Raw genomic sequence first — 57,671 nt, 5'->3', positions numbered from 1 at the left:
CGTGGAATCCGGCCCGGCGCTGCAGATCCTCAAGAACCCGCAGCACCCCTACTCGAAGCGGCTCATCTCGTCCGCGCCGTCATTGGCGTCGCAGCGGCTGACCTCGCAGTTGCGGGCGGAGGTGCGCGAAAGCTCGGTCAAGACCGCCGGCGAGATCGCGGCGGAGGTCGTCGCGGAGGACGAGTTGCTCGGCGGCGAGGTCACGACTGCCGTGGTCGAGGCCAAGAACCTCACCAAGGTGTTCAAGCTCCCCGGTGGTGCACCGGGCCGCTCGATCGACTTCACCGCCGTCGACGACGTGTCGTTCCGCCTGCGGCGCGGAACGACGACGGCGATCGTGGGGGAGTCCGGGTCGGGCAAGTCCACGGTGGCCCGCATGGTCCTGGACCTGCTGGAGCCGACCAGCGGCTCGGTGGAGTTCGACGGCATCGACATCACCTCGCTGCGCGACAAGAAGCAGCAGCTGGCGTTCCGGCGCCGGGTGCAGCCGGTGTTCCAGAACCCCTACGCCTCGCTGGACCCGATGTACTCGATCTACCGCTCGATCGAGGAGCCGCTGCGCACCCACAAGATCGGTAGCGACAAGGAGCGCGAGGCCAAGATCCGCGACCTGCTCGACAAGGTCTCGCTCCCGTCGGCGGTGATGCGCCGGTTCCCCAGCGAGCTGTCCGGTGGCCAGCGGCAGCGCGTGGCGATCGCCCGTGCGCTGGCGCTCGATCCCGAGGTGGTCATCCTCGACGAGGCGGTCTCCGCGCTCGACGTGCTCGTGCAGGCGCAGATCCTCACGTTGCTCAACGACCTGCAGGCCGAGTTGGGCCTGAGCTACCTGTTCATCACCCACGATCTCGCGGTGGTCCGTCAGATCGCCGACGACGTCCTGGTGATGCAGAACGGCAAGGTCGTGGAGCAGGCGACGGTGACCGAGGTCTTCGACCGCCCGCGCGAGGAGTACACCCGCAAACTCCTCGACGCCATCCCCGGCGGCTCGATCGAACTCGCAAGCTGACGGTTTACCAGGAGACGTAGGACGTCTGACACCAGTGGGGAGTTTCGCTGTCGCGAGGTGACAGCGGAGCTCCCCACTGGCATGGCGAGGGTTCCTCCGGATTGACCTGTTCGAACAGGTGTTCGATACTGGGAGGGTGTCCCGTGCTGCTCTGATCGATGATCTGCGCGCCAAGGTGCGCCAGCTCGAGGGGCGCCCGCAGGTCGCGTCCCTGACCGTTCACCCGGCCTTGTCCGGCATGCTCGACCTGCAAGTCGGCCACGCCTACACCGTCGACTCGGCCACGCTCGCGATGCTCGTCATGGCCGGCCCGTCCTCCCACGATGGAGCCTGGTGCGCGGTAGTCGGGGCCGACGACTTCGGCATGGAGGCCGCGCAGTCCTTCGGCGTCGACCTCGAGCGCACCGTGCTCGTCCCCGATCCGGGCGAGGACTGGCTCGCCGTCGTCGCGGCCCTCGTCGACGTGGTCTCCGTCGTGGTCGTGGCCGGGCGCGACATCTCCGCGCGCGACGCGCAGCGCATGGCCGCTCGGCTCTACGAACGACAGAGCATCATCATCGCGTGGGACGGTGCCTGGCCCCGGGCGCGCGCCCACGTGCGGCTCACCGACGTCGTCTGGCACGGGGTCGAGCGCGGGAGCGGGCATCTGCAGTCGCGGCAGGCGACGATCGAGGTGCAGCAGGTCGGCCGGCCGGCGGCGCGGCGGCGCTTCTGGCTGCCCGACGGCGATCAGCAGGTCCGGGCGGTCGAGTCGCTCGCGCCCCGCCTGCGGAGCGTGGGCTGACATGGCGCGCATCCTGGTGCTCTGGTGCCCCGACTGGCCGGTCGTGGCGCAGCTGTCCGACCTGCCGCCCGATACCCCGACGGCCGTGCTGGAGCGGGGCGGCACCGTCCTGGCCTGCTCGCCCCGGGCGCGGGAGGAGGGGGTGCGTCGCGGCATGCGACGTCGCGACGCCCAAGCGCGCTGCCCCGAACTCGTGCTCCGCGACCACGACGCCGATGCCGACGCCCGCGCCTTCGAGCCCATCCTCGCCCTCATCGAGTCGTTGAGCCCCGGCGTGGCCCCGTTGCGTCCGGGTCTGTGTGCGCTGGGCGTCCCCGCGCGCTACTACGGCGGTGAGATCGAGGCGGCAGCGGTCATCACCGAGCAGCTCGTCGAGCACGGGCTGTGGGACGTGCGGTGCGGCATCGCCGACGATCTCTTCACCGCTGAGCAGGCCGCTCGTCGCGCACCGGTGCAGGAGGCGCTCGTCGTCCCGGCCGGTGGCTCGCCCGACTTCGTCCGCGAACTGCCGCTCGACGTGCTCGACGACGCCGAGATGGTCGATCTGCTGCGGCGGCTCGGCCTGCGCACCCTGGGCGACTTCGCGCGGTTGCCGTCCCGTGACGTCCACACCCGCTTCGGTCCGCTCGGTGCGATGGCCCACCGGCTCGCCCGGGGCGAGGATCACCGTCTCGTCGCCCGTCGCGAGGTGCCGCCCGACCTCATCGGACGCGCCGTGTTCGAGCCGCCGCTCACCAGCAGCGAGGCGATCGCGTTCAGCCTGCGCACCGCGGCCGAGTCCTTCGTGGCCGCGTTGGCCGGGCGCGGTGAGGTGGCCACGGCCGTGCGGATCGAGATCGATGCCGACGGCGCTCTCGCCCACGAGCGTGCCTGGAGGCATCCGCGATGGTTCTCCTCGGCTGATCTGATCGACCGGGTGCGCTGGCAGCTGCAGGTGCCGGGGGTGATCGCGCACCCCGTCGACGAAGTCCGCATCGTCCCCGAAGCCCTCGCCACCCTCGGCGAGCACGCTGAGAGCCTGTTCGGGGGCGGCGTCGACGAGCAGGTGGAGCGGGGGGTGGCCCGGGTCCAGAGCCTCGTCGGGCCCGAGGCGGTGCGTTCGGCGGGCGTGCAGGGTGGGCGGGATCCGCGCGAGCGCCAGCTGACCGCGCCGTGGGGCGATCGACCGGTCGGCGTCCGGGCCACGGACGCGCCATGGCCCGGAGCGATCCCGTCGGCTCCTGCCCCGGCCCGTGTCCTGCCCGAGCCGGTGCCGGCGCAGGTCGTGGGCGCCGAGGGGCAGAGCGTCGTGGTCACCGGACGCGGCGGTCTGACCGGAGAACCCGCCCGGTTCCGCCCTCGTCCGGACGAGGCCTGGCAGCCCGTCGCGGCCTGGGCCGGCCCTTGGCCGATCGACGACCTCTGGTGGGACGAGCACGCCGCGCGCCGGGTCGCCCGCTTCCAGGTCGTCGGCGTCGACGGCAGCGCCTGGCTCATGTGCGTCGAGAACGGCCACTGGTGGACCGAGGCCCGTTACGACTGACCGGGTCCCGTAGCGAGGGAGGAGGAGAGCGATGGGATGGCACAACCCGGATATCTCGTGGCGCGAGCTCGAGGCGCGGCTGTCCGGCCGGGTCCCGCACCGGCACGAACCGGACGGCGGTGACGGCCCCGCCTGGTCGCGCAAGCGCGACGCCTATGACGCGCCGGAGGGCCTCGCACGCCCTTCCGGGGACGTCGTGCCGTACGCCGAGCTGCACTGTCACAGCGACTTCAGTTTCCTCGACGGGGCCAGTGGACCCGAGGAGATCGTGGAGGAGGCGGTGCGTCTCGGGCTGTCCGCGGTGGCGCTCACCGACCATGACGGCTTCTACGGGGCTGCCCGGTTCTCCGAGGCGGCGACGCTGCACGGGATGTCGACGGTCTACGGAGCCGAGCTCTCCCTCGGCCTCACCTCGCCGCAGAACGGCCGTCCGGATCCCGAAGGCACGCATCTGCTGCTCCTCGCCCGCGGCGTCGAGGGTTACCACGCGCTGTCCGGGGCGATCACCGACGCGCAACTCGCCGGGGACGAGAAGGGCCGGCCGCTGTACGACCTCGACGCCCTCGCCGGCCACCTGCGCGACCGCGTCGTGGTGCTGACGGGATGCCGGAAGGGGGCGGTCCGTCAGGCGCTCGCGGACCACGGGGCCCCGGCGGCCGGTCGTGAGCTCGTCGCCCTGGTCGAACGATTCGGCGCCGACAACGTCGTCGTCGAACTCACCGACCACGGCTATCCGCAGGACAGCGCCGTCAACGACACGCTCGCTGCGCTGGCTCGCGAGCACGGGCTGCCTGTCGTGGCCACCGGCAACGTCCACGCGGCGCGGCCCCGCGACGTCCGCCTCGCCCAGGCCTTCGCCGCAGTGCGGGCACGACGCAGCCTGGCCGAGATGCACGGCTGGCTCGGGTCGGTGGGGTACCTGCGGTCCGGTGCCGAGATGCGCCAGCGCTTCGACCGGTATCCCGGGGCGGTGGAACGCTCGGTGCTGATCGCCGAGGAGATCGGTTTCGATCTGCGGCGAGCCTCGCCGGACCTGCCGCGGTTCCCCGTCCCGGAGGGGCATACTCCGATGACCTGGCTGCGCGAGCTGGTTCGTCAGGGCGCTGACCGGCTCTACGCCCACCATCGCGAGGAGGCCGAGGAACGGCTGCAGCGCGAGCTCGCCGTCATCGAGGCCAAGGACTTCCCCGGCTATTTCCTCATCGTCCACGACATCGTCCAGTACGCGAAGAGCCGCGGCATCCTGTGCCAGGGGCGAGGGTCGGCGGCCAACTCCGCGGTCTGCTACGCCCTGGGGATCACGGCGGTCGACTCGATCAAGTTCGGTCTGCCGTTCGAGCGCTTCCTGTCCGCGACTCGAGACGAGGAGCCCGACATCGATGTCGATTTCGATTCCGATCGTCGTGAGGAGGTCATCCAGTGGGTCTATGAACGCTACGGGCGCCGCAACGCCGCGCAGGTCGCCAACGTCATCAGCTACCGGCCCAAGTCGGCGGTGCGCGACATGGCCAAGGCGCTCGGGTACTCGCCGGGCCAGCAGGATGCCTGGAGCAAACGGATCGACTCGTGGTCCGAGGTGACGGTGGAGGATCCGCAGGACGCCGGCGCGCCGCCCCAGCCGGTCATCGAGCTGGCCGGGCAAGCGCTCGGAGCCCCGCGGCATCTGGGCATCCACTCCGGGGGCATGGTGCTGACGGCGCGGCCGGTGGGGGAGGTCGTCCCGATCGAGCGGGCGCGCATGGAGGGCCGCACGGTCCTGCAGTGGGACAAGGACGATTGCGCCTGGATGGGCCTGGTCAAGTTCGACCTGCTCGGTCTGGGCATGCTCGGTGCGATGCAGCACACCTTCGATCTGATCGCGGCGCACACGGGGGAGCGGTGGGAGCTCGCGACGCTGCCGAAGGAGGAGGCCGCGGTCTACGACATGCTGTGCCGCGCCGACTCCATCGGCGTCTTCCAGGTGGAGAGCCGCGCCCAGATCGGCACGTTGCCGCGGTTGCGTCCCCGCTGCTTCTATGACCTCGTCATCGAGATCGCGCTCATCCGGCCCGGTCCGATCCAGGGCGGAGCGGTCCACCCCTACATCCGCCGGCGGCTGGGCACCGAGAAGGTCGACTATCTGCATCCGGCCCTGAAGCCGGTCCTGGAGCGCACGATGGGGGTGCCGCTGTTCCAGGAGCAGCTCATGCAGATCGCCATGGCGGTCGGCGGGTGCACCGGCGATGACGCGGATCTGCTGCGAAGGGCCATGGGCTCCAAGCGCGGCGTCGAGAAGATCGAGCGGCTCGAAGCCAAGCTGTACGCGGGCATGGCCGAGCACGGGATCACCGGACAGCTGGCCGACGACATCTACGCGCGCATCCAGGCGTTCGCCAACTTCGGTTTCGCCGAGAGTCATGCGATCAGCTTCGCGCTGCTGGTCTACGCCAGTTCCTGGCTCAAACTGCACTATCCGGCGGCGTTCCTCGCCGGACTGCTGCGCGCCCAGCCCATGGGGTTCTACTCCCCGCAGTCCCTGGTCGCCGACGCGCGCCGTCACGGTGTCGAGGTACGACGGCCGGACATCCAGCTGTCGCAGGCCCAGGCCGGTCTCGAAGCTGTCGCGGCCGGCAGGACGGGCCCGACCGGACTCGACAGCTGCCGCGAGCATGACCAGCCCGAGGTGCCGCCGTTCGATCCGGCTGCGGACCATCGGCTGGGCGAGCATCGGCGCGACGGCCATCATGCGGTCCGTCTCGGTCTGGCGAGCGTGCAGCAGATCGGCGAGGCCGACGCGGAACGCATCGTCGCGGCGCGTCGTGAACGGCCGTTCCGGAACATGGCGGATGTGGCGCGCCGGGCGGAGTTGTCGGTGGCGCAGATGGAGTCGCTCGCGACGGCGGGGGCGTTCGACGGCTTCGGTCTCAGCCGTCGCCAGGCGTTGTGGAACGCCGGGTACGTCGATCGGCTGGACCACCTCGAAGGCTCCGGTGTCGATGCTCCGCCGCCGGACATGCTGCCGGGCATGAGCGCGGTCGAGGTCACCACGGCGGACCTGTGGGCTACGGGCATCTCACCGGGCGAGCACCCGCTGCAGCACCTGCGGCCGTTGCTGCGCGAGCACGGCGTCCTCGCGGTGAGCGAGCTCGCCACCCATGAGCCGCAGCGACGCGTCCGGGTGGCGGGGCTCATCACGCATCGGCAACGCCCGTACACGGCCGGCGGGGTCACCTTCCTCAATCTGGAGGACGAGACCGGCATGCTCAACGTCGTGGTGTTCGAGTCGGTCTGGCAGCGGCACCGGCGGGTGGCGCGAGGCGCGGCGGGGGTGGTGATCCGGGGCGTCCTCGAGCACAGCGACGGTGCGGTCAACCTCAAAGCTGAGACCCTCGAACGCATCGAGAGTCTCTATCCGCAGGCCGCTGCGGCGCTTCCCGCCAAGCACCGAGCGCGCGACTTCCGCTGATGCCGGCGGTGAGCTGTCCCGCACTTTCGGCGCGAGGTGTGTGATCACTCACCGCTCGCGCACGCGGTGCGTGACAGCTCACCGACCTGGCCTCAGAACGAGTCGCGGATGGCGAGCTGGCGACCGCTCGTGAAGACGAGATCCCACAGGTCGTCGTCGCGGTCGTCGCCGGACAGCAGGCCGACGGCCCGCTGGCCGCGGCTGGGGAGGGCGCCGGCGAAGGTCACGGCGAGCCCGCCGAGGGCGAACTGTCGGCCCCGAGCGGCCGCGTCCTGCTCGACGTCGGTCCGTCCGTCCGCCACGTGCGCCACCCAACCTTGCCCGTCCGCCGTGAACGGGAGCGTCGCGGTCACGCCCGCAGGTGCCGGCAAGACGGCGAGGGCCGACGGGTCCACCACACGCAGCATGTACGGCTCGGCATCGGTGAGCGGCGACCACGCGTTCTGCGGCAGCAGCCAACGGATCGGGTCCACGTCGCCCGGAGTGTAGAGCCGCACCTGGGAGGCGACAGAGTCGAAACTGGCGATGGCCGACAGCGCGGTGCGGGCGGCGTCGTCGTCGAGCGCGATGAGCTCCGGCACCTCGATGACCGAATCGGCCCAGTCTCCGGACTGGCCGCGTTTCCAGGCGACATAACCTCGAGGGCCGTCATCACTCTCGACGATGGTGATACCGCTCAGGTCCTTGAGGTGCGGGGCCGGCCGGGCGAAGGCCTCGCCGTGTCGCGTCAGCGGGCCGTCGTGTCGTCGCGCCCACTGCGTGTAGAGATCGTCCAGCAGCGGCTCGTCCGCGTCGGTGGCTCGCCGCATCGACAAGCTCCCCCGGACGCGGGCGAGTGAGGCGAGCGGCAGCTGGACGTTGGCGATCTGCAGAATGCGGGCAAAGCCGCGAGCGCGGTAGATGCCGCTGGCGGTGGCAAAGAGCGTCGCCACATGATCGCCGCGGCCGCGCGCGTGTCGCAGCAACTCGTCCATGAGCGGAGCGAGGAGCTGCTGGCCCCGGAACTCGGTGGCGACCGCGACGCCGGTCACGCCGGCCGTCTGGACCTCCACGCCCCGGAACCACGAGGCGAACGCGCGATGGTTGATGCTGGCCACCAACCGGCCGTCGACGAACGCGCCCCAGCGTTCCTGTCCTGCTCGAGTCAGTCCCTCCCACGTCGTGCCGTCGGACGAGCCGAACGCCTCGGTCAGCAGCGCCTTGATCTGGTCGTGATCGTCCTCGGTCGTCGGGCGAATGTCCACCGTCATGTGCTCAGTCTGTCGTGACACCACCAGGTGGCGCGCGGTGGGCGACGGGTCTCGTCACCCACCGCGCGCCGACACTGGCTACGACGCCGCTGACCTCGGGCGGGCCGTGCCGCTCACCCGGCTCGCGACCAGGGCGAGGACGATGGCGGTGACGATGCCGATCAGCGGTGGGATGCCCACGCCGCAGTGATCGGAGAGCCAGGCCAGCAGGCTGGCCACGGCGTACACGGCGAGATTGACGCCGTTCACCATCGGCAAGGAAGCGCCTTCGGGCATCCCGGCCCGCCACCGTGCGATCCAGTCGCCGATGATGACGCCGCCAAGCGGCGGGATGAAGATGCCCAGCATGACGAGGTAGCCCTCGAGGTGATGGTGCATACCGACGAGCGCCAGCACAGTGCCGATGACCGATCCGCCGATGACGAACGGCGTCTTGCTCGGCTTCTCGAACAGCTCCGCTCCCGCGACGCCGAACGCGTAGGCGGTGTCGGCGTTGCTCTTCCAGAGGTTGCCGAACAACAGCAGCAGGCCCCAGCCCACGAGTCCGAGCTGGTAGAGCACGAGCACGAAGTCGCCCTCGCCGAAGGTGATCGCGCCGATGGCGCCGAACAGGATCATCAGGGCGTTGCCGATGAGGAAGCCCACGATGCACGCGAGGATCGCGTGTCGGCCGGTCCGGGCGAAGCGGGTCCAGTTCGGCGCTTGCGTGCCCGCCGACACGAAGGTGCCCACCACCGTCGTGATCGCGATCGCCGACGTCATCGATGCCGCCGGTTCTGCGCTCGCGAGCCCGGACCATCCGCCCACTTCCTCGAGCGATCGCGCGACCACCCAGAAGGCGAGGATGAGGATGAGGGGCGTGGAGATGAGCGAGACCCAGTACATGCCGCGGTAGCCGTAGCACGCGGTCAGGCACATGAGGACGCTTGCGGCGATCATCACCGCGGCTTCAGCCGCGTACGAGTCCCAGGAGAACGCCTGCGCCGTCAAGGTGCCGATCGTGCCGATGATGACGCCGTACCACCCGATCTGGGTCCCGCCGAGCAGGATCGACGCGAGCTTCGATCCCCGTGTGCCGAGCGTGTACCGCGCCATGACGACGGTGGTCAGCCCGGTGCGCGCGCCGATGTAGCCGAGTGCGCAGACGTACCCGGCGAGGATCAACGATCCCACGAGGACGACGAGCAGGAGATCGCCGAAGCTGAAGGCGGTGCCGAGGGCCGCGCCGGCGAGCATCGTCGGTGTGAAGACCGTGAACCCCAGCAGGACGACCGCGAGCGAGAAGAAGGTCTTCCGGGCGTGGGCGGGAACCGGCGTGACCGGGTAGTCGGGGTCGATGGCCTCGGCCTCGACGCCGGTATCGACCCCGGTGGCGGGGGAGTCGTCGCGTCTCACCATGCTCAGGCCTCCTCGCCGATGTCCTCGGCCCACAGCTGCGGGCGCTCGGCGATCATGCGGTCCATGAGGGCGCGGCATGCCGGGTCGTCCACGACCTCGACCTCGACGCCGTTGGAGCGCAGCCAGGCCTCCGAGGCCTCGAAGTTGCGGTTCTCGCCGATGACGATGCGGGGAATGCCGTAGAGCACCGCGGTCCCTGCGCACATCGTGCAGGGCGACAACGTCGTGTAGAGAACGCACTCGCGATAGACGCTGGCGGGGAGCCGGCCCGCGTTCTCGATGCAGTCGGTCTCGCCGTGACGGATCGCGCTGTCCATCTGCACCCGGCGGTTGCGTCCGACGGCGAGGACCTCGTCGCCACGCACGAGCGCTGCCCCGATCGGGATGCCGCCCTCGTCCCAGCCGATCTGGGCCTGCTCGATGGCCAGGTCGAGGAACGTGCGGTGTGACTGCTGGATGGTCATGGAGTGCTCCTGAACAGAAAGGATGTGATGTACGCCACTGCACCATGTCCAGCCGCGACGGTAAAGGGACATACTGTCCCCATCCACGGCCGATCTGCCTGACATCGCGTTCGGCCTGCGGTCGTACCAGGAGGTCTCGATGCTGATCCCGCTCGCCGAAGTGCTCCAGATGCCGGCGTTCCGCGCTGCCGATCCGGTCGTGCACACCGGGGACCCGGAAAGGGCCATGGTGCGGTGGGTGCACTCGTCCGAGGTCTTCGAGATGGGCTCGTTGCTGGCCGGGGGCGAGGTGCTGCTCACCAGCGGCCTCGGCCTGCACGGACGGACGTCGGAACAACTGGCGTCGTACGTGCGAGAGGTCGCCGAGGCGGGGTGCGTCGCCGTGGTGATGGAAATGGGCCGTTCGTTCTTCTCCGTCCCCGACTCGATGCTCGACGAGGCGCGACGACAGGGCCTCGTGTTCGTGACGCTGCACTCCGTCGTGCCGTTCGAGCGGATGGTGGAGGACTTTCACGATCTGGTCCTGCAACGCAAACTCGGGGCTTACCGTTACGGGGAGCACTCGTGGGACGACCTGCTGGCCGTCGTGCTCGCGGGGGAGGGCCTGCGATCGCTCCTGGACGCCGTCTCCCGCTCCGCCGGTTGCGAGGTCGAGTTCCTCGGCCTCGAAGGCCAACTCGTCGAACGTAGCCGGATCTCGTCCACCGTCTCTGCGACGCAGCACGTCGCCGCGCAGGTCCGTGGCGCCACCGGGCCGCTGGGAACGCTCATCCTGCGCGGGCAGCAGACGCGGCACCGTCAAGCGGTCGCCGAACGGGGCGCCGTCGCGGTGGCGTTGGAGTTGTCGCGCTACACGGGCGCCGTCGCGCGTCCTTCGCTGGCGCAGTCGCTCGTCGCGGACCTGGCCGCCGGGACCTTGCTCTCGTCCGGCGACGTTCTCCGTCGCCTGACGGAGGCCGGCTGGGCCGCCGGGGAACGGTGGCAGGGCGCGACGGTCGCCGTCGTCGACGCCGATCCGCGCCGGCCGATCGTCGACGAGGTGGCCGCCGCCGAGGAGGCGTTCGCACCGACCTGGGGCAGGGTGCTGGTGGGGTCGATCAGCACGCATGTCGTCGTGCTCGGCCGGGGCGCTCCGGCACCGCACCGGCTACGGGAGCATGCGGCAGAGGTGGCGTCCCGGCTGGCGACGCTCCGCGCGAGTGCGCCACTGCTCGGTTTCGGGCGGCCGGTCACCGAGCCTGGCGACCTGTCCGACGCGATTCGCAGCGCCCGTGAGGTCGTCCGTTTCGCCCGCACGATCGGTCAGCAGACGGGCACCCTCCTGCAACGCGATGTGGGGCTTCAGCGGCTCCTGGCCCGCGTCGACTCGGCTGCCGTGAGCGATTTCGTGACGGAGCAGATGGGTGAACTGATCGACCATGACCGCGCGCACGCGTCGCAGCTCGTCAGGACGTTGGACGCGTTCGTGGCATGCCGCGGCTCGAAGCGCGAGGCCGCCGACCTGCTGGGCATCCGCCGCCAATCGCTGTACGCCCGGCTCGCGCGCATCGAACGGCTCCTCGGCGTGGACCTGAACCGCAGCGACCACGTCGCGGCGCTGTCGCTCGCTCTGGTGGCGTGGCGTATGCGCACGGGCCTGGACCCGCAATCAGGCTTCGGAGCGACTCCTGAAACGCCGGAGTCGATCACGCTCCGGACTTAGGGTTGACGTGACAAAAAGCCCGGGTGCATAGTGTCGGAAGCACCTTAAGGAAGTGGCTCATGTCCGACACCACCCAGCAGCGGCTCTCGTTGGCCGTCTCGACCGTGGTGTTCGCCCTGCGTCCCCACCTCCGAACGGGACGGCCGACGGTGTGGCTCCCGCTCGTCCGTCGCATCCGCGAGCCCTACGAGGGCCTGTGGGCTCTGCCCGGCGGCCCGCTGGAGGACGACCAGGACCTCGCCGCCTCCGCGCGCGCGACCTTGGCGCGGACCACCGGTCTCGCCCCTCGCTACCTCGAGCAGCTCTACGCCTTCGGTGACGTGGACAGGTCCCCAGGCGATCGCGTCGTCTCGATCGTGTACTGGACTCTCGTACGTCCGGACGAGGACGCACAGGCCATCGACGGGGAGAACGTCGAGTGGTTCCCGGCGGACGAGGTGCGCGGGTTGGCCTTCGACCACGACGTGATCGTGCGGTACGCGCTCGACCGGCTGCGCGCCAAGATCACCTACTCGCCGATCGCCCACGCCTTTCTCACCGACGAGTTCACGCTCGCCCAGCTGCGCGAGGTCTACGAGGCGGTGCTCGGACGACGGCTCGACCCGGCCAATTTCCGTCGCCAGATCCTCGCCCAAGGCACTGTCGAGCCGACCGGTCGCCACCTCACCGGCACCAGTCACCGACCCCCTGCGCTCTACCGATCCAACCTGGCGCGCCCGCGCGCCACCCTCACCATCGAGGAGACAGCATGACTCTGTCCGTCACCGACCGGATCGAAGGCAGCCCGTCGCAGAGCTGCGACGTCGAGCTGGCCAAGGGACCGTGGGAGTTCGACGCGATGCCCGGCTACGGTCCGGGCGCGTCCAGCTCGGACGCGAACCCGCTGCCGGTGGTGCGCCCCGGCCAGCTTCCTGCGGCCTACCAGCGGATGAGCGACGAGGAGCTGCACGCGCGCATCCGGTCCGCCAAGGCGACGCTGGGCGACAAGCTCGTGATCCTGGGGCACTTCTACCAGCGCGACGAGGTCGTGCAGTACGCCGACTTCGTGGGCGACTCGTTCCAGTTGGCCAACGCTGCGCTGACGCGTCCGGAGGCCGAGTCGATCGTGTTCTGCGGCGTGCACTTCATGGCTGAGACGGCGGACATCCTCGCCGGAACCGAGCAGCGCGTCATCCTGCCGAACCTCGCGGCCGGCTGCTCGATGGCCGATATGGCCGACGAGGACGCGGTCGAGACGGCGTGGGAGGAGCTCGTCGAGCTGTACGGCACCGAGCCGGACGCCGAGGGGCGGATGCCGTTGATGCCGGTCACCTACATGAACTCGTCGGCGGCGCTGAAGGCCTTCTGCGGGCGGCACGGTGGCATCGTGTGCACGTCCTCGAACGCCGCGACGGTCCTCGAGTGGGCGTTCGAACGGGCTCAGCGCGTGTTGTTCTTCCCCGACCAGCACCTGGGACGCAACACGGCGTCGGCGATGGGCATCCCGCTCGAGCAGATCCCCATGATCAATGTCCACAAGCCCGGGCTGGGGCAGACCGAGGAGACGCTGCGCGATGCGAAGGTGCTGCTCTGGCACGGCTTCTGCTCCGTGCACAAGCGCTTCACCGTGGAGCAGATCGAGCAGGCGCGCGCACAGTACGAGGGCTGCAAGGTGATCGTGCACCCGGAGTGCCCCAAGCCCGTCGTCGATGCGGCCGACGCCGCCGGTTCCACGGACGCGATCCGGACCTTCGTCGAGGCCAGCGAGCCCGGCGACGTCATCGCCATCGGCACCGAGATCAACCTCGTGAACCGGCTCGCGGCGCAGTACCCCGATCGGACGATCTTCTGCCTCGACCCGGTGGTGTGCCCGTGCTCGACGATGTACCGGATTCACCCCGGGTATCTCGCGTGGGTGCTCGACGGCCTCGTGGACGGTGAGGTCCGCAACCAGATCAGCGTGGACGAGGACGTCGCGCGCGACGCCAAAGTCGCTCTGGAACGCATGCTGGCGGCCAAGCCGCGCTGAGCGGAGGATGACATGACCGAGCGTCTCATCGTGGTGGGGAGCGGGGTGGCGGGACTCACCGCGGCCCTCGCGGCCCACGCGCGTGGCCTCGACGTCACGGTGATCACCAAGTCGCTGCTCACCGAGAGCAACACGCGCTATGCGCAAGGCGGGATCGCGGCCGTGACCGCTGACGACGACTCGGTCAGCAGCCACGTCGCCGACACCCTGCGCGCGGGTGCGGGTCTGAGCGAACCGACGTCCGCCGAAGCAGTCTGCGCCGCGGGGACGGAGACCGTCGCCGAGCTCATCGCGGCGGGCGTGCGTTTCGACGTCAGCGACGGCCGGCTCGCCCGCGGTCTGGAAGCCGCGCACTCGCGTGCCCGCATCCTGCATGCGGACGGCGACGCCACGGGCGCGGCCATCGTCGGCGCGCTCGTCGCCCGCGCGCTCGAGGCAGGAATCGACGTCCGCGAGCACACGATGGTCGCCGACCTGCTCGTGCGGGACGGCCGGGTGCACGGTGTGCACCTCCTCGACGGCGAGCAACTCGACACCGACGCCGTCGTCCTCGCCACCGGGGGCGCCGGACATCTGTACCCGTACACGACCAACCCCGCGGTGGCGACCGGCGACGGTCTCGCCCTCGCACTTCGCGCGGGCGCGGTCCTCGCCGACGTCGAATTCGTGCAATTCCACCCCACCTCGCTCGCCGTCGGCGGCAACGTCCTCGTCTCGGAGGCGGTGCGAGGGGAGGGCGCCGTCCTGCGGGACGTGCACGGTCACCGCTTCATGCTCGACGTCCACCCCGACGCCGAGCTGGCTCCCCGTGACGTCGTCGCCCGGGCCATCGCCCGCCAGATGGCGGTGCAGAACGGAGCGCCCGTCCATCTGGATGCGACGGCTCTCGGCGCCGACTTCCTCGCCCGTCGGTTCCCCACGATCGACGCGACGGTCCGCGGTCGGGGAATCGACTGGTCCGTGGAACCGGTGCCCGTCACCCCCGCCGCCCACTACGTCATGGGAGGCGTCGCCACGGATCTGTGGGGACGCACGAGCGTGCCCGGTCTGCTGGCCGTCGGCGAGGTCGCGTGGACGGGGCTGCACGGAGCCAACCGCCTCGCCTCGAACTCGTTGCTGGAAGGTGCGGTCTTCGGCCGCCGCGTGGTCGACGGCCTCATCGAGCAAAGCGCGTCGTCAACGCCGACCCTGACGTCGGGTGAGGAGCCGATCGTGCTCCGCGCCGCCGGTGCCGACCGGTGGTGCGGTCGCGATGACATCCAGCAGCTCGCCTGGGAGGCGCTCGGCCTCGAGCGCGAGGGCGCCCTGCTCGACCGCGCCCTGCAGACCCTCACCACCTGGCAGGTGGCGAGCCCCACGGATGTGAAGTCCGCCGAGGACGCCAACCTGCTCCTCGTCGCACGCGCGGTCGCTGCCGCCGCGCTCGCCCGCGAGGAGTCGCGTGGTGCTCACTGGCGTACCGACGCCCCGGATGTCGCACGATCGGTTCGGCACTCGTTCGTGCGTTGGGAGGCCTGATGCTCACCCCTGACCACATCGACCGCGTCGTCCGCCTCGCGCTGGAGGAGGACGCGCCGTTCGGCGACCTCACCTCGCAGGCGTTCATCCCCGCGGACGCGGTGGCTCGCGCCGATCTCGTCGCACGCGAGCCGGGCGTGTTCAGCGGCGGAGAGGTGTTCGCGGTCGCGATGACGGCCCTCGACGGCACGGTCGAGGTGCATGGGCTGTGGGATGAAGGGGAGCGCTTCGCCGCCGGTGACGTGCTCGCGTCGGTCGAGGGTTCCGCCCGTTCGGTCCTGCGGGCCGAGCGGGTCGCGCTCAACCTCACGCAGCGGATGAGCGGCATCGCGACGCTGACGGCGCAGTACGTGGGCGCCGTCGAAGGCACCCGTGCGCGCGTGGTGGACACGCGCAAGACGACGCCCGGCCTGCGCGTCCTCGAGCGTCACGCCGTGCGCTGCGGCGGTGGGCACAATCACCGGTTCTCGCTGTCGGACGCGGTGATGGCCAAGGACAACCACCTGGCCCTCGTCGACGACATCACCGAGGCGATCCGTGCTGCGCGGGCTGCACTTCCGCACACCACGCATATCGAGGTCGAGGTGGACCGGCTGGACCAGATCGAGCCGGTGCTGAAGGGCGGCGTCGACACGATCATGCTGGACAACTTCTCGCTCGACGACTTGCGTCGTGGCGTCGAGCTGGTGGCCGGTCGAGCCATCGTCGAGGCGAGCGGCGGCGTCACGCTCGACACCATCGGCGACATCGCGAAGACCGGCGTCGACGTCATCAGCGTCGGCGCGCTGACCCACGGCGTCCGCGCCCTCGATCTCGGGCTCGACGTCCGGGTGCGGCAGTGAGCTACCTCGACGAGGCGGCCACAGCTCCGGTCCGCCGCGAGGTTCTCGAGGCGATGTGGCCGTACCTCACGCAGCAGTTCGCCAATCCGGCCAGCCAGCACGAGCCGGGCAAGCTCGCCGCCCGCGCGCTGGAGGATGCCCGGGCGAGGGTGGCCGCCCGCCTCGGGGCCCGGCCCTCGGAGATCGTGTTCACGTCGGGCGGCACCGAGGCCGACAACGCGGCCATCAAAGGCGTCGCGCTCGCGGCGCCACGGGGCCGGCACGTGCTGGTCAGCGCCGTCGAGCATCCGGCGGTGCTCGAGTCCGCGGGTTGGCTGAAGCGGTGGGGCTTCGAGCTCGAGGAGATCCCGGTCGATCGCGAGGGCGTGGTGTCGCCGCAGTCCCTGCGCGAACTCATCCGGCCGGACACGACGCTCGTGAGCATCCAGTACGCGAACAACGAGGTGGGCACGGTCCAGGACATCGCGGCCCTCGCCGAGGTGGCCGCGGAGCATCAGGTCCCGTTCCACACCGACGCCGTGCAGGCTGCCGGATCCCTCGATCTCGATGTCGAGCGACTCGGCGTGCAGGCGATGAGTCTCGCCGGGCACAAGATCGGAACTCCCAAAGGCATCGGTGCGCTCTATCTTCGGCGCAGGGTGCCGTTCGAGCCGCTCGTCCACGGGGGCGGACAGCAGCGAGGACGTCGTTCGGGCACGGAGAACGTCGCCGCCGCGGTCGCGATGGCGGTCGCGCTCGAGACGAATGCCGATTCCGCGTCGATGTCAGCGCTGTCGTCGCGTCGCGACCGGTTCGTGGCGGAGGTGCTTTCCGCCGTCCCCACGGCCCGGCTCACCGGTCACCTGAGTCGGCGGCTGCCCGGCAACGCCTCGTTCGTCTTCCCCGGCCGCAGCGGCGAGTCGATCCTGCTCGACCTCGAGCAACGCGGGATCTACTGCTCCAGCGGCTCGGCCTGCGCGGCGGGTGAGGACGAGCCGAGCCACGTGCTGACCGCGATGGGTTATGAGCCTGCCGTCGCGCAGACCGCCGTGCGGTTCACCTTCGGAACGGGTGTCAGCGACGAGGAGTTGGCGGCAACCGTGGACGCGTTGCGTCACGCGGCGACGGTCTGACGCGTCACGTTCGTTCGGCGTCACCGCCCGCGTCGGCGAGTCACGGTCGGTCGTCGAAGTCGAAGCAGCCGACGGTGTCGGCGAGGGCTTCGAGAGCAGCGCGCATGTCGGCCGGATCGGCGTCGAAGGGTTCCTCGAAGGCGGCGTTGACGAACACGTTGCCGCACACTCACGTGCCGCCGCGCGCATTGACATGTGCCTGTCCTGAAGCGAGCTCGAAGGCACCGTCCTGATCAGAGACGAAGGCCGCGCGGTCCTCGGTGACGTCGTCTGAGTACAGGCGAGCGAGAATCAGCAGCGATGCGTCGTCGGTGTGGATGCGGCACGCTGGGAGGCTGGGCTCGCGCCGTGCGGGATCGGGCTCCGCGAGGGGCGCGTCCTCGAGTTCGGGGCTCGTCGCCGTGAAGCGATTCGTCCCCATGACCTTCTCAGCCGTCGACGCGGGAACCGAGCAGGCCGTCTGTTCCTCGTACGGTGCCTGCCAGAGGCCGCACGCGGAGAGGACGATGATCGACACCGTCGTCCACCACACCGCGAGCGACGTACCGGCGACGGTTCTGTGCTCAGGCATCCTCACCCCCGGAAGTTCCCGTCGAGGCTACCAGGAGCGGACGGCGTCCTCGGTTTGCTGACGGCACCGGAAGAAGTCGCCTGGGCGAGTGCTCCCTCGCCAGCGGCCGAGGCGTCCGCGCCTGTTCCGGTTGCTGCGGGTCGGTGACGTACGCTGGAAACGCCATGGACGCCGCCCGTTCGTATCTCGATCACGCCGCGACCACCCCGATGCTGCCCGAGGCCGTCGAGGTGATGTCACGCGAGCTGGGACGCGTGGGCAACGCCTCCTCATTGCACGCCTCCGGACGCGCCGCTCGCCGGGTCGTGGAGGAGTCGCGCGAACTGATCGCGGAGCGGCTGGGCGCCCGTCCCTCCGAGGTCGTGTTCACGTCCGGCGGCACCGAGGCCAACAACCTGGCCATCAAGGGACTGTTCTGGGCGCGTCGCTCGCCAGAACGCCAGCGCATCCTCTTCAGCTCCATCGAGCACCACGCGCTGCTGGACCCGGTCACCTGGCTTGCCGCTCACGAGGGCGCCCGCATCGACGTGACCCCGGTCGACCGGCAGGGTCGCATCCAGCTCGATGCGTTGCACGCGTCGGTCGAGCAGAACCCCGACGACATCACGGTGCTCACCACGATGTGGGCGAACAACGAGATGGGCACGATCCAGCCGATCCGCGAGGTGGTCGAGCTCGCAGGTCGGCACGGCATCCCCGTGCACTCTGACGCCGTGCAGGCGGCGGGTTACGTGCCGCTGGACTTCGCCGGCAGCGAACTCGATGCCATGACCGTCACCGCGCACAAGCTCGGCGGACCGGTGGGCGTCGGCGCCCTCGTCATCAAGCGCGACGTCGCCCCCACGCCGCTGCTGCACGGCGGGGGGCAGGAGCGCGACCTGCGGTCCGGAACCGTCGGCGTCGCGCTGATCGCCGCGTTCGCCACGGCGCTCGACCTGACCGTCGCGCGTCAGGCTGAGCAGGCGGACCGCATCGAGCGGTTGCGCCAGCGGCTCGTCGACGGGATCACCCGGATCGTGCCCGATGCCGTCGTGAACGGCGATCCGCACGCCGGGCAGGATCACCGCCTGCCCAACATCGCCCACGTGACGTTCCCCGGCTGCGAAGGCGATGCGATGCTGATGCTCTTCGACGCGCAGGGCGTCGAGGTGTCGACCGGGTCGGCGTGCGCGGCCGGAGTGCCGCAGCCGAGCCACGTGCTACTTGCCATGGGCTTCGACGAGGTCGCCGCGCGCGGATCGCTGCGCTTCAGCCTCGGTCATTCCTCGACCGACGCCGACGTCGACCGCGTCCTCGAGGTGCTTCCCGCCGTCCACGAACGCGCGCGAGCCGCGCGGCTGGTGCGCGGAGGGACGCGATGAGGGTCATCGCCGCCATGTCGGGCGGAGTCGACTCGGCAGTGGCCGCCGCTCGCGCGGTGGAGGCCGGACACGACGTCACCGGCGTGCATCTCGCGTTGAGCCGCAATCCGCGCTCGTACCGCTCCGGAGCGCGCGGGTGCTGCTCGATCGAGGACGCCGGCGATGCTCGTCGTGCCGCAGACGCGATCGGCATCCCGTTCTACGTGTGGGACATGAGCGACGAGTTCGCCGACGAGGTCGTCGAGGACTTCATCGCCGAGTACACCGCCGGTCGCACCCCCAATCCCTGCCTGCGCTGCAACGAGAAGATCAAGTTCGCCGCCGTCCTCGACCGTGCCCTCGCGCTCGGCTTCGACGCCGTGGCGACGGGGCACTACGCCCAGCTGCGCACCGCTGCGGACGGGACCATCGAGATGCACCGGGCGCTCGATCACGGCAAGGACCAGTCGTACGTGCTGGGCGTGCTGACCCAGGAGCAGTTGCAGCGTTCGCTGTTCCCGCTCGGCGGCGACACGAAGGACGTCGTCCGCGCCGAGGCGGAGCGGCGCGGCCTCCAGGTCGCGCATAAGCCCGACAGCCACGACATCTGTTTCATCGCCGACGGCGACAACGCCGGATGGCTCAGCGAGAAGCTCGGTCCCAAGCCGGGGCGGATCGTCGACGAGGACGGGCGCGTGCTGCGCGAGCACGACGGCGCCTACCAGTTCACCATCGGTCAGCGCCGGGGACTGCGGCTCGGCGTGCCGGCCGACGACGGCAAGCCTCGCTTCGTCCTCGACATCGAACCGGTGAGCGGCACCGTCACCGTCGGCCCTCGCGAGCACCTCCTCGTCGACACGCTGGAGTGCGTCCGTCCGTTGTGGTGCGGCGCGGCACCGACCGAGACACTCGAGTGCACGGTGCAGCTGCGAGCTCACGGAGCCGAGCATCGGGCCCGGGTCACCGTGCTCGACGACGAGCGGCTGCGCGTGGACTTGCTCGATCCGGCCGACGGCATCGCCCCCGGCCAGGCGTGCGTGATCTACGACGGCACTCGCGTCGTCGGTTCCGGCACGATCAGCCGCACCGAGCGCATCGCCGCAGCCCGGTCCTGACGCCGTCCGTCAGGCGAGCGGCTTCTCGAGCACGAGGTCGTCCTCGACCCGCTCACCGACCTGGAAGCGGCGCTCGCCGACGACCGCGAAGCCGTGCTTGGCGTAGAAGCGCTGGGCGCGCTGATTCAGCCCGTTCACGCCGAGCCACACGCTGGCCGCGCCCTCGGCGGCGGCCCAGTCGATCGTGTGCGTGAGGAGTGCCGCGGCGGTGCCCGTGCCGTGCGCCGCCGGATCGGCATAGCACTTGCTCAGCTCGACCGTGGGGCGGTGCCGGACGAGGCGGGCCAGGTCCGGGTCGTACGGCTCGCCGGTGACGGCCATCGTGTAGCCGGTGAGTCGCCCCGCGTCCTCGGCCACGAACACCGCGCGGCCGGCATCGGCGAGATAGTCGGCGAAGCGTTCGGCGGACAGGTGCTCGGCGACGAACGCGTCCATGTCGGCCTGCGAGAGGTGCGGGGGACACGCGAGCGGGAAGGTCAGGGCCGCGAGGGCAGCCAGTTCGGACAGGTCCGCAGGTTCAGCGCGCCGGATCGTCACGCAGCGAGCGTAGCGAGCACGCATCGCCGCTCCGCGAGTGGTGCAGACCTGTCCGCGAGTGGTGCGAATGCGCGACGACGGCCGGGGTCGGACCGCGAATCTGCACCACTCGGCGTCCCCGGGCGGGCGGGCGAGGGAGAGCTGGGAGAATCGGCCTATGCGTGCGACTGGGGTGGGTTCGATGCCGGGGGAGGACTACCTCGAGACGCTGAAGGTCGTCAGCGGTGAGTTGTCCGATCTCGTGTTCGTGCCGGAGCTGCCGTCGCGCGGTGCGCAGGCCGGCATGATCGGACGGACCCTCGGCGTGGTCTCCGAACTCGCGGTCGACCTCCAGCCGGCGGGCTGGCGCCTGGCGCTCGGCGACGGCATCGACCATCGCCGCGCCACCTCGCTGCTCGCGCAGGATCTCGACGTGATGGAGGAGCACCTCCAGGAGTACGACGGTGCGGTTAAGCACCAGCTGACCGGTCCGCTCACGCTCGCCGCTGCGGTCGCGCTCCCGCGCGGGGAGCGTGTGCTCGCCGACCACGGTGCGCGGCGCGATCTGGCCGAGGCCCTCGCCGAGGGGGTGCGTGAGCACCTCGCTGATCTTCGGCGACGCTTCCCCGGACGCGAGCTCATCCTCCAGATCGACGAACCGGGCATCTCGGCCGTGCTGTCGGGATCGGTCCCCACGTCGAGCGGGTTCGGCCGGTACCGCGTCGTCCACCCGCCCGAGGCGGACGCGCTGCTGCGACCGGTCGTCGAGGCTGCCGACGACGCCGGAGCGACGCCTATCGTGCATTGCTGCGCTGAGCAGGTGCCCGTGTCGCTGCTCGCCGGAGCGGGCTTCACGGCGATCGGGTTCGACCTCTCGCTCGCCCGGCCTGAGGACGTCTGGGCCGAGGCGATCGAGCAGGGCGTGGACCTGTGGTTCGGTTCCTTGGATGAGCCCGCCGTCGAGACGTTCATGCGCCGGCTCGGTTACGAGCCGCCGTCCTATGCGGGCCGCTCTGTCGTCACTCCGCCGTGCGGTCTGGCCGGGAGCACGCCGGCGGAAGCCCGCAGCGCTCTTGCCCGCGCACAGCGCGTCGCTGGACGCTTCTGACCCTGGTCGAGCGCGGCCGGTCGATGTCCGTCCGTAGCGCTAATGTCAACCTCATGGCCGAGGACGAGACCGCCCGCGACGAGGACGCGCTGCGCCAGCGCCACAAGGACCTCACCGAGCAGCTGCAAGAGCATCGCCAGCGCTACTACGTCGAGGACGCGCCCACGATCTCCGACGCCGAGTACGACGCCCTGATGCGCGAGCTCGAGGAGCTCGAAGAACGCCTCCCCGAGCTGCGCACGCCCGACTCGCCGACGCAGACCGTCGGCGGGTACGCCTCGAGCAGTTTCGAGCCGTACGAGCACCGCGAGCGCATGATGAGCCTCGACAACGCGTTCAGCGCCGAGGAGCTGGACGCCTGGCACCAGCGCATCGTGCGCGAAGGGGCCGAGAGCGCGGACTTCCTGTGCGAACTCAAGGTCGACGGCCTGGCCATCTCCCTCACCTATGAGAACGGCGTCCTCACCCGGGGTGTCACCCGTGGCGACGGGCGCATCGGCGAGGACGTGACCGGAAACGTCAAGACCGTCAAGGTCATCCCGCATCGCCTGACGCCCTCGGACGACTACCCGGTCCCCGCCTACGTCGAGATCCGCGGCGAGGTGTACTTCCCGACACAGGCCTTCGAGGAGTTCAACGCCGCCTGGGCCGAGTCGGGCAAGACCCCGTTCGCCAACCCGCGCAACGCGGCCGCCGGCTCGCTGCGCATGAAAGACGCCTCGATCACGGCGTCCCGGCCGCTGTCGATGGTGTGTCACGGCCTCGGCTACCGCGAGGGCTTCACCCCGGACCGGCAGTCCGAGGCGTACGCCGCCCTCAAGGCCTGGGGCCTGCCCACGAGCGACCGCGCCAAGGTCGTCCGCACGATGGACGAGGTGCGCGAGTTCATCGACTACTACGGCGAGCACCGGCACGATGTCGAGCACGACATCGACGGCGTCGTCGTCAAGGTCGATCAGGTCGCGCTGCAGGGCCGGTTGGGCTCCACGTCCCGTGCGCCGCGATGGGCCATCGCGTTCAAGTACCCGCCCGAGGAGGTCAACACCCGGCTGCTGGACATCCGGGTGAACGTCGGCCGTACCGGCCGGGTCACTCCGTACGGGGTCATGGAGCCGGTCAAGGTCGCCGGCTCCACCGTGGAGATGGCGACGCTGCACAACCAGCACGAGGTCAAGCGCAAGGGCGTGCTCATCGGCGACATGGTCGTGCTCCGCAAGGCCGGCGACGTCATCCCCGAGATCGTCGGTCCGGTCCCGGCCCTGCGTGACGGTTCCGAACGCGAATTCGTCATGCCGACGCACTGCCCCGCCTGCGGTACCGAACTGCGGCCGGAGAAGGAGGGCGACGCCGACATTCGCTGTCCCAACCAGCGTTCGTGCCCCTCACAGCTGCGCGAGCGGCTCACGCACGTCGGCAGCCGCGGTGCGTTCGACATCGAGGTCTTCGGCTGGGAGGGTGCCACCGCACTGCTCGACGCCGGAGTGCTCGTCGACGAGGGCGGGCTCTTCTCCCTCACCGAAGACGATCTGCTCAAGGTTCCGCTGTACACGCGGGCAGCCAAGCGGGCGGAGCGGCAGGCGGGCGCCCCCGAGCGCGTCCTCAGCGCGAACGGCGTCGCACTGCTCGAGAACCTCGAGAAGGCCAAGACCCAGCCACTGTGGCGGGTCCTCGTCGCCCTGTCTATCCGCCACGTCGGGCCCACGGCGGCCCGGGCGCTGGCCACGGAGTTCGGCTCGATGGACGCGATCCGCGAGGCGAGCGCTGAGCGGCTCGCCGCCGCGGAGGGAGTAGGCCCCACGATCGCCGAGGCCGTCGCCGAGTGGTTCACCGTCGACTGGCACCGCGGCATCGTCGACGCGTGGCAGGCCGCGGGCGTGCGCATGGAGGACGAGCGCGACGTCACCGTGGAGCGCACCCTGGAAGGGCTCACGGTCGTCGTCACCGGCTCGCTCGAGCGATTCACCCGCGACTCCGTCAAGGAGGCGATCATCGCCCGCGGCGGCAAGGCCTCGGGCTCGGTGAGCAAGAAGACCGACTACGTCGTAGTCGGCGACTCGCCCGGGTCCAAAGCCGACAAGGCCGAGCAGCTCGGGGTCCCGATCCTCGACGAGGAGCGATTCGAGCTGCTCCTCGAACTCGGTCCTCAGGCGCTCGAATCCGACGCATCAACTTCGTGAAAAAGCCCCGAAGTCGCAGCTCATTTTTGTATGGTGAGGGTATGTCGACGAGGGGAGAGCTCTGATGGATCCGCGCACGTTCGCGTTGGCCTACCCGCGCGACCCCGTCTCGCCGCGGTCGTACGGCCCCCGGATCGACAAGCTGCTCGTCGACTCCCGCAGCTTCTCCCACGGTTTCGGGCGTATCCTGCACGACGCGCTGACCGGACGACCGCTGCCGCAGCGTTTCCAATTCCGCACGTGGGCCACCAGGTACACGAGTTGGCTCAATCGGGGCATGGGCGGTCTGGAACGCGAGTTCGACGCTCTGCTGGAGGGTCTGTCCTCCTCGCAGGACTTCACCCGGCTGTTCATGGAGCTGAACTTCCATCGGCTCAATGCTCCGGTGGCCAGCTGGTGGGAGACGCTGCTGTACGACGGCGGCACGGCCAGCTTGTCCGGTTCGCAGGTCACCCGCGCCCGCTTCGAGCTCTCCAAGACGGCGCTGACGGTCGTGCGGTCGCGTGACCAGCTGGTCGAGCGCGACCTGTATTTCACGGACGATTTCGAGGAGTTCCGCGGGTGGATGATCGGCGCGCTGACCGAGATGGACGGCATGGTCGCGCTGATGGAGCTGTGCCGGCGCATCCCTGGAACGTTCGTGATCCCAGCGCCCCCGCAGTTCGAGAACATGGCGGGCCCCGCCAACGCGGACCTCATCGTCGTCCAGCCGCGCGACGGGTGGCGGGTGCGCGGCGTGCAGCTGAAGGCGTCGAGCACGCATCGTCACGTCGACCGCTACGACCGCGACCGGGTGACGCTCGTCGACGGCATCGTCGACATGTACAACGAACGAGCGATGCGCAGGCACCAACGTCGCTCCGACAAGGACGTGGTGTCCTGGCCGGGTCTGGTAGCGGCGCATTATCTCGCGTCCCTGGCGCCCGGACGCGAGACCGAAGAGTGGTCCAAGCTGCCTGACCTCTACTCCACGTCCTCGAAGGCGCAGGAGGCCACCCACTCGACAGTGTCGCGCAACCAGGAGGTCTTCGACACGCTGATCGAGCGCATCGTGGCCGACCTCGGCCCCGCCGCGGTGAACGGCGAAGGCGAGGGGCCCGGCATCGTGCCCACTCACTAGGATGGAGGGCATGTCGTCTTCTGCGATCTCCCGTGACGACGTCGCCCACCTCGCGAGCCTCGCTCGCATCGACCTGTCCGACGACGAGCTCGACCGTCTGGGCGCGGAACTGCCCGCGATCCTCGAGCACGTCAAGGTCGTCCAGCAGGTGGCCGGCGACGATGTCCCGCCCATGAGCCACCCCATCCCGGTGGCGAACGTCTTCCGTGCCGACGTCCCCCGACCCGGCCTCACCCCGCAGGAGGCGTTGGCCGGCGCGCCGGAGAGCGAGGAGCAGCGCTTCCTCGTGCCGCAGATCCTGGGAGAAGAATGAGCATCGATGTCACCACAGCCACCGCGGCATCGCTCGCTGAGGCGCTCGCCGACGGCTCGACCTCCTCGGTCGAGGTCACGCAGGCCTATCTGGACCGGATCGCCGGCAGCGACGAACGACTGAACGCGTTCTTGCACGTCGACGCCGAGGGCGCGCTCGCCACGGCGCGCGACGTCGACGCACGCCGAGCGGCAGGTGAGCAGCTTGCCACGCTGGCCGGCGTCCCGATCGCGGTCAAGGACCTCATCGTCACGACGGGCCAGCCGACCACGGCAGGCTCCAAGATGCTCGAAGGCTGGGTCCCGCCGTACGACGCCACCGTCGTCACCCGGCTGCGCGAGGCGGGCCTGCCGATCCTGGGCAAAACCAACCTCGACGAGTTCGCCATGGGATCCTCCAACGAGCACTCCGCGTACGGTCCCGCCCGCAACCCCTGGGACACCACGCGCATTCCCGGCGGTTCGAGTGGCGGCTCCGCTGCGGCCGTCGCCGCGTTCGAGGCGCCGCTCGCGCTGGGCACCGACACGGGCGGCTCCATCCGCCAGCCCGCGGCGATGACCGGCATCGTCGGGGTCAAGCCCACCTACGGCGGCGTGTCGCGCCACGGCGTCATTGCGATGGCCAGCAGCCTCGATCAGGTCGGCCCCATGGCCCGCACGGTGTTGGACGCCGCTCTGGTCCACGAGGTGGTCGCCGGGCACGATCCGCTCGACTCCACCAGCATCGAGCGCCCGGTGCCGGCCGTCGTCGAGGCCGCTCGCCGCGGCGACGTGTCCGGTCTTCGGATCGGTGTCGTCCGCGAGTTCGGCGGGGAGGGCTTCCAGCCCGGGGTGCGCGCCGCGTTCGACCGCGCCGTGGAGCTGCTCGCCAAGGCCGGAGCCGAGGTCGTCGAGGTCAGCTGCCCGCATTTCTCGCACGGCATCGCGGCCTACTACCTGGTCATGCCGAGCGAGGTCAGCAGCAACCTCGCCCGCTTCGACGCGATGCGGTACGGCCTGCGCGTGATGCCGCACGAGGGTGCCAGCGCCGAGCAGGTCATGGCGGCGAGCCGTGACGCCGGCTTCGGCGACGAGGTCAAGCGCCGCATCGTGCTCGGCACGTACGCACTCTCGAGCGGCTACTACGACGCCTACTACGGCTCGGCCCAGAAGGTACGCACGCTCATCGCCCGCGACTTCGAGGCCGCGTTCGAGCAGGTCGATGTGCTCGTCTCGCCCACCGCTCCCACCACCGCGTGGAAGCTGGGGGAGAAGTCCGACGATCCGCTGTCGATGTACCTCGAGGACGTCGCCACCATCCCGGCCAACCTTGCAGGCGTGCCCGGGCTCAGCCTGCCCGTGGGCCTGGCCGAGGACTCCGGGCTGCCGGTGGGCGTGCAGTTCCTGGCGCCGGCGATGGCCGACGACCGCCTGTACAACGCGGCCGCCGCCCTCGAACGACTCGTGGACATGCCGCGGCTGGAGGAGATCACGTGAGCGAGCTCAGCGAGCGAACCAACAGGACCCTTTCCTGCCGGCGTCTGCCGACCGCCGGCATTCTCAGGCAGGTGACGGCATGAGCACGACGACGACCCTCGTCCCCTTCGAGGACGCCCTGACCCGGTACGAGCCGGTCATGGGCCTCGAGGTCCACGTGGAGCTGAACACGGCTACCAAGATGTTCTGCGGTTGCGCGACCACGTTCGGTGCCGAGCCCAACACGCAGGTCTGTCCCGTCTGCCTCGGGTTGCCCGGCGCTCTGCCGGTGGTCAACGAGAAGGCCGTCGAGTCAGCCATCCGCATCGGCCTCGCGCTCAACTGCGAGATCGCTGACTGGTGCCGGTTCGCCCGGAAGAACTACTTCTACCCGGACATGCCGAAGAACTTCCAGACATCCCAGTACGACGAGCCCATCGCGTACAACGGCTGGACCGAGGTCGAGGTCGACGGTGAGGTCTTCCGCATCGAGATCGAGCGCGCGCACATGGAGGAGGACACCGGCAAGTCGCTGCACGTGGGCGGTTCGACCGGTCGCATCCATGGCGCATCCCACTCGCTGCTGGACTACAACCGCGCGGGGATTCCGCTGATCGAGATCGTCACGAAGCCGATCGAGGTGCCCGGCGACAAGGCTCCCTCGGTCGCCCGTGCCTACGTCAACCACCTGCGCGACCTCATGCTCGCGCTCGGCGTGTCCGACGCGCGCATGGACCAGGGATCGTTGCGCGCCGACGTCAACCTGTCCCTGCGGCCGGTCGGCACCACGACCTTCGGTACCCGCAGCGAGACCAAGAACGTCAACTCGTTCCGGTCCGTCGAACGCGCCGTCCGCTACGAGGTCAGCCGCCACGCCGGCATCCTCGACGCGGGGGGTTCGGTCGTGCAGGAGACGCGCCACTTCCACGAGTCCGACGGCAGCACGTCCGCGGGCCGCGAGAAGTCCGACGCCGAGGACTACCGCTACTTCCCCGAGCCGGATCTCGCGCCCGTCGCGCCGTCGCGGGAGTGGGTCGAGGAGCTTCGGGCGACCCTGCCGGAGCCCCCGGCTGAACGGCGCAAGCGGCTGCAGAGCGAGTGGGGCTTCTCCGACCTGGACATGCGCGACACGGTCGGCGCGGGTGCGCTCGACCTCGTCGCGGCGACGATCGAGGCCGGCACCTCGCCGGCTGCCGCGAAGAAGTGGTGGCTCGGTGAACTGGCGCGCCGTTCCAACGAGCAGGGCGTCGACATCGCCGAGCTGCCGATCACGCCCCAGCAGGTGGCGCAGATCCAGTCGCTCATCGACGCGGGCCGGATCAACGACAAGCTCGCTCGCTCGGTCTTCGACGGCGTGCTCGCCGGCGAGGGGAGCGCGGAGGAGGTCGTCGCCGCTCGTGGCCTCGAGGTCGTGTCCGACGACGGCGCGTTGAGTGCCGCTGTGGACCAGGCGATCGCCGACAACCCGGACGTCGCCGAGAAGATCCGCGGTGGCAAGGTGCAGGCTGCCGGTGCGCTCATCGGAGCTGTCATGAAGCAGATGCGCGGTCAAGCCGACGCGGCTCGGGTACGCGAGCTCATCCTCGAGAAGCTCAGCTGAGGCTCGCGGACCACCAGGGAGCCGCCTAGATTGGGCGCGTGACGATTCAGCGCAGCGCCGATCTCGTCCTCGAAGGGGGAGGAGTCAAGGGCATCGCCCTTGTGGGAGCCGCGGTCGCGTTGGCCGAGCACGGCTACCGGTTCGAGCGGATCGCCGGATCCTCCGCGGGCGCGCTGGTGGGCGCCATCATGGCAGCGATGCAGCAGCGCGGCGAATCGATGGATCGTGTCGACGACATCATGCGCACCGTCGACTACCGCGGGATGCTGGATCGCCGCCGCGGTGGTCGGCTGCTGCGCTGGTGGCCGCGGGCGGCCGACGCCTGGGGCGTCCTGTTCCACCTCGGGGCGTACCAAGGCTCGCACCTTCAGCGCTGGCTGGACGGCGTCCTCGGCGATCTGGGGGTGCGGACGTTCGCCGATCTGCGGTTCGACGACCCCGGAACGTCGCTGGCGCCGGATCTGTCGTACCGGCTCGTGATCACCACGAGCGATCTTTCGCGGCAGCGGGTCATGTACCTGCCGTGGGATCTGGCCGCGTACGGGCGCGAGTCGGACTCGTTCCCGGTGGCTCGCGCGGTGCGTGCATCAGCGGCCATCCCGTTCCTGTTCGAGCCCGTGCGCATGAAATCGTCGTTCGGCGTGTCGACCCTCGCGGACGGTTCGCTGCTGCGCAGTTATCCGATCGAGATCTTCGACCGCACCGATGGTCTGCCGAGCCGGTGGCCCACGATCGGAGTGAGGCTCAGTTCGCCCGCAGGAGAGCGGGCCAAGGCCAAGCCCGTCACCGGTCCGGTCTCGTTGCTGATGAACCTGATCTTCACCACCGTGGACTCCACACAGATCCGTCATGTCAGCGATCCGGTGGACGTCGACCGGAGCATCTTCGCCAAGCCGCGGGGAGTGCGCTGGACCGATTTCGACCTCACACCGGACCAGCAGCAGAGTCTTTTCGAGGCCGGTCACACCGCGGCACGGCGATGGATCGCGAAGCATCCCGACGGTCCGCGACTGTCGCGCCCGGTCTTGTCGTGAAACACGTGTCAACCGTATAGCTTGATTTGTGAGAAGGTAAGCATATGGCTGTCGCTTTGATCGGGGATCTCGTCAACTCCCGCAGCTGGGACGACCGTGCTGCATTGCAGCGTGCGCTGCTGGCCGCGTGCGACGCGGCGAATCAGCGCATCCCGGGGGCCGAACAACCGCCTGAGCCGACGATCGGCGACGAGTTCCAGGCAGTCTACGCCGACCTCGCCGATGCCGTCGACGCCGTCCTCGTGCTACGGCTGGCGTTGCCGCATCCGGCCGACTGTCGCGTGGGCATCGGCGTGGGAGACGTCGCGGTCGTCGGTGCGACCTCGTACGGTCTGACGCAGGACGGATCGGCCTGGTGGGCGGCGCGAGCCGCCTTGGAGTCGCTCGAAGCACGCGAACGACGCGTTCCGGGGGTCCGCACGTCCGTGCAGTGGGCTGAGGATCAGGCGAAGGAGGAGTACGTGAACGGCTACGCCGCATGCCGCGACCACATCGTCAGCGGATTCGACGCCCGCCAGCGTCGCCTCGCCCTGGGTGCGCTCGACGGCCGGACCCAGGCGGAGCTCGCCGAGTCCGAGGGCATCACCCGTTCGGCCGTGTCCCAGAGCCTGCGCAAGAGCGGCGCCCTCGTGCTGAAGGAACTCTGGACCCGCGCATGATGCTCGCCGCCCTCCTGCTCGCAGCTCTCGGCGCCGCCGACCTCGTCCGTCGTCCCGGCGGCCGCACTCACGTGCTGGAGGTCCCGTTCCTCACTGCGCTGGCCGTCTTCGTGCTGGGCGCGGCGGCGCTGGGATTCGGTCGCGAGGGCATCTGGGTCGCGGTCCCGGCAATGGCCGTGGTGGTGGCATGGTTGTCGGCGCAGACCGCCGCGCGGTTGTACGGGCTGATCACAGGCGCGGCAGCGGTGGCCGCCGCGCTGCTGTTCGGACAACACGTGCCGCGTCACGAACCCCCCATCGAGCCTTGGTACGACAGCCTCGAGATCCCCGCCTTGCAGTCGGTCCCGCTGGACGCAGCCGTGCTCGGACTCGCCGTCGTGGTGTTCCTCGTGCAGTCGGCCAACGTCGTGGTCAGGGCGGTTCTGCGCAAGGCCGGCCCCGCTGTGCTCGAGGAAGAGCAGGAACTCCAGGGTGGGCGGATCCTCGGGCCGATCGAGCGCGTGTTCATCTTCGCGATGGCGCTGGCCGGGCAGTACGCGGCGGTGGCCGCCGTCATGGCGGCGAAAGGGGTGCTGCGATTCCCCGAGATCTCCCGCGATGCGGCCGGTGGGAGCAGGGCCGAATACGTCCTCGTCGGCAGTTTCGTGAGCTGGGCACTGGCCTTTGCCGCCGTCCCATTGTTCTGACCCGCAACCGAGTCGCCGGATGTGCGGCGTACTCTTTTGCCCATGACCCCCGCGGACCGCACCTCCGACCAGATCGACATCAAGCCGCGCAGCCGGCCGGTCACCGACGGCATCGAGGCCACCGCGTCGCGCGGCATGCTCCGTGCCGTCGGCATGGGTGACGACGACTGGGAGAAGCCCCAGATCGGCGTCGCCTCGAGCTGGAACGAGATCACGCCGTGCAACCTCTCGCTGGACCGCCTGGCCAAGGCGTCGAAGGAAGGCGTTCACGCCGGCGGCGGGTATCCCTTGGAGTTCGGCACCATCAGCGTGTCCGACGGCATCTCGATGGGCCACGAGGGCATGCACTTCTCGCTGGTGAGCCGCGAGGTCATCGCCGACTCGGTCGAGACCGTGATGATGGCTGAGCGCCTCGACGGCTCCGTCCTGTTGGCCGGATGCGACAAGAGCCTGCCCGGCATGCTCATGGCGGCCGCGCGCCTCGATCTCGCCAGCGTCTTCCTGTACGCCGGCACGATCATGCCGGGCAAGGTCGACGGCGAGGACGTCACCCTCATCGACGGCTTCGAGGGTGTCGGCGCGTGCATGAAGGGGCTCATCTCCCGCGAGCAGCTCGACAAGATCGAGCGCAACATCTGCCCCGGCGAGGGCGCGTGCGGCGGCATGTACACCGCCAACACCATGGCCTCGGTCGCCGAGGCGATCGGCATGAGCCTTCCCGGCTCGGCCGCGCCGCCGGCGATCGACCGTCGCCGCGACGGCTACGCCAAGGCCTCCGGCGAGGCCGTGGTGAACCTGCTCCGCAAGGGGATCACCGCCCGCGACATCATGACGCTCGAGGCCTTCGAGAACGCCATCGCCGTCGTCATGGCCCTCGGCGGATCGACCAACGCCGTCCTGCACCTGCTGGCGATCGCGCGCGAGGCGCAGGTCCCGCTGACCCTCGACGACTTCAACCGCATCGGTGACAAGGTTCCGCACCTGGGCGACCTCAAGCCGTTCGGCAAGTACGTCATGTACGACGTCGACCAGGTCGGCGGCATCCCGGTCGTGATGAAGGCGCTGCTCGACGCCGGCCTCATGCACGGCGACACCCTCACGGTCACCGGGAAGACCATGGCCGAGAACCTCGCGGACCTCGGCCTCGACGGCGGCGTCGACGGCAGCGTCATCCGCCCGCTCGATCAGCCGATCCACCGCACGGGCGGCATCACCGTCCTGCACGGGTCGCTGGCGCCCGAAGGCGCCGTGGTCAAGAGCGCCGGCTTCGACTCCGACGTCTTCCGCGGCACCGCTCGGGTGTTCGACGGCGAGCGCGCCGCGATGGACGCGCTCGAGGACGGCACCATCGTGCCCGGCGACGTCGTGGTCATCCGGTACGAGGGCCCGAAGGGCGGCCCCGGCATGCGCGAAATGCTCAAGATCACCGGCGCCATCAAGGGCGCGGGGCTCGGCAAGGACGTGCTGCTCCTCACTGACGGCCGCTTCTCCGGCGGAACGACCGGCCTGTGCGTCGGCCACGTCGCGCCTGAGGCGGTCGACGGTGGTCCGATCGCGTTCGTCCGGACCGGCGACATCATCGAGCTCGACATGGCCAACCGCACCCTCGAGGTGGAGATCGACGCCGAGGAGCTCGAGCGTCGCAAGGAGGGCTGGAGCCCGCTGCCGCCGAAGTACACGACCGGCGTGCTGGCCAAGTACCGCAAGCTCGTGTCGTCGGCTGCCGACGGCGCGGTCTGCGGCTGAGCGTTCCGGACGCTGACGGCGCCTGCGCCGCCGGCGTTCTCGGCGCGCTGAGAACGTCCCGGAGACCTATACTTCGGGGGTGAATCGTGACGTGTTCACCGCCGCCGGGCGGATCCGCCCGGCGTACGACGAGATCGACTGGGCGGCGACGCCGCTCGGTGATCCGTCCACGTGGAGCGTGACGTTACGCGACACCGTCGATCTGATGCTGCACAGCAAGTTCGCGATGACCTTGCTGTGGGGGCCGGAGTACGTCCTGGTCTACAACGAGGCGTACGTGCCGGTGATCGGCGACAAGCACCCCTCGGCCCTCGGCCGACCGGCGCGCGAGGCCTTCCCCGAGGCGTGGGACGTCATCGGGCCGCTCATGCGGCAGGCCCGGGAGACCGGGGTGGCGACGCACGTCATCGATCAGAAACTGCCGCTCTTCCGGCGCGGTTTCCTCGAGGACTGCTTCTTCAGCTACTCCTACTCGCCGGTGCGCGGTCCCTCCGGGGAGATCGAGGGCGTCATCGACGTCATGGTCGAGACGACGCGCGAGATGGCGATCAGCCGGCGCAGCGAGCTCATCGTCCAGCTCGCTGACGCGTTGCTGCCTGCGCAGAGCCGCGCGGACGCCGTGCGTCGTGCCATCGAGGTGCTGACGCAGACCGACACCGACATGGCGTCAGCCGCGATCGTGCCTCTGGAGTCCACCAGTGTCGATCCGGGGGACGCTCGACACCTCGTCATGGACCTCGGTGCCGCGCGCGGTGAGGCGCGACTGGCGCTCGACGTGGTCCTCAGCCCGGGCCTCGTCATCGACGATCACACGACCGCGTTCATCAAGGTCGTCGCCGACACGATCGGACGGGCCCTCGACCGCGTCGCCGCGATGGAGGCCGAACGTCATGCCGGAGAGCTGACGCGCCAACTGGCCGAGACGTTGCAGCGCAGTCTGCTGCCGGAGGTGCGGTCGCCGGAGCGGTTCGAGATGGCGGTCCGCTACCAGGCGGCCGCCGAGCAGGCGCAGATCGGTGGTGACTGGTACGACGTCTTCCCGCTCTCGGACGGGTCGCTGGCCTTCGCCGTGGGGGATGTCTCCGGCCACGACCGCGAGGCCGCAGCGGCCATGGCGCAGGTGCGCAATCTGCTGCGCGGGATCTCGTTCACCCAGCCGGGCTCGCCCGGGCTCGTCATGCAGGCGCTCGATCGGGCGCTCGAGGGCCTCGGCGTGGGCGCCGTAGCGACGGCACTGTTCGCCCGATTGGAGGAGCAGCCGGACGGCATCGAGATGCGATGGAGCAATGCCGGCCACCCGGCGCCGATCCTGTTGTGTGCGGACGGCAGCGCGCAGCTGCTGGAGACGGCACCCGAACTGATGCTCGGCGTGGACGGATCGTCCCCACGCCGCGACCACGTCACGCCGCTGGCGCCCGGTGACGCCATCGTCTGTTACACCGACGGCCTCGTGGAGCGCCGCGACCGGGGCGTGGATGAAGGCATGGACGAGCTCCTCACGCTGCTGCAGGGGTACACCCACCTGAGCTCGGATGCGCTGTGCGACCTCATCGCGACGTTCGCAGCCGACGCCGAGGACGACGTCGCGGTGCTGGTGCTCCGGGCCCGCTGAGGGTGGGGGAGCGACCGGTAGAATCGCGCGGTGTCTGACATCGACCCCGACGAGCTCGCCATCGCCCTGAAGGTGCTCGACGCCGCGCAGTACCTCGGCGACGAGGACGAGGCGTACGTCGCGCTGCGCCGGGCGTGCGGCAAGTTCTACAAGGACGTCAAGAAGCAGCGCCGCAAGGCCAAACGCGAGGCCATCGCGGCCGCGGACCGCGCGGTGATCGAGGCGACGGCGACCGGCTCCCCGCGGCGCATCGACGACGAGACCGCCGGGCTCCCGCTCGTGTCGAGTGCTCGCGGTGCCACGGCGGGGACGCTGATCGTGCCGAGGCCCTGCTACATCTGCAAGCAGGACTACACCGTGGTGGACGCGTTCTACCATCAGCTCTGCCCCGAGTGCGCAGCCACGAGCCACGCCAAGCGCGATGCGCGGACCGACCTCACGGGCAGGCGCGCCCTGCTCACGGGCGGGCGGGCCAAGATCGGCATGTACATCGCGCTGCGGCTGCTGCGCGACGGCGCGCACACGACGATCACGACCCGCTTCCCGCGCGACGCCGTCCGCCGCTTCCAGTCGATGCCCGACAGCGGCGACTGGATCGATCGGCTCAAGATCGTGGGGATCGACCTGCGCGACCCGGCACAAGTCATCGGCCTCGCGGACGACGTCGCAGCGGCAGGCCCGCTGGACATCCTCATCAACAACGCCGCGCAGACCGTCAAACGGTCGCCGGGCGCCTACCAGTCACTCATCGAGGCTGAGGCCGCACCGCTGCCGGAGGGTCGAGTGCCCGAACTCGTGACGTTCGGTCACACCAGCGATGCCCACCCCGAGGCGCTCGTCGGGTCGGTCGCGGCTCATCCGGTTCTGGCCGGTGACGCGGCGACCGCCGACGCGCTGACCGCGGTGGCGCTCACTGCGGGGTCTGCGGACCTGACCCGGATCGACGCCGGCGGTCTGCTGCCGGACGTGGTCGACACCAACAGCTGGGTCCAGCACGTCGGACAGGTGGACGCCCTCGAACTGCTCGAGGTGCAACTCTGCAACAGCGTCGCGCCGTTCATCCTCGTGAGTCGGCTTCGGCCGGCGATGGCAGCGGCGGTCGAGGCCGGCGCGCATCGCGCCTACGTCGTGAACGTGTCGGCGATGGAAGGGCAGTTCGGTCGCGGCTACAAGGGTCCGGGCCACCCGCACACGAACATGGCCAAAGCCGCGCTCAACATGCTCACCCGCACGAGCGCGGGGGAGATGTTCGAGTCGGACAAGATCCTCATGACGGCCGTCGACACGGGATGGATCACCGACGAGCGGCCGCACACCACCAAGGTGCGGCTCGCTGAGGAGGGCTTCAAAGCCCCGCTCGACCTCGTCGACGGCGCGGCCCGCGTCTACGACCCGATCGTGCGCGGTGAAGCCGGCGAGGACCTCTACGGCGTCTTCCTCAAGGACTACCGGCCCGCCCCCTGGTAACCGCCCCGCTCCGAGCGGTGAGCTGTCACGCACCGGTCGGGCGGGCGGTGGGTCATCACGCACGATCTTCCGCTCCCTGTGGGACCACTTCCACGCAGCCGCCCGAGCAGCTCGGCGCACCGCTGTGCAGCTCTCCTCAGAACGCACGACCGCCCCGCACCGAGCTGGTGCGGGGCGGTCGGAGCGGAGGTCTTACTGCTGGGTGACAGCGTCCGAGCACTCCTCGATCAGCGTGTCCTGAAGGCCGTCGAGCGCCTCTTCGTCCTTCTTGGAGCCCTCGTAGTCCTCGTCCTGATCGACCATGGCCTGCAGGGTCTCGTTGGAGAGGTCGGAGTCGTGGAAGACCTGGGCGAAGCAGTCGGCGGCGGACTCCGGGACTGGAATGACGGAGTCCTCGCTCTGCAGGGACTTGGAGAGCTCATCCACGCTCGGGCGCGAGTCTCCCCACCGCAGGCGCTCAGACCGAGCGTCAGCGTGAGGGCGGCACCGGCGGCGGCGACGTTCTTGAGCAACTTCATCGTGCATCCTCAAATGATCTGGCGCCCCCCTTGTGATGAAGCGCTCCGCGAGTATTCAATCGGGTCCGTTTTTCGCGTGCGCTCGCGGGGTCCGATGTCGTCCGTCTCGCGTCCACATGATGGAAGGAGTTGTCTCAGAAGTTGACACGCGCGCTACCTCGGGAGCACACTGATCGCGTGCATGCCCTGATTCTCGTACGTCACTAGACGCTTCGTCCTCGACGCAGCGTCTCCCTCGAATGCCTTCGGGCCGGGGGTTTTTTTTATGCAGACGGCATGACGACCCACAGAAGGACCGACAAGAGATGGACCGCGAGATGACCGAACCGCCGGCCGAGACCATCACCGGGGCCCAGAGCCTCGTCCGGGCGCTGGAGCGCGCGGGCGTCGACACGATCTTCGGAATTCCGGGAGGCGCGATCCTCCCGGCCTACGATCCGTTGTTCGACTCCTCGATCCGTCACGTCCTCGTACGTCACGAGCAGGGTGCCGGGCACGCGGCCGAGGGCTACGCGCTGGAAACCGGGAAGGTCGGCGTCTGCATGGCGACTTCGGGTCCCGGCGCTACCAACCTCGTGACGGCGATCGCCGACGCCTACCTCGACTCCGTGCCGATCGTGGCCGTGACCGGTCAGGTGGCGAGTGGAGTCATCGGTTCGGACGCCTTCCAGGAGGCTGACATCCGCGGCATCACGATGCCCATCACCAAGCACAGCTACCTCGTCACCGACGCCGACGAGATCCCCGGCGTCATCGCCGAGGCGTTCCACATCGCCAGCACGGGCCGTCCCGGCCCCGTCCTCGTCGACATCAGCAAGGACGCGTTGCAGGCGAGCACGACGTTCCGCTGGCCGAGCGAACTGGCTCTGCCCGGCTACCGGCCGACCGCGCGTCCGCACAACAAGCAGATCCGCGAGGCTGCCCGGCTCATCGCCGAGGCCACGAAGCCGGTGCTGTATGTCGGTGGCGGCGTCATCAAGTCCGACGCGGCGGCAGAGCTGAAGATGCTCGCCGAGCTCACCCAGATCCCGGTCGTCACCACGCTGATGGCTCGCGGCGCCTTCCCGGACTCGCACGAGCTCCACCTCGGTATGCCCGGCATGCACGGCACGGTCGCCGCCGTGGGCGCGTTGCAGCGCAGCGACCTGCTGATCACGCTCGGTGCCCGGTTCGACGACCGGGTGACCGGCACGCTCGAGTCCTTCGCGCCTCACGCGAAGGTCATCCACGCTGACATCGACCCGGCCGAGATCTCCAAGAACCGTACGGCCGACGTGCCGATCGTCGGCGACGCCCGCGAGGTGATCGCCGACCTCATCCGGGCGCTGCAGAAGCAGACGGAGGAGGACGGCCTCACCGGTGAGTACGGCGCGTGGCGTCAGTACGTGCTGGGGCTGAAGCAGAAGTTCCAGCCCTCGTACGACAAGCCGGAGAAGGGGCTCGCGCCCCAGACCGTGATCGAGCGGCTGAGTGCGATCGCCGGTCCCGACGCCACCTACGTCGCCGGCGTGGGCCAGCACCAGATGTGGTCGGCGCACTACGTCGACTTCGAGCGTCCGCGCCAGTGGCTCAACTCCGGTGGCGCCGGCACGATGGGCTACGCCGTGCCCGCGGCCATGGGCGCGAAGGCCGGCAATCCGGACCGCGTGGTGTGGGCCATCGACGGCGACGGCTGCTTCCAGATGACCAACCAGGAGCTGGCGACCTGCGCGATCGAGGGCATCCCGATCAAGGTGGCCGTCATCAACAACTCCTCGCTGGGCATGGTGCGGCAGTGGCAGACCCTCTTCTACGAGGGCCGCTACTCCAACACCGACCTGCATACCGGACCCGAAGCCATCGGCGCGCGACGGCTCCCCGACTTCGTCAAGCTCGCCGACGCGTACGGTTGTGTCGGGTTGCGTTGCGAGAGCGAGGACGAACTCGACGACGTCATCGCCAAGGCGATGAGCATCAACGACGTTCCAGTCGTCATCGACTTCGTGGTCGAGCGCGACGCGATGGTGTGGCCCATGGTGGCCGCCGGCACCAGCAACGACGACATCAAGATCGCGCGGGACCTCGCGCCGGAGTGGGAGGACGACGACCTGTGACTGAGCGTTCCCGAGTGAACCGACCGGCACTGATGCCGAGTCTTCGTCCCCATTCTTCCGGAGGTGCGGCATGAGCAGCCATACCCTGAGCGTGCTCGTCGAGAACACGCCCGGCGTCCTGGCCCGGGTGTCGAGCCTGTTCATGCGCCGAGGCTTCAACATCGAGAGCCTCGCCGTCGGCCCGACCGAGATCCCCGAGATCTCGCGCATGACGATCGTCGTCAACGTCGAGAGCCTGCCGCTCGAGCAGGTCACCAAGCAACTCAACAAACTCGTCAACGTGCTCAAGATCGTGGAGCTGGACTCCACCAGCGCCGTCGAGCGCGAGCTCATGTTGATCAAGGTCAAGACGGACCTTCAGACGCGCGGACAGGTGCTGGAGACCGTCCAGCTGTTCCGCGCCAAGGTCGTCGACGTCGCCCAGGACTCGGTCACGATCGAGGCCACCGGCGACGCGGGCAAGCTCGCTGCCATGCTGAACGTCCTCGAGCCGTTCGGCATCCGTGAGATCGCCCAGTCCGGACGGGTCGCCATCGGTCGCGGCTCGCGGTCCATCACCGACCGCACCCTGCGCACCGTTCCGGGCACCCAGGCCGGGTGAACCCTCCCGACCACCAGACGTCCACCCCTCAACCCAAGGAGAATCCACTCGTGGCCGAGTTGTTCTATGACGACGACGCAGATCTGACCATCATCCAGGGCAAGCACGTCGCCGTCCTGGGCTACGGCAGCCAGGGGCACGCCCACGCCCTCAACCTGCGTGACTCCGGCGTCGACGTCCGCGTCGGCCTGCCCGAAGGCTCCAAGAGCCGGGAGAAGGCGGAGGCCGAAGGCCTGCGCGTCCTCACGCCCGCCGAGGCGGTCGAGGAGGCCGACGTCGTCGTCGTCCTCGCTCCGGACCCGGTGCAGCGCTCGCTGTATGCCGAGGCCATCGAGCCCAACATCACCGACGGCGACACCCTCGTCTTCGGTCACGGCTTCAACATCCGCTTCGGCTACATCCAGCCGCCGGCAGGTGTCGACGTCGTCATGGTCGCCCCGAAGGGCCCCGGCCACATCGTGCGCCGTGAGTTCGTCGAGGGCCGCGGTGTCCCGGACATCGTGGCCGTCGAGCAGGACGCCAGCGGCTCGGCCTGGGACTTCGTGATCTCGTACGCCAAGGCCATCGGCGGCACTCGCGCCGGCGCCATCAAGACGACGTTCACCGAGGAGACCGAGACCGACCTCTTCGGCGAGCAGGCCGTCCTGTGCGGCGGCGTCTCGCAGCTGATCCAGTACGGCTTCGAGACCCTCACTGAGGCCGGCTACCAGCCCGAGGTCGCCTACTTCGAGGTGCTGCACGAGCTCAAGCTCATCGTCGACCTCATCTGGGAGGGCGGCATCGCCAAGCAGCGCTGGAGCGTCTCGGACACCGCCGAATACGGCGACTACGTCTCCGGCCCGCGGGTCCTCGGCCCCGAGGTCAAGGAGAACATGAAGGCCGTTCTCGGCGACATCCAGAACGGTTCCTTCGCCGACCGCTTCATCAAGGATCAGGACGCCGGCGCGCCGGAGTTCCTCGCTCTGCGTGAGAAGGCCGCTCAGCACCCGATCGAGGCCGTGGGCAAGGAGCTCCGCGCCCTCATGAGCTGGGTCAAGGCCGAGGGCACCGACGACTACGTCGAGGGTTCTGCCGCACGCTGACCTGACGTGTCACCGACCCGCCGAGTGTGACGTCGCGCATCCGAATCAGGCGATTCGGGGACCGGAACGTCGCGCTCGGCGGGTTTCGTCATGCAATGAGGTCGATCGCGTCGGGATCGCGCACGGCGCTCTCCGCCTCCGGGCCGAGCGAACGCCAGGCGCGGGCCAGCCGGGCCACGGCGTCGTCGAGCGCGGCGGACTCGTGAACGAAGGGTACGCGCAGCCAGCCCTCCCCGGCGCTCGGCTGCGCGCCGAAGAACCGCGGACCGGGCGTCAGACGCACGCCTTCGTCCTCCGCGGCGATGACCAGTGCGCTGGAAGCCCGGCGGGGTAGCTCGATCCAGGCGCTGAGGCCGCCGCGCGGGCGGTTGACGTTCCAGCCAGGCAGTTCGCGCCGCACTGCGTCGATCAGTGCGTCGCGCCGGGTGCGGATGGTCTCGCGGTGCGGGGGACGGTCCAGCAGCCCTTCGGCGACCGCCTCGGCCACGACCAGCTGATCGAAGCTCGACGAACCGAGGTCGTGATGCATGCGAGCTTGCACGAGCCGTGGCACGAGCGATCGGGGTGCGCGCAGCCAGCCGATGCGGAGCCCACCCCAGAGTGACTTCGACGCCGAACCCAGGGTGATGGAGTCGCGATGCCAGGTGGCGAGGTGGGGGAGCGGCGCCTCCTGATCGATGCGGATATCGCGCATCGTCTCGTCGATGACGGTGACGACCTCGTGCCGGCGCAGCGCCGTCCCGATGGCCGCGCGCTGCTCCTCGCTCATCACGGCCCCGGTGGGGTTGTGGAAGTCGGGGATGAGGTAGGCAGCCCGTGCTGCGGGGACGAGCCGGTGGAAGTCCTCGAGGGGCCAAGGGGTCGTGCCGAACGGCAGCGGCAGGAACCGCGCCCCGGCGTGGCCGAGCGTGTCGAAGGCGTGCGGATAGCTGCACGCCTCGGTGAGGACGCGGTCGCCCGGGCGGAGCAGGGTCCGGGTGAGCAGGGCGAGCGCGCCCTGGGCGCCGTTGGTGACGATGATCTGCTCGGGATCGGTGGGGAGGCCCTGCTCGCTGTAGCGCTGCGCCAACCGCTCGCGCAGGAGTGGCAAGCCGTCCGGCAGGTAGCCGTTCGTGGCGAGCAGGCTGGGCAGTCCATCAAGCGCGCGTTGCACGAGGTGCGCGAGTTCCGGCGGGGCGGTCATGGCCGCGCTGGTGAGGGCGATGACGCCCGGTTGCTCGGGGACCGCGAGCATGCTCGCCGCGGCGCGCCCACTCACCGGGACCCGGACGGTCGTGCCGGACCCGTGCCGGGAGGTGACCAGGCCGCGCTCGCGCAACGACGCGTAGATCCGCGTCGTCGTGGTGCGACTCAGCCCGGCCGCCTCCGCGAAGGAGCGCTCGCTGGGCAGGCGCGTTCCGTCCGGAAGCCGGCCGTCGAGGATGGCCGCCACGATCGCGGTCGACCACTGACGGTAGGCCGGTCCGCCGCCGGTCGTGGTGGGCTGTCCGACCATCGTCACGAGGGCGCGTGCGCTCAGGTTCATGACGCCACTCTGGAGCAAGTGGCTATGGATCACAAGGCCACTTCGGGACACAGTGATCGTATGTTCTGGGTGATCCTCTTGATTGGCATTGCGGTCGTCGGCGTTCTCGCGACGTTACGGGCCATCGTGCTTGATGGGTACCGCCGTCAGCCGACCCGCGGGCGCCGTCCGTGACCGGCCGGCTGCTGAGGCTGCTCATCGGCCTCTGGCTGTACGGGGCCACCATGGCGATGATGGTCCGCGCCGGGCTGGGCCTGAATCCCTGGGACGTGCTCCACGAGGGCATCACGCACCACGTGCCGGTGTCCTTCGGGGTCGTGACCGCGGTGGTGGGCGTCCTCGTCCTGCTGGCGTGGATCCCGCTGCGACAACGTCCGGGCGTCGGGACAGTGCTCAACGTCCTCGTCATCGGCGTTGCCGTCGACGTCACGCTGGCGATGCTGCCGGAGCCGGGGACGTTGCTTCCCTCGGCGGTGCTGCTGGCAGGCGGCGTGGTCGGCAACGCATTCGCTGGTGCGCTCTACGTGAGTGCCGATCTCGGACCCGGACCGCGCGACGGGCTCTGGGTGGCGCTGGTCGCGCGGACCGGACGAAGCGTGCGAGTCGTACGGACCTGCCTCGAACTCTCCGTCCTGGCCCTGGGCTGGGTCCTCGGCGGGACCGTCGGGATCGGAACTGTCGCCTACGCGCTCGCGGTCGGACCTTTGGCGCAGCGGTTCTTGCGATCGCTGCGCTGGTCCGGATCCGCGCCGCCTGTCACGGCTGAACGAGCACCGGGGCCGCTTCGCGCACCGTGAGGGCCGAGGGCGCGCCCTCGGCGGTGATCACGGCGTCGAGTGGCTGCCAGGGCTCGTCGCCGACGGCGTACTCGACGACGTAGATCACGTCCACCCGCACCTCGAGCGCCTCGGCGGGTCCTTGGTAGCGATGGGTGACGTCCAGGTGGGGATACGGGCGACCTGCGGAGGTGGTGCGCTGTGAGGTTCCGTCGCCGTGATGCCACGTGAACGACGACGGTGTCGCCCGGACCCGGACCGGAGTGCCGAGCAGGTCCAGCGTCCGTTCGAACGGTTCGGGCTCGGCGTACAGGTTGGTGGGAACGTTCACGAGGGTGGTGGTCGCCGGTTCGATGTGGACGCGAAGCGACGGGAGCCCGAGTTCGCGGACGGCGCGCAGGACGTCGCCCTCGCTCGGTGCGACGGGAGCCGCGGGCGCGGCGACTGCCGTGGCGGGCTGCTCTGGAGCGAAGATGCACGGCACGCCGACGATGGAGGTCCTGATCGGGCAGACGGCTCTGAGCGTCTCCTCGATCAACGCGCGCTGGCGTGCGACGGGATCGAGCACCGGCCGGTTCGCCGGGGCAGGGGAGACAGGGCGAGGGGCGGAGGGGTGGGCCGGGGGAATGAAACGTTCGGCTCGTACGTGTAGTCGTGGAGCTAAGGAATCGGGCACCACGTCGATCGACGTCGGCACCGTCAACAGCACACTGCCGACAATCGCGGCGACTGGTTTCATTGCGGCTCCATCGTGATGTCCAGCATTCGTCGAGGACCTTCCTCGCCCACGTAGAAGACGAAGAGGTAGCTGTTTGTGGAGGCACCTTCCCTGACGTCAACAGCCGCACGGACCGCTATCCGCGACTGGTCCTCAAACGTCTCGAGTTGGTCCTCTCTTAGCGTCCAAATGTCGCTCGTCGGAGACTTGCCTTCGGCGGCAAGCCTCTTGAACTCGCGTGCGTAGCTGCTGCAGGGCGAACAGTCAGGCGATGACGTGGCCCCAAGCCATTCCTGATTTCCATGTCGCGCTGAGGCGTTGAAAACTCCGATCCAGTGACGGACGAAGGCTTCGGCGCCGGCGGGGGAGTCGTCGAGGGCGAGTTCGGGCATCGTCGGCGGCGCGTCGGTGGGGGAGTCTGTGGCGGTCGGAGACGGCTTCTCCTCAGAGGGCGAACTCGAGCACCCGGCCAGTAGGAGAGAAGTCACGGCCATCGCAGTCGCGAGTCGTCGGATCATCGTCACCCCCGTCGTCGTGCCCACGAAAGTAACGCGCCTCCGTCCGTTTGTCAGCATCCCGCGCTCACCCTGTGGACGGACTCCGCCACCCGAGAAGCGGTCGCCCGCCGACAGCGAGCCTCGAACCGTGCCGGCGGTCTCAACAGGTGGAACGCTCGCCGCTCCGCTCCCAACTTGTGGCCACTTGTGGCCGGTTTCGGTGCCGAAAATGGGCCACAACCGGCCACATTTTGCGAGCGGCGGCGTTCCGGGGCGCCGGGGGTACCTGGCATGGGTGGTACGGTCGGGGCGTCAACTGAACATTGGCCGGGGTGCCCGCGAAGGGCTGAGATCACACCCGCCGAACCTGATCCGGTTAGTACCGGCGCAAGGGAGCCCACATGTCCGCGGATATTTCCGTCGACCACGTCGTCGACACCGTCCACCGCCTCCACGAGCAGACGCCGTTGGTGCAGTGCATCACGAACTACGTCTCGATGGATCTGGCCGCCAACGTGCTCAACGCGGCGCATGCCTCGCCGGCGATGGTGCACGACGAGCGCGAGGCCGCCGAGATGGCGAGACTCGCCTCCGCCGTCGTCGTCAACATCGGCACGCTCAGCCCACCGTGGGTCACCGGCATGCACGAGGCCGCGAGCGTCGCTGCGGAGCGCGGCATCCCGTGGGTGCTCGACCCTGTGGCGGTCGGCGCTACGGCGTACCGACGTGAGACGACGAACGCGCTGCTGACCCACCGGCCCGCCGTCATCCGGGCGAACGCGAGCGAGATCGTCGCGCTCGCCACCGCTCAGGGCGCCGGACGTGGCGTGGACAGCACGCACGACTCCACGGCCGTCGTCGAGCAGGCGCAGGCGCTCGCCTCGGCGACCGGGAGTGTCGTGGTGGTGAGCGGAGCCTCGGATGTCGTCACTGACAGTGTCACCACGGTGATCGTCGACGGCGGCGACCCGCGGATGCCGCTCATCTCCGCGCTCGGATGCGCGGCGACGGCGCTCGTGGGCGGGGCCGCTGCCGTGGCTCCGACGCCGCTGCTGGGAGCGGTTGCGGCGATGGCCATGCTCGCGAACGCGGGCGAACGCGCCGGCCGCTCCGCGCAGGGGCCGGGCACGCTGCGTCCCGCGCTGCTCGACGCCCTGTGGGCGCAACGGCCCGAGGACCTGAGGGACGTGGTGCTGCGATGACGTTCCACCACGGCGTCTACCTGGTGACCGAACCGCTCGCCGATCTTGGGACGATCGTCGCCGAGGCCGTCGCGGGCGGGGTCGACCTCGTCCAGGTGCGCGACAAGACCGCCGACACCGCATCCTTGATCGACGCCGTCCACGACCTGCGACGCCACGCCACTGTGCCGATCGTCGTGAACGATGACCTCGACGCAGCGGTGCGCGCGGACGGCATCCACGTGGGGGTCGACGACCTGCCACCCTCGCAGGCCCGGCGCGTGCTCGGACCGCGAGCGATCGTGGGGTGGTCGGTCAACGACCCGGTTCAGCTCGACGAGGTCGAGGAGGTCGCGGCGTGCGACTACGTGGCGGTGAGCCCCGTGTGGGCGACGAGGACGAAACCCGACCATCAGCCGCCACTCGGCGTCGACGGCGTCCGGGCCGTCGCGCGACGTACGGACCGGCCGGTCGTCGCCATCGGGGGCATCGACGCGGCCCGCGCCTTCGAGGTCGTCGCAGCGGGCGCGGACGCCGTCGCCGTCGTCACCGCGATCACGCGTGCGGGCGATCCGCGCTCAGCCGCAGCGGACCTCGTCGCGGCGGTCCGTGAAGGGCGGGAGCAGCGATGACCACGCGCGAACCCGTCATGCTCACGATCGCGGGCTCCGATCCGTCGGGAGGTGCCGGCATCCAAGCTGACCTCAAGACGGCGAGCGCCCTCGGGATCTACGGGGCGAGTGTGCTCACCGCGCTCACCGCGCAGAACACTCGAGGGGTCACCGGCATCCACCCCATCCCGGCCGACTTCGTCGATGCGCAACTGCGGGCGGTGCTGGAAGATCTCGACGTGCGCGCCATCAAGATCGGCATGCTGGGCGATCCCGACGTCATCGAGGCGATCGGGCGCCGGCTCGCAGAACGCTCGGAAATCGCCGTGGTGCTGGACCCGGTCATGGTCGCGACGTCGGGGGACCGGCTCATCCCGGAGTCCGCGGTGGATGCGATCCGATCGGTGCTCGTGCCGAAGGCGACGGTGGTGACGCCGAACCTGCCCGAGACCCGGGTGCTCACGTCGATGCCGGTCGAGAACGAGCACGGCTTCGAAGCGGCCGGACGGGCGCTGCTCGGCGAGGGCGCCGATCACGTGCTCGTCAAGGGCGGACACCTGGAGGGCGATGAGGTGATCGATGTCCTCGTGTCGGCGGCCGGAACGCAACGCTTCGTCCATCGGCGGATCGCGTCGGTGAACACACACGGGACGGGATGCACGCTGTCGGCGGCGATCGCGTCCCGCATGGCGCTCGGTGACGAGGTGGAGGAGGCGGTCGCGTCGGCCCGCGGGTACCTGCAGCGTGCCCTCGTGGGCGGCGCCGATCGCCGGTACGGTGCTGGACACGGTCCCGTGGACCACCTGGTCGACCAGCGGAGGAACGAGCGATGACCTTCGCCGAGCAGGCCTGGGCAGACGCCGGGGACGACATCACTCGCATCCTCGAGCATCCGTTCGTCCGGGGGCTCGCCGACGGCACACTTCCGTGGGCGACCTTCGAACGCTACCTGTGCGACGACGCGCACTACCTCGACCGGTACGCGCGGGTGCTTTCGCTCCTGGCCGCGAAGGCCCCGGTCATCGCCGATGTCGGAGTCCTGGCCGAGTTCGCTGCCGGCGCCGCAGTCGCCGAGCGCGCCCTGCACGAGGGGCGCCTCGGGGACGCGATCGCGTCCTCGACGCCGAGCCCGACCTGCGACGCCTACACAGGCTTCTTGTGGTCGCGCGCCACGAGCGCGTCCGCTGCGGTGGGCCTCGCCGCCGTCCTGCCGTGCTTCACGGTGTACGCCGAGGTGGGTCGCCGCCTCCAGGAGCGGCAGCGGGATGATCATCCGTACCGGGACTGGATCGAGACCTATGCCGACCCGTCCTTCGCCGACGCCAGCCGTCGCTGCGAAGCGCTCGCCGACCGTTGGGCTGCGGGCGATCCTTCCTCAGTGCCGGCGATGCGGGAGGCGTACGCACGCGCCGTGCGTTACGAGTGGCGATTCTGGGACACGGCCTGGCGGGATGCGGTACTTTAGCGGGGTTTGCTCGCGGGCATTTCATGCCTGGCGTCCTGTGCGTCGCCTTCCGCTGGCGACATGAAACTCATCTCGCGTAGTTATCTGGAAGGTCCATGGTCGAACTCGCCGGGCGGAAGCTCCTCATCACGCACACGATGATCCATCGCATTATGGGATCGACGGTCGCTGCGCTCGAGCTCGCCACACATCTGACCGAACGTCAGGCGCACGTCACGGTGTATGCGTCGTTTATCGACGATCCGCTGAAATCGTTGTTTCTCGATCGTGGCATCACCCTCGAAAGCGACGAAAACGCACTGGAAATCGACGATTTCGAGATCGTCTGGGTGCACAGCCAAGTGCTGCCCGAGTCCTGGATCCGTCAGCTCGGTGAGATGTCGCCGACCGATCGACCGCGGTTCATCTTCCACCACATGTCCGCGATCGAGTACGCCCCCGATGAGCATCCCTACATGTGGGGGCTCGAAGAACGGCTGGCCTCCCTGTCGTTGTTCATCTCTCCGATGACCCGCGAGAAGCTCCTGCCCTACTACGCGAACGTTCCGCCGACCGCGCTGTATCCGAATCCGGCGCCCGTCGAGTGGCGCGGCGTACGGCGCGGAAGCGCTCCTGCCGCCCCTCGCGACATCGTCATCGTCTCGAACCACGCCGTCGGCGAGGTGGAGAAGGCGGCCGACGTTCTGCGGGAACGAGGGTGCCGGGTGCGTCATTTCGGTTCTAGCGGCGACACGTACGAGCTCGTCAGCCCGGCGCATCTCGCCGGCGCTGACCTGGTCATCACGATCGGGAAGACCGTGCAGTACTGCCTCGTGGCCGGAGTCCCGGTGTACGTCTATGACCACTTCGGCGGCTACGGCTATCTCTCCGCCGAGAATTTCGATTCCGCCCAGCACCGGAACTTCTCCGGCCGTGGCGGATGGCAACTCGGTCCTGAAGAACTCGTCGAAGACATCCTCGCGAATTACTCCGATGCTTCTCGTTTTCACGCTGAGCGGCTCGAGGAGTTTCGACGGACCTACTCTCTCGACCACGTTGTCGACCGGGTGATGCTCCTCGCAGACGGCGACCACCGCGGGGCACCGCTGGAAACCAGTCTGGTGTGCGCGAGTGCGAGTGCTCAGCATTTCGCCAGCCGCGCCTACCAGCATTGGGGCCACCTGCGGAATGCGGATGCGGACCGGTCGCGACTGTCGACGGAGCTCGAGGCAGCGCGGCGGCGCATCGAGGAGTTGGAGGCCGACCACGCTGTGCAGCGATCGGAACTGGAGCAGCTCCGAAGCTCGTGGAGTTTCCGCGTCGGGCGTCGCATCGTGGCACCGCTCGCTGCGGTGGCGCGGCGCCTCCTCCGGCGCTGACGCGGCTCAGCGCCGCGTGGCGATGATGAGGCTGGCGTCGGGGTCGATGAGCATCTCGACGGCGACGAAGCGCTCGTCGGTCAGCCATTGCTCGCGCACCGTGTCGACCTGACCGTCGACGATCGGCGGCCAGAAGCTCGAGGGCACGAAGTCGTCGAGCACGGCGATGCCGCCCGGTGCGAGCAGACCGGCAAGCACGTCCATATCGGCCATCACGTCGCGCACGTCGACGAACAGCAGCGAGAACGGGGCGTACTGCTCAAGGGCCGACCAGTCGCCGGCGAGGACGGTGACGTTCTCGGCGCTTGCGAAGATCTCCTGAACGTCCTTCGCCAGCTCGGGGTCGAGTTCGGCGGTGACGATGCGCGCTTCCTTCGGGGCGCCGCTGTGCAGCCATGCCGACCCGACGCCGCATCCGGTCCCGAGCTCGGCCAGCGTCCCTTCGCGAGACGCGGCGAGCGTCGCGAGCAGTCGACCGGTCTCGTGGCGTGTCGACGTGATGAAGCCGCGCCGCCGCGACAGATCGAGAGTGCGGGCGACGAGATCGGGAACTTCGACGGGGGCGCTCACCTGCCCAGTCTGGCACGCCCGGCGCGGGCCGACGGCCGCAGTGGGTCGTCAGGTGAGACGCTGTCGATCAGCTGACGAGAGGCCACACCATGGCGGCCACGACGAAGGCCGTGACACCCAGCGTGGTCTCCATGACCGTCCACGTCTTCAGCGTCGTCTTCACGTCCATGCCGAAGAACCGGCTGACGAGCCAGAAGCCCGAGTCGTTGACGTGGGAGAGCACGGTGGCACCGGCGGCGATCGCGGTGACCAGCAGTGCGATCTGCACGTCACCGAGCTCGCCGGCCTGGCTGGCGATGAGCCCTGCGGTCGTCGTCAAGGCAACCGTCGCCGAGCCCTGGGCGACGCGGAGAGCCGTCGAGATGACGAAAGCCTGCAGCAGGAGGGGGATGCCGACCCCCGACAGGGAGGAGGTCAGGGCGGCGCCGATGCCGCTGAGTTCGAGCACCCCGCCGAACATGCCGCCCGCGCCGGTGATGAGGATGATCGAGCAGATCGGGCCGAGCGACTCGTCCAGCAACGACATCGTGTCGTTCAGCGTCCGTCCGCGCGTGCCGAGCAGGACGATCGCCGCCAGCAGGGCGATCAGCAGCGCCACCGGGGTGTTGCCGAGCAGGATGAACGCGTCGGCGACGGTGCTCTCCTCGAGGTTCCCGGCCGCGATCAGGGTGGTCAGCACCGTGTTGATGCCGATCAGCACGAGCGGGATCAGCAGCAGACCGAGCACGACGGCGAAGCTCGGTGCCGCGACTTTGGTCGCGGTCCCGCCGCCGTTCACCGGACCGAACAACAGGTCCGTCACGGCCACGTCGATCCGCCGACCGAGGACTTTCGACACGAGGTACACACCGACGTACCAGGCGATGATCGCGATGGGCAGGTTGATGACGAGGATGAGGCCGATATCGCCGCCGAGGGACGTCCCCGCCGCGACCGGCCCCGGATGCGGCGGGACCAGGGCGTGCATCGCGGCGAAAGCGCCCGCCGCCGGCAACGCGTAGTAGAGGACCGAGCCGCCGAATCGCCGCGCCACGGTCAGGATGATGGGCAGGAAGATGACGAGGCCGGCGTCGAAGAAGATCGGCAGACCGAAGATCAGCGCGGCCACGCCGAGCGCGAACGGAGCGCGCTTCTCCCCGAACCGGTTGATCAGCGTGTCGGCCAGCACCTGCGCCCCGCCGGTCACCTCGAGCAGCCGGCCGAGCATCACGCCGAAGCCGACGAGGAGCGCCACCGACCCCAGGGTGTCCGCGAACCCGAACGTGAGCGCTGCCGGGACGTCTGCGAGCGGAATCCCTGCCGCGATCGCGGTGAGGAGGCTGACCAGCACGAGTGCGATGAAGGCGTGCAGCCGCACCTTCATGATGAGGAAGAGCAGCAGCGCCACCGCGACCGCAGCGATCAGCAGGAGAGTCCTGGCACCGAATACCGGCTCAATGGGTTCCATCATCAACTCCGCAGGTGAAGTGGGTCATGGGCGCCGTTCCCGCCCGAGAGTGCCGCACCGCCGTCCGCTTCACAATCGGAGCGGACGACGAAATAGCGCGAAAAATCCGCGCCGAGGTGCTCGCGAAATCCTTCACGAGCCGTTACAGTGGTCGGCATGCGGAAGCAGCTCGTAGCCATCGCTTGCCGCGGCAGGACCTCTTAGGGCCACACCTGCCGCGGCGTTTCGGCGTTGGCCCGACGATTCCGCAGCAGATGTCCTGACCACGATCTGGTCCCCTTTCTGTATCGAGCTCGAGAGCACACACGTCGAGTCTGTGGCCCCGTGGAATCGCCGGTTCACCCGAATCCCGCGTTCCACCTCCATCAACTCGAAGCTCGAAGGAAGACCATGATGATTCTCGATCCAGTGATCGAATGGGGACCAGCACACCTGCGTGAGGACGAGTTCGCCGACGCGGCCGACCGACCCGACGACAACTGACCACCTTTCGAGATCCCGGTTTCACATCATGAGATCGCCTCTCTTAGGATCGGTGGCATGACGTCCACTCGCCCGTTCTCCCTGGCCGTCGTCCCCGGCGACGGCATCGGCCCCGAAGTCACCGCTCAAGCGCTCCGCGTGCTCGACGTTCTCGCGCCCCAGCACGGCGTCGCGTTCGAGCGCACCGAGTATGACCTCGGCGCCCGGCGCTGGCACGCGACGGGTGAGACGTTGCCGGAATCGGTGCTCGAGGAGATCCGTCAGCACGACGCGATCCTGCTCGGCGCCGTCGGCGATCCGACTGTGCCCTCGGGCGTGCTCGAACGCGGCCTGCTGCTCAAGCTGCGCTTCGAACTGGACCACTACGTGAACCTGCGCCCGAGCAAGCTCTTCTCGGGCGTTCCCACCCCGCTGGCCGCGCCCGGCGACATCGACTTCGTCGTCGTGCGTGAAGGCACGGAGGGGCCCTACGTCGGCAACGGGGGTGCGATCCGCGTCGGCACGCCGCAGGAGGTCGCCACCGAGGTCAGCCTCAACACGGCCTTCGGTGTCGAGCGTGTGGTCCGTGACGCCTTCGCCCGGGCTCAGGCCCGCCCGCGCCGCAAGCTCACCCTCGTGCACAAGAACAACGTGCTCGTGCACGCCGGGCATCTGTGGAGCCGCACCGTCGAGGCCGTCGGGGCCGAGTACCCGGACGTGACGGTGGACTACCTGCATGTCGACGCGGCCACGATCTTCCTGGCGACCGATCCGGCCCGGTTCGACGTCATCGTGACCGACAACCTGTTCGGCGACATCCTGACCGACCTCGCCGCAGCGATCACCGGCGGCATCGGCCTGGCTGCGAGCGGCAACGTCAACCCCGACCGCACCGCGCCGAGCATGTTCGAGCCTGTGCACGGGTCAGCGCCGGACATCGCCGGTCAGAGCAAGGCCGACCCGACGGCTGCGATCCTGTCGGCTGCACTCCTGCTCGACCACCTCGGACTGCCTGAGGCGGCCGGCCAGATCACGCAGGCCGTCGAGGCCGACATCGCCGAGCGCTCCGGCGCTCGCCGCACTGAGGAGGTGGGGGAGGCCATCGCGTCACGCGTGGCCGGAGAGGTATCGACGGTCTCCTGACCGCATACCCCCTTCGACCCCGGAAAGCAGTACCGTGACTTCTATGACCCCCACCGCGTTCGCGCCGCGCATCGAGCAGAATCAGCACGCCCGCAGCGAGCCCGAACGCGCCGCGATTCTGGAGAATCCCGGCTTCGGTAATCACTTCACCGACCACATGTTCCTCGCCGAGTGGACGCCCGACCACGGCTGGCACGATGCGCGCGTCGTCCCGTACGGGCCGCTCTCGCTCGACCCGGCCACGGCCGTCCTGCACTACGCGCAGGAGATCTTCGAGGGGCTCAAGGCCTACGGCCACGCCGACGGTTCGGTGTGGCTGTTCCGCCCCGACGCGAACGGCGAGCGGCTTCAGCGCTCGGCGCACCGTCTGGCGTTGCCCGAACTCCCGCTCGAGTGGTTCCTCGGATCCGTGCGCGCGCTCATCGAGACCGACCGCGCCTGGGTGCCGCGTGGCGAGGAGAAGAGCCTCTACCTGCGTCCGTTCATGTTCGCGTCGGAGGCGTTCCTCGGCGTCCGTCCGAGCCAGCACGTGACCTACTCGGTGATCGCGTCGCCCGCGGGAGCGTACTTCACAGGCGGCATCAAGCCGGTCTCGATCTGGCTGTCCGAGCAGTACAGCCGCGCCGGCGCCGGCGGCACCGGCGCCGCGAAGTGCGGCGGCAATTACGCCGCGAGCCTGTTGCCGCAGCAGGAGGCCGCGGCCGAGGGCTGCGCCCAGGTGGCGTTCCTCGACGCGGTGGAGCACCGCTGGGTCGAGGAACTCGGAGGCATGAACCTGTACTTCGTGCAGGCCGACGGCTCGATCGTCACCCCGGAGCTCAGCGGCTCGATCCTCGAGGGTGTCACCCGTGACTCGATCCTGCGACTCGCCGCCGAACTCGGCCACCAGGTCGTCGAGCGCAAGGTCAGCATCGACGAGTGGCGCGAAGGCGCTGCGGACGGGACGATCACCGAGGTGTTCGCCTGCGGCACGGCGGCAGTCGTGACCCCCGTCGGCACCCTCAAGTGGCGCGGCGGCGAGGTGACCGCGGGCGATGGCGGCCTGGGCAAGGTCACCGCCGAGATCCGCCAGGCCCTGGTCGACATCCAGTACGGACGGGCCGAGGATCGCTTCGGCTGGATGACACGCGTGCTCTGATCGGGCTACCCACCGGTCGCCGCGGCGTCGGTGATTGGATTGGTCGTATGGATGACCAGCCCATGCGCCAGGAGCATGACCTCATCGGCGACCGCGAGGTTCCCGCCGACGTCTACTGGGGTGTGCATTCGTTGCGCGCCTTGGAGAACTTCCCGATCACCGGTATCCCCATCGCCCAGAGTCCGTACCTCGTGGAGGCGCTCGCGGCCGTCAAGGAGGCGGCCGCGACCGCCAACCACGAGCTCGGCCTGCTCGACGACGAGCGGTTCCGCGCGATCCGCGATGCGTGCGAGGAGATCCGCGGCGGGGCACTCACCGATCAGTTCGTGGTGGACGTCATCCAAGGGGGCGCGGGCACGTCCACCAACATGAACGCCAATGAGGTCATCGCCAACCGCGCGCTTGAGTTGCTGGGCCGCGAGAAGGGCGACTACGCCTACCTGCACCCCAACGAGCACGTCAACCTCAGCCAGTCGACCAACGACGTGTACCCGACGGCCATCAAGATCGCGGTCATCCTCGCCACCAAGTCCCTGCTCGAGGCGATGGAGGTGCTCGAGGAGTCGTTCGCTCGCAAGGCGACCGAGTTCCACGACGTGCTGAAGATGGGCCGGACTCAGCTGCAGGACGCGGTTCCGATGACCTTGGGCCAGGAGTTCCGCACCTACAGCCTGATGATCGCCGAGGACCGAGCCCGGCTCTCCGAGGCGGTCATGCTGCTGCACGAGATCAACCTCGGCGCCACCGCCATCGGCACCCAGCTCAATGCGCCGGCCGGCTATGTCCAGTCGGCCTGCTCGCATCTGGCGGAGATCACGAACCTGCCCCTCGTGCCGGCGATCGACCTCATCGAGGCGACGCAGGACTGCGGCGCCTTCGTGCAGTTGTCCGGCACCCTCAAGCGGGTCGCGGTGAAGCTGTCGAAGATGTGCAACGACCTGCGGTTGCTCTCGTCCGGTCCTCGGGCCGGTCTGAACGAGATCAACCTGCCGGCCGTCCAGGCCGGGTCGAGCATCATGCCGGGCAAGGTCAACCCGGTCATCCCCGAGGTCGTCAACCAGGTCGCGTTCCAGATCATCGGGCACGACGTCACCGTCTCGATGGCAGCCGAGTCCGGCCAGCTGCAGCTGAACGCCTTCGAGCCGGTCATCTGCTACTCGTTGTCCGCCGGCCTGGCACGCCTGCGCGAGGCGATCCTGGTGCTCGCGCGGCGCTGCGTCGACGGGATCACCGCCAACCGCGAGCTGTTGCGCGCCGAGGTGGCCAACTCGATCGGTCTCGTCACGGCGCTCAACCCGTACATCGGCTACCAGGCGGCGACCGAGGTGGCCAAGGAGGCACTCGCGAGCGGCCGCGGGGTGGCCGAGCTCGTGCTGGAGCGCGGTCTGCTCCCGCCCGAGCGCCTCGAGGAGATCCTGCGTCCGGAGTCGCTGGCGAACCTCGCTCCACGCCCCGAGCCACCGCACGTCGACGAGTGACGAACACCCATGGGGGCCGCCCGGGCAGCACGGTCATGCGTGCGGCTGCGGGCGGTCTTCGTGCGACGCGGCTCAGCGGAACAAGACCGCGGGGTTGTCGAGGAGCGTGACGTCGAGTTCGTGCGCGACGTCGTCGTAGCCCATCTCGACCCGCACGCGGCGCTCCGTGCCGATCGTATCGGCCTGCGGATCGCCGAGCCCGTAGGCGATGTCACGCAATGTGACGACCGCCGGGCCCACCGGGTCGACATGCGGCCACTCGGTCAGCAGGCGATGCGTCAGACCGCTGGTGACGGCCCCGACCATCGCCGCCTCCGCGCCCTCAGGCACCTTCACGCACAGCTCGGGCAGTCCGAAGGACTCCAGACCGCGGGTGCCGAGCACGCCGCGGGACGCGACGTCGTAGTGCACCAGCACCCACGCGTCCGCGTACTCCAGCCGCACGGCACCCGTCGGCGGTTCCAGCAACCGCGGGAGCGCGAGGTCGACGACGAGACCGTCGTGCTCAGCGGCCAGCGAGAACGCGGCCGAGCGCATCTGCACGTGCGCCTCGCCCGCCCCGGCGAGCGGCGCGACCTGGACGAGTACCTGGGCGTGCGGACGCTCGCGCCACATCGCCATCAGTTCCTCCGACGCCCCGTTGCGCCGGAGCAGCGGTTCGAGGCCCTCCGGCAGGGGGTCGTCACGGTCGAGCGCCTCAGCCGTCACGACGGCGTACATGATGTCGACGTGTCCGGGGCGTGGGACGGCTGTGGTGGTCATGGTGAGCTTCAGTCTAGACTTTGTCTCGTGACCATCACCGCGATCATTATCGCCTAGCGCGCCGGGTACCCACTCGACGCGCCGCCTCCCGACCCCGGGGGGCTTTTTTGTTGTCGATGGGCACGATCGCACGAACACGAAGGACCGAACGAACCGATGAGCAGCATCCCCGCCTCCGGCACCCTCACTCCGGGCGACTTCCACGTCTACGACACGACGATGCGTGACGGCGCCCAGCAGGAGGGCCTGAACCTCTCGGTCCAGGACAAACTGACGATCGCGCGCCACCTCGACGAACTCGGTGTCGGCTACATCGAAGGTGGCTGGCCCGGGTCCAATCCCAAGGACACCGAGTTCTTCGCCCTCGCGTCCAAGGAACTCGACCTGCGCCGCTCGACCCTCGCCGCCTTCGGCGCGACGCGACGCGCCGGCGTCGCCGCGGCCGACGACCCGCTTGTCGCGGCCCTGCGCGACAGCGGCGCCTCGGTCGTGACGCTCGTCGCCAAGAGCCACGACCGGCATGTCGAGCTCGCGCTGCGCACCACGTTGGCGGAGAACCTCGCGATGGTCCGCGACACCGTCTCTCACCTGCGCGGGGAGGGGCAGCGCGTCTTCCTCGACTGCGAGCACTTCTTCAACGGGTTCCTCGACAACAAGGCGTACGCGCTCGAGGTCGTGAGGACAGCGGCCGAAGCGGGAGCCGAGGTCGCGGTGCTGTGCGACACCAACGGCGGGATGCTGCCGCACTGGGTGGCCGACATCGTCGCCGAGGTCGCGGACGCGACCGGGGCGCGGCTGGGCATCCATGCCCACAACGACACCGGCTGCGCCGTCGCGAACTCCATCGCGGCGGTGCAGGCCGGGGCGACGCACTTGCAGGGGTGCATCAACGGCTACGGCGAGCGCACGGGCAACGCCGACCTCGTCACGTGCGTTGCGAACCTGGAGTTCAAGCTCGGCATGAACGTCATGCCGGAGGGGGCGTTGCGCGACGCGACCCGCATCTCGCATGCGATCAGCGAGATCACCAACTACCCGCCGTCGGCCCGGCAGCCGTACACCGGCGTCTCGGCGTTCGCGCACAAGGCCGGCCTCCACGCCAGCGCGATCCGTGTGGATCCGGACCTCTACCAGCACATGGACCCGGCGCTCGTGGGCAACGACATGCGGCTGCTCGTCTCGGAGATGGCCGGTCGCGCCACGATCGAGCTCAAGGGCCGCGAACTGGGCATCGACCTCTCCGGGGACCCGGCCACGCTGGCCCGGGTGACCGACCGGGTCAAGAGCATGGAGCAGGAGGGCTACACCTTCGAGGCGGCCGACGCCTCCTTCGAGCTGTTGCTCCTGGAGGAGGTCGAAGGGGCCCGGCCCACGTACTTCGACATCGAGTCGTGGCGGGTCATCGCGGAGTCCGTCGGCTCGGCGTCCGCGGGGGGCGCGCTGGCCGAGGCCACCGTCAAGATCACCGCGGGCGGACGCCGGTTGGCTGTCATCGGCGAGGGCAACGGCCCCGTCAACGCTCTCGACCACGCCCTGCGGCTCGCGATCGAGCAGGTCTATCCGGACGTCGCCCGCTTCCACCTCATCGACTTCCGTGTGCGCATCCTCGACCAAGGCCACGGCACCGATGCGGTCACCCGAGTGCTCATCGAGACGAGCGACGGCAAGGACGCGTGGGTGACGGTCGGGGTCGGCGCGAACATGATCGAGGCCTCGTGGGAGGCCCTCGTCGATGCGGTGACCTACGGGCTCCGGCTCCACCAGGTGACGCCGCTGCGATGAAGCTGCGTCCCACCGTCGGCGGGCTCACGCTCGTCCTCCTGCTGGTCGCCGGGGCCGGCATCTACCTCGTCGACCGGCACCAGAAGTCGACCGAGGTCGAGCAGGCCGACGCGGCTGCGCTCCGCTACAGCGAGGACCTCGCCACCTACCAGGACGAGGCTCACGCCGAACTGGCGATGCTTGCGGCACAGGGGGAGGGCGGAGCACTCGTCGAGACCGCCACTCGCCTGCGCGACGAGCTGCCGCGACCCGCTGACGTGGGCGCCTACGGCGCTGAGAACTCCAGCGCGTACCGGGCGGCGTTGGATCGTCGGGTGGCGATCGAGGAGCGGTTCGGCGTCGCGGTCGACGTCTTGGAGGAGTGGGCGACCGCGGCACCGTTCGTCGCGGCAGCACAGGATGCGCTGGACGCCGACATCCCGCAGAGCGTCGTGTCCGGCCCGGTCGCCAGCGGTGACCCGGTGCGTGCCGAGCTCATCCCGCTCATGGAGCAGGTCAAGGCGCAGTTCGAGGCCGTCACGGTGCCGCCGGGCCAGGAGCAACTCGCGGCCGGAGTGAGCGGAGCGCTGCAGCACGTCATCGATGCGGCCACCGTGGCCGCTCAGGAGCTCGATGCCGGCCGCGCCGCGTCCTTCACGTACGGCGCTCAGTATCAGGAGGCCCTGCGGCCCGTCCTGGAGTATGAGGCCCAGCTACGGTCCCGTGTGGAGGCCGCGATCGCCGGGGTCGCCCCCGTCGGTCGCGGGGGCCCGTCCGTGCCGTTGCCCGGTCCGGACGAGGAGCAGTCGCCGGAGCCAGGAGACGCGGTCTAGCTGTGATGTCCAGGGACGTTGTTTCTCTGGATAGGTGAAGGCCTCCGGGTGAGAGTGGAGCTGTCTAGGTTCCGTTTCGCACC

General features: G+C 69.5%; 50 protein-coding genes and 1 riboswitch (1 of these 51 running past the window's edge). Of the genes, 38 read left to right on the top strand and 12 right to left on the bottom strand.

The genetic code is table 11. From position 1 onward, the window contains the following. From EHW97_RS08190 to EHW97_RS08175, 4 genes are all read left to right on the top strand, one after another. Positions 1 to 1,006: the 3' portion of a dipeptide ABC transporter ATP-binding protein gene (locus EHW97_RS08190; RefSeq protein WP_124236685.1), read on the top strand. Its footprint begins 701 nt before the window's first position; only the last 1,006 of its 1,707 coding nucleotides appear in the window; the start codon falls outside the window, past its left edge; the stop codon is at positions 1,004 to 1,006. Between the two features lie 136 nt (positions 1,007 to 1,142). Continuing rightward, positions 1,143 to 1,790: a hypothetical protein gene (locus EHW97_RS08185; RefSeq protein WP_124236684.1), complete on the top strand. Its 648-nt coding sequence runs from the start codon at positions 1,143 to 1,145 to the stop codon at positions 1,788 to 1,790. Position 1,791: 1 nt separating this feature from the next. Continuing rightward, entirely contained in the window at positions 1,792 to 3,312 is a 1,521-nt protein-coding gene (locus EHW97_RS08180; RefSeq protein ID WP_124236683.1) for a DNA polymerase Y family protein, read from the top strand. 31 nt (positions 3,313 to 3,343) lie between these two features. Continuing rightward, positions 3,344 to 6,757, top strand: coding sequence for an error-prone DNA polymerase (locus EHW97_RS08175; protein WP_124236682.1), 3,414 nt, complete (start codon positions 3,344 to 3,346; stop codon positions 6,755 to 6,757). 92 nt (positions 6,758 to 6,849) lie between these two features. On the opposite strand, the gene EHW97_RS08170 is transcribed toward EHW97_RS08175, so the two are convergent. The 3 genes from EHW97_RS08170 to EHW97_RS08160 form a co-directional block, all read right to left on the bottom strand. Next, positions 6,850 to 8,007, bottom strand: coding sequence for a GNAT family N-acetyltransferase (locus tag EHW97_RS08170; RefSeq protein ID WP_124236681.1), 1,158 nt, complete (start codon positions 8,005 to 8,007; stop codon positions 6,850 to 6,852). Between the two features lie 78 nt (positions 8,008 to 8,085). After that, a complete protein-coding gene (codB, locus tag EHW97_RS08165) occupies positions 8,086 to 9,405 on the bottom strand; it encodes a cytosine permease (protein WP_124236680.1) in 1,320 nt (439 codons plus the stop codon). 2 nt (positions 9,406 to 9,407) lie between these two features. After that, positions 9,408 to 9,869 carry a nucleoside deaminase gene (locus EHW97_RS08160; protein ID WP_124236679.1) on the bottom strand — a complete coding sequence of 154 codons (462 nt, stop codon included), beginning with the start codon at positions 9,867 to 9,869 and terminating at the stop codon, positions 9,408 to 9,410. Positions 9,870 to 10,008: 139 nt separating this feature from the next. Between EHW97_RS08160 and EHW97_RS08155 the strand changes: the two genes are divergently transcribed. From EHW97_RS08155 to EHW97_RS08130, 6 genes are read left to right on the top strand one after another with little or no spacing between them, the layout of a single operon-like run. After that, entirely contained in the window at positions 10,009 to 11,571 is a 1,563-nt protein-coding gene (locus EHW97_RS08155; protein ID WP_124236678.1) for a PucR family transcriptional regulator, read from the top strand. 59 nt (positions 11,572 to 11,630) lie between these two features. Beyond that, positions 11,631 to 12,323, top strand: coding sequence for an NUDIX hydrolase (locus EHW97_RS08150; protein ID WP_124236677.1), 693 nt, complete (start codon positions 11,631 to 11,633; stop codon positions 12,321 to 12,323). Continuing rightward, positions 12,320 to 13,579, top strand: a complete 1,260-nt coding sequence (gene nadA, locus EHW97_RS08145) for a quinolinate synthase NadA (RefSeq protein ID WP_124236676.1) — start codon at positions 12,320 to 12,322, stop codon at positions 13,577 to 13,579. Before EHW97_RS08150 ends, nadA begins: the two co-directional genes overlap by 4 nt. A gap of 12 nt (positions 13,580 to 13,591) precedes the next feature. Continuing rightward, positions 13,592 to 15,097: an L-aspartate oxidase gene (nadB, locus tag EHW97_RS08140; protein WP_124236675.1), complete on the top strand. Its 1,506-nt coding sequence runs from the start codon at positions 13,592 to 13,594 to the stop codon at positions 15,095 to 15,097. Continuing rightward, complete coding sequence (nadC, locus tag EHW97_RS08135) at positions 15,097 to 15,939, top strand: carboxylating nicotinate-nucleotide diphosphorylase (protein ID WP_124236674.1); 843 nt, start codon at positions 15,097 to 15,099, stop codon at positions 15,937 to 15,939. The genes nadB and nadC overlap by 1 nt, the downstream gene beginning before the upstream one ends. After that, entirely contained in the window at positions 15,936 to 17,051 is a 1,116-nt protein-coding gene (locus EHW97_RS08130) for a cysteine desulfurase family protein (protein ID WP_124236673.1), read from the top strand. The genes nadC and EHW97_RS08130 overlap by 4 nt, the downstream gene beginning before the upstream one ends. Positions 17,052 to 17,220: 169 nt before the next feature. Here the strand turns inward: EHW97_RS08130 and EHW97_RS08125 are convergent, their stop codons facing one another. Then, on the bottom strand, positions 17,221 to 17,622 hold the full coding sequence (locus EHW97_RS08125) for a hypothetical protein (RefSeq protein ID WP_124236672.1): 402 nt from the start codon (positions 17,620 to 17,622) through the stop codon (positions 17,221 to 17,223). A gap of 164 nt (positions 17,623 to 17,786) precedes the next feature. On the opposite strand from EHW97_RS08125, the gene EHW97_RS08120 reads away from it, so the two are divergent. Both EHW97_RS08120 and mnmA read left to right on the top strand, forming a co-directional pair. Then, positions 17,787 to 18,983 (top strand): cysteine desulfurase family protein, encoded by a 1,197-nt coding sequence (locus tag EHW97_RS08120; RefSeq protein ID WP_124236671.1) that lies wholly within the window; start codon positions 17,787 to 17,789, stop codon positions 18,981 to 18,983. After that, positions 18,980 to 20,077, top strand: a complete 1,098-nt coding sequence (gene mnmA / locus EHW97_RS08115) for a tRNA 2-thiouridine(34) synthase MnmA (protein ID WP_124236670.1) — start codon at positions 18,980 to 18,982, stop codon at positions 20,075 to 20,077. Before EHW97_RS08120 ends, mnmA begins: the two co-directional genes overlap by 4 nt. 9 nt (positions 20,078 to 20,086) lie before the next feature. On the opposite strand, the gene EHW97_RS08110 is transcribed toward mnmA, so the two are convergent. Beyond that, positions 20,087 to 20,614, bottom strand: a complete 528-nt coding sequence (locus tag EHW97_RS08110; RefSeq protein WP_208001956.1) for a GNAT family N-acetyltransferase — start codon at positions 20,612 to 20,614, stop codon at positions 20,087 to 20,089. A 157-nt stretch (positions 20,615 to 20,771) separates the two neighbouring features. On the opposite strand from EHW97_RS08110, the gene EHW97_RS08105 reads away from it, so the two are divergent. From EHW97_RS08105 to EHW97_RS08050, 12 genes are all read left to right on the top strand, one after another. Beyond that, entirely contained in the window at positions 20,772 to 21,701 is a 930-nt protein-coding gene (locus EHW97_RS08105) for a uroporphyrinogen decarboxylase/cobalamine-independent methonine synthase family protein (RefSeq protein ID WP_124236668.1), read from the top strand. 53 nt (positions 21,702 to 21,754) lie between these two features. Continuing rightward, a complete protein-coding gene (gene ligA / locus EHW97_RS08100; protein ID WP_166367445.1) occupies positions 21,755 to 23,878 on the top strand; it encodes an NAD-dependent DNA ligase LigA in 2,124 nt (707 codons plus the stop codon). Between the two features lie 64 nt (positions 23,879 to 23,942). Beyond that, positions 23,943 to 24,998 (top strand): hypothetical protein, encoded by a 1,056-nt coding sequence (locus EHW97_RS08095; protein WP_124236666.1) that lies wholly within the window; start codon positions 23,943 to 23,945, stop codon positions 24,996 to 24,998. A gap of 10 nt (positions 24,999 to 25,008) precedes the next feature. Beyond that, on the top strand, positions 25,009 to 25,311 hold the full coding sequence (gatC, locus tag EHW97_RS08090; protein WP_124236665.1) for an Asp-tRNA(Asn)/Glu-tRNA(Gln) amidotransferase subunit GatC: 303 nt from the start codon (positions 25,009 to 25,011) through the stop codon (positions 25,309 to 25,311). Then, entirely contained in the window at positions 25,308 to 26,786 is a 1,479-nt protein-coding gene (gene gatA / locus EHW97_RS08085; protein WP_124236664.1) for an Asp-tRNA(Asn)/Glu-tRNA(Gln) amidotransferase subunit GatA, read from the top strand. The genes gatC and gatA overlap by 4 nt, the downstream gene beginning before the upstream one ends. A 79-nt stretch (positions 26,787 to 26,865) precedes the next feature. Then, entirely contained in the window at positions 26,866 to 28,365 is a 1,500-nt protein-coding gene (gene gatB / locus EHW97_RS08080) for an Asp-tRNA(Asn)/Glu-tRNA(Gln) amidotransferase subunit GatB (protein ID WP_124236663.1), read from the top strand. Positions 28,366 to 28,403: 38 nt separating this feature from the next. Further along, the gene (locus EHW97_RS08075; protein ID WP_166367444.1) at positions 28,404 to 29,399 is read left to right on the top strand and encodes a patatin-like phospholipase family protein; all 996 of its coding nucleotides are present in this window, start codon (positions 28,404 to 28,406) and stop codon (positions 29,397 to 29,399) included. A gap of 44 nt (positions 29,400 to 29,443) precedes the next feature. After that, the gene (locus EHW97_RS08070; RefSeq protein ID WP_124236661.1) at positions 29,444 to 30,058 is read left to right on the top strand and encodes a SatD family protein; all 615 of its coding nucleotides are present in this window, start codon (positions 29,444 to 29,446) and stop codon (positions 30,056 to 30,058) included. Further along, positions 30,058 to 30,744, top strand: a complete 687-nt coding sequence (locus tag EHW97_RS08065; RefSeq protein ID WP_166367443.1) for a hypothetical protein — start codon at positions 30,058 to 30,060, stop codon at positions 30,742 to 30,744. The genes EHW97_RS08070 and EHW97_RS08065 overlap by 1 nt, the downstream gene beginning before the upstream one ends. Before the next feature lie 42 nt (positions 30,745 to 30,786). Beyond that, entirely contained in the window at positions 30,787 to 32,490 is a 1,704-nt protein-coding gene (gene ilvD / locus EHW97_RS08060; RefSeq protein WP_124236659.1) for a dihydroxy-acid dehydratase, read from the top strand. A gap of 79 nt (positions 32,491 to 32,569) precedes the next feature. Next, positions 32,570 to 34,102 carry a SpoIIE family protein phosphatase gene (locus EHW97_RS08055; RefSeq protein ID WP_124236658.1) on the top strand — a complete coding sequence of 511 codons (1,533 nt, stop codon included), beginning with the start codon at positions 32,570 to 32,572 and terminating at the stop codon, positions 34,100 to 34,102. A gap of 30 nt (positions 34,103 to 34,132) precedes the next feature. Next, on the top strand, positions 34,133 to 35,569 hold the full coding sequence (locus EHW97_RS08050; protein WP_124236657.1) for an SDR family NAD(P)-dependent oxidoreductase: 1,437 nt from the start codon (positions 34,133 to 34,135) through the stop codon (positions 35,567 to 35,569). Between the two features lie 192 nt (positions 35,570 to 35,761). On the opposite strand, the gene EHW97_RS08045 is transcribed toward EHW97_RS08050, so the two are convergent. Further along, positions 35,762 to 35,995 (bottom strand): hypothetical protein, encoded by a 234-nt coding sequence (locus EHW97_RS08045; protein WP_124236656.1) that lies wholly within the window; start codon positions 35,993 to 35,995, stop codon positions 35,762 to 35,764. Positions 35,996 to 36,404: 409 nt separating this feature from the next. Here EHW97_RS08045 and EHW97_RS08040 point away from each other — a divergent pair, with 409 nt between their 5' ends. The 3 genes from EHW97_RS08040 to ilvC all read left to right on the top strand — a co-directional run bounded on the left by EHW97_RS08040 (position 36,405) and on the right by ilvC (position 39,863). Further along, positions 36,405 to 38,180, top strand: coding sequence for an acetolactate synthase large subunit (locus EHW97_RS08040; RefSeq protein ID WP_243696354.1), 1,776 nt, complete (start codon positions 36,405 to 36,407; stop codon positions 38,178 to 38,180). Positions 38,181 to 38,250: 70 nt separating this feature from the next. Continuing rightward, positions 38,251 to 38,781 carry an acetolactate synthase small subunit gene (gene ilvN, locus EHW97_RS08035; protein WP_124236654.1) on the top strand — a complete coding sequence of 177 codons (531 nt, stop codon included), beginning with the start codon at positions 38,251 to 38,253 and terminating at the stop codon, positions 38,779 to 38,781. Between the two features lie 50 nt (positions 38,782 to 38,831). Further along, positions 38,832 to 39,863 (top strand): ketol-acid reductoisomerase, encoded by a 1,032-nt coding sequence (gene ilvC / locus EHW97_RS08030; protein ID WP_124236653.1) that lies wholly within the window; start codon positions 38,832 to 38,834, stop codon positions 39,861 to 39,863. Between the two features lie 88 nt (positions 39,864 to 39,951). Here the strand turns inward: ilvC and yczR are convergent, their stop codons facing one another. Further along, positions 39,952 to 41,388 carry a MocR-like transcription factor YczR gene (yczR, locus tag EHW97_RS08025; protein ID WP_124236652.1) on the bottom strand — a complete coding sequence of 479 codons (1,437 nt, stop codon included), beginning with the start codon at positions 41,386 to 41,388 and terminating at the stop codon, positions 39,952 to 39,954. A 170-nt stretch (positions 41,389 to 41,558) separates the two neighbouring features. Here yczR and yczE point away from each other — a divergent pair, with 170 nt between their 5' ends. Further along, positions 41,559 to 42,185 (top strand): membrane protein YczE, encoded by a 627-nt coding sequence (gene yczE / locus EHW97_RS08020; RefSeq protein WP_124236651.1) that lies wholly within the window; start codon positions 41,559 to 41,561, stop codon positions 42,183 to 42,185. Here the strand turns inward: yczE and EHW97_RS08015 are convergent. Both EHW97_RS08015 and EHW97_RS08010 read right to left on the bottom strand, forming a co-directional pair. Then, complete coding sequence (locus EHW97_RS08015) at positions 42,145 to 42,732, bottom strand: hypothetical protein (RefSeq protein ID WP_124236650.1); 588 nt, start codon at positions 42,730 to 42,732, stop codon at positions 42,145 to 42,147. The genes yczE and EHW97_RS08015 overlap by 41 nt on opposite strands. A 167-nt stretch (positions 42,733 to 42,899) precedes the next feature. Further along, positions 42,900 to 43,424 (bottom strand): DUF6318 family protein, encoded by a 525-nt coding sequence (locus EHW97_RS08010; RefSeq protein WP_124236649.1) that lies wholly within the window; start codon positions 43,422 to 43,424, stop codon positions 42,900 to 42,902. Between the two features lie 273 nt (positions 43,425 to 43,697). Further along, positions 43,698 to 43,791: riboswitch (TPP riboswitch) on the top strand. On the opposite strand from EHW97_RS08010, the gene thiM reads away from it, so the two are divergent. The 5 genes from thiM (at position 43,781) to EHW97_RS07985 (ending at position 47,994) form a co-directional block, all read left to right on the top strand. Then, positions 43,781 to 44,581, top strand: coding sequence for a hydroxyethylthiazole kinase (gene thiM / locus EHW97_RS08005; RefSeq protein WP_124236648.1), 801 nt, complete (start codon positions 43,781 to 43,783; stop codon positions 44,579 to 44,581). Its footprint overlaps the riboswitch before it by 11 nt. Next, on the top strand, positions 44,578 to 45,192 hold the full coding sequence (gene thiE, locus EHW97_RS08000; protein WP_124236647.1) for a thiamine phosphate synthase: 615 nt from the start codon (positions 44,578 to 44,580) through the stop codon (positions 45,190 to 45,192). Before thiM ends, thiE begins: the two co-directional genes overlap by 4 nt. Then, entirely contained in the window at positions 45,189 to 46,004 is an 816-nt protein-coding gene (gene thiD, locus EHW97_RS07995; RefSeq protein WP_124236646.1) for a bifunctional hydroxymethylpyrimidine kinase/phosphomethylpyrimidine kinase, read from the top strand. Before thiE ends, thiD begins: the two co-directional genes overlap by 4 nt. Then, positions 46,001 to 46,636, top strand: a complete 636-nt coding sequence (locus tag EHW97_RS07990; RefSeq protein ID WP_124236645.1) for a TenA family protein — start codon at positions 46,001 to 46,003, stop codon at positions 46,634 to 46,636. The genes thiD and EHW97_RS07990 overlap by 4 nt, the downstream gene beginning before the upstream one ends. A gap of 95 nt (positions 46,637 to 46,731) precedes the next feature. Then, positions 46,732 to 47,994, top strand: coding sequence for a hypothetical protein (locus EHW97_RS07985; RefSeq protein ID WP_124236644.1), 1,263 nt, complete (start codon positions 46,732 to 46,734; stop codon positions 47,992 to 47,994). A gap of 6 nt (positions 47,995 to 48,000) precedes the next feature. Here the strand turns inward: EHW97_RS07985 and EHW97_RS07980 are convergent, their stop codons facing one another. Both EHW97_RS07980 and EHW97_RS07975 read right to left on the bottom strand, forming a co-directional pair. Beyond that, complete coding sequence (locus EHW97_RS07980) at positions 48,001 to 48,564, bottom strand: O-methyltransferase (protein ID WP_124236643.1); 564 nt, start codon at positions 48,562 to 48,564, stop codon at positions 48,001 to 48,003. Between the two features lie 67 nt (positions 48,565 to 48,631). Beyond that, a complete protein-coding gene (locus EHW97_RS07975) occupies positions 48,632 to 50,011 on the bottom strand; it encodes a GntP family permease (RefSeq protein WP_124236642.1) in 1,380 nt (459 codons plus the stop codon). 540 nt (positions 50,012 to 50,551) lie between these two features. Between EHW97_RS07975 and EHW97_RS07970 the strand changes: the two genes are divergently transcribed. From EHW97_RS07970 to EHW97_RS07960, 3 genes are read left to right on the top strand one after another with little or no spacing between them, the layout of a single operon-like run. Continuing rightward, the gene (locus tag EHW97_RS07970; protein ID WP_124236641.1) at positions 50,552 to 51,616 is read left to right on the top strand and encodes a 3-isopropylmalate dehydrogenase; all 1,065 of its coding nucleotides are present in this window, start codon (positions 50,552 to 50,554) and stop codon (positions 51,614 to 51,616) included. Positions 51,617 to 51,659: 43 nt separating this feature from the next. After that, positions 51,660 to 52,754, top strand: a complete 1,095-nt coding sequence (locus EHW97_RS07965) for a branched-chain amino acid aminotransferase (protein ID WP_124236640.1) — start codon at positions 51,660 to 51,662, stop codon at positions 52,752 to 52,754. Positions 52,755 to 52,801: 47 nt separating this feature from the next. Continuing rightward, positions 52,802 to 54,232: an aspartate ammonia-lyase gene (locus EHW97_RS07960; RefSeq protein WP_124236639.1), complete on the top strand. Its 1,431-nt coding sequence runs from the start codon at positions 52,802 to 52,804 to the stop codon at positions 54,230 to 54,232. Between the two features lie 72 nt (positions 54,233 to 54,304). On the opposite strand, the gene EHW97_RS07955 is transcribed toward EHW97_RS07960, so the two are convergent. Beyond that, positions 54,305 to 54,994, bottom strand: a complete 690-nt coding sequence (locus tag EHW97_RS07955) for a hypothetical protein (RefSeq protein WP_124236638.1) — start codon at positions 54,992 to 54,994, stop codon at positions 54,305 to 54,307. Positions 54,995 to 55,150: 156 nt separating this feature from the next. On the opposite strand from EHW97_RS07955, the gene cimA reads away from it, so the two are divergent. Then, a complete protein-coding gene (gene cimA / locus EHW97_RS07950) occupies positions 55,151 to 56,776 on the top strand; it encodes a citramalate synthase (RefSeq protein WP_124236637.1) in 1,626 nt (541 codons plus the stop codon). Further along, entirely contained in the window at positions 56,773 to 57,588 is an 816-nt protein-coding gene (locus EHW97_RS07945) for a hypothetical protein (protein ID WP_124236636.1), read from the top strand. The genes cimA and EHW97_RS07945 overlap by 4 nt, the downstream gene beginning before the upstream one ends. Positions 57,589 to 57,671: the final 83 nt, after the last annotated feature.

Source organism: Aeromicrobium camelliae (genome assembly GCF_003850045.1).
GTDB lineage: Bacteria > Actinomycetota > Actinomycetes > Propionibacteriales > Nocardioidaceae > Aeromicrobium > Aeromicrobium camelliae.
Note: the sequence above shows the minus strand (reverse complement) of the source record. Positions and strands in the feature narration are given on the sequence as shown.

Bases quoted from the DNA above. Each gene is read 5' to 3' on its own strand.
- thiD (WP_124236646.1), top strand. From the start codon at position 45,189: ATGACCACGCGCGAACCCGTCATGCTCACGATCGCGGGCTCCGATCCG.
- EHW97_RS08150 (WP_124236677.1), top strand. From the start codon at position 11,631: ATGTCCGACACCACCCAGCAGCGGCTCTCGTTGGCCGTCTCGACCGTG.
- EHW97_RS07965 (WP_124236640.1), top strand. From the start codon at position 51,660: ATGACCCCCACCGCGTTCGCGCCGCGCATCGAGCAGAATCAGCACGCC.
- EHW97_RS07960 (WP_124236639.1), top strand. From the start codon at position 52,802: ATGGATGACCAGCCCATGCGCCAGGAGCATGACCTCATCGGCGACCGC.
- EHW97_RS07975 (WP_124236642.1), bottom strand. From the start codon at position 50,011: ATGGAACCCATTGAGCCGGTATTCGGTGCCAGGACTCTCCTGCTGATC.
- EHW97_RS07970 (WP_124236641.1), top strand. From the start codon at position 50,552: ATGACGTCCACTCGCCCGTTCTCCCTGGCCGTCGTCCCCGGCGACGGC.
- EHW97_RS08170 (WP_124236681.1), bottom strand. From the start codon at position 8,007: ATGACGGTGGACATTCGCCCGACGACCGAGGACGATCACGACCAGATC.
- gatC (WP_124236665.1), top strand. From the start codon at position 25,009: ATGTCGTCTTCTGCGATCTCCCGTGACGACGTCGCCCACCTCGCGAGC.
- ilvN (WP_124236654.1), top strand. From the start codon at position 38,251: ATGAGCAGCCATACCCTGAGCGTGCTCGTCGAGAACACGCCCGGCGTC.
- EHW97_RS08175 (WP_124236682.1), top strand. From the start codon at position 3,344: ATGGGATGGCACAACCCGGATATCTCGTGGCGCGAGCTCGAGGCGCGG.
- nadC (WP_124236674.1), top strand. From the start codon at position 15,097: ATGCTCACCCCTGACCACATCGACCGCGTCGTCCGCCTCGCGCTGGAG.
- codB (WP_124236680.1), bottom strand. From the start codon at position 9,405: ATGGTGAGACGCGACGACTCCCCCGCCACCGGGGTCGATACCGGCGTC.
- EHW97_RS08065 (WP_166367443.1), top strand. From the start codon at position 30,058: ATGCTCGCCGCCCTCCTGCTCGCAGCTCTCGGCGCCGCCGACCTCGTC.
- EHW97_RS07955 (WP_124236638.1), bottom strand. From the start codon at position 54,994: ATGACCACCACAGCCGTCCCACGCCCCGGACACGTCGACATCATGTAC.
- EHW97_RS07945 (WP_124236636.1), top strand. From the start codon at position 56,773: ATGAAGCTGCGTCCCACCGTCGGCGGGCTCACGCTCGTCCTCCTGCTG.
- gatB (WP_124236663.1), top strand. From the start codon at position 26,866: ATGAGCACGACGACGACCCTCGTCCCCTTCGAGGACGCCCTGACCCGG.
- yczR (WP_124236652.1), bottom strand. From the start codon at position 41,388: ATGAACCTGAGCGCACGCGCCCTCGTGACGATGGTCGGACAGCCCACC.
- ilvD (WP_124236659.1), top strand. From the start codon at position 30,787: ATGACCCCCGCGGACCGCACCTCCGACCAGATCGACATCAAGCCGCGC.
- EHW97_RS08125 (WP_124236672.1), bottom strand. From the start codon at position 17,622: ATGCCTGAGCACAGAACCGTCGCCGGTACGTCGCTCGCGGTGTGGTGG.
- cimA (WP_124236637.1), top strand. From the start codon at position 55,151: ATGAGCAGCATCCCCGCCTCCGGCACCCTCACTCCGGGCGACTTCCAC.
- nadB (WP_124236675.1), top strand. From the start codon at position 13,592: ATGACCGAGCGTCTCATCGTGGTGGGGAGCGGGGTGGCGGGACTCACC.
- EHW97_RS08040 (WP_243696354.1), top strand. From the start codon at position 36,405: ATGACCGAACCGCCGGCCGAGACCATCACCGGGGCCCAGAGCCTCGTC.
- EHW97_RS08160 (WP_124236679.1), bottom strand. From the start codon at position 9,869: ATGACCATCCAGCAGTCACACCGCACGTTCCTCGACCTGGCCATCGAG.
- thiE (WP_124236647.1), top strand. From the start codon at position 44,578: ATGACGTTCCACCACGGCGTCTACCTGGTGACCGAACCGCTCGCCGAT.
- EHW97_RS08155 (WP_124236678.1), top strand. From the start codon at position 10,009: ATGCTGATCCCGCTCGCCGAAGTGCTCCAGATGCCGGCGTTCCGCGCT.
- ligA (WP_166367445.1), top strand. From the start codon at position 21,755: ATGGCCGAGGACGAGACCGCCCGCGACGAGGACGCGCTGCGCCAGCGC.
- gatA (WP_124236664.1), top strand. From the start codon at position 25,308: ATGAGCATCGATGTCACCACAGCCACCGCGGCATCGCTCGCTGAGGCG.
- EHW97_RS08180 (WP_124236683.1), top strand. From the start codon at position 1,792: ATGGCGCGCATCCTGGTGCTCTGGTGCCCCGACTGGCCGGTCGTGGCG.
- EHW97_RS08105 (WP_124236668.1), top strand. From the start codon at position 20,772: ATGCGTGCGACTGGGGTGGGTTCGATGCCGGGGGAGGACTACCTCGAG.
- thiM (WP_124236648.1), top strand. From the start codon at position 43,781: ATGTCCGCGGATATTTCCGTCGACCACGTCGTCGACACCGTCCACCGC.
- EHW97_RS07990 (WP_124236645.1), top strand. From the start codon at position 46,001: ATGACCTTCGCCGAGCAGGCCTGGGCAGACGCCGGGGACGACATCACT.
- EHW97_RS07985 (WP_124236644.1), top strand. From the start codon at position 46,732: ATGGTCGAACTCGCCGGGCGGAAGCTCCTCATCACGCACACGATGATC.
- mnmA (WP_124236670.1), top strand. From the start codon at position 18,980: ATGAGGGTCATCGCCGCCATGTCGGGCGGAGTCGACTCGGCAGTGGCC.
- EHW97_RS08095 (WP_124236666.1), top strand. From the start codon at position 23,943: ATGGATCCGCGCACGTTCGCGTTGGCCTACCCGCGCGACCCCGTCTCG.
- EHW97_RS08120 (WP_124236671.1), top strand. From the start codon at position 17,787: ATGGACGCCGCCCGTTCGTATCTCGATCACGCCGCGACCACCCCGATG.
- nadA (WP_124236676.1), top strand. From the start codon at position 12,320: ATGACTCTGTCCGTCACCGACCGGATCGAAGGCAGCCCGTCGCAGAGC.
- EHW97_RS08070 (WP_124236661.1), top strand. From the start codon at position 29,444: ATGGCTGTCGCTTTGATCGGGGATCTCGTCAACTCCCGCAGCTGGGAC.